This is a genomic window from Cellulomonas wangsupingiae (genome assembly GCF_024508275.1).
In the GTDB taxonomy this organism is placed as follows: Bacteria; Actinomycetota; Actinomycetes; order Actinomycetales; family Cellulomonadaceae; genus Cellulomonas; species Cellulomonas wangsupingiae.
Genome location: NZ_CP101989.1, coordinates 3,156,340 through 3,213,637, shown reverse-complemented (window position 1 = coordinate 3,213,637; position 57,298 = coordinate 3,156,340). Strand labels below are relative to the sequence as shown.

Below are 57,298 nucleotides of genomic sequence, written 5' to 3'. Positions count from 1 at the left end.
GACGCCGCGACCCGCGGGCCGCAGCTCGGGGCGTGGGGCGGGGGAGCCGTCGTCGCCGCGTGGGTGCTCGTCGCGCTCGGCGCGGCGGCGTACCGGTTGCGGCGCCACGATGTCCGCTGACGGTGCCCTGCCGCGGACGGTCGGGCGGCCGGGCGTCCGGGAGCACACCCGCGCGGGTGACCAGGGATGGGAGGGTGGGCCGGTGGTGATCCGACACGAGACCGCGGCGGCGCGCACCGAGCGCGAGCCGCTGCTCACCGAGGAGCACGTACGCGCCGGGAGCCCGGTCGCACGCCTCGTGGCGAGACGCCCGTGGGTCATGGACGTCACCGTCGCGGGCGCCATGCTCGTGGTCGGGCTCTTCGGCTCGGTGTGGGCCGGCCAGACCGCCGCCGGAGGCTCCTACCTCGGCGCGTACCCGCCAGGTCCCGCGTACGTGCGAACGGCCACGGCCACGTGGTTGGCGGGGGCCGCCGTCGGCGCCGGTCTGCTGCTGGTGCGACGGCTGTGGCCGCTCACCGTGACGGCGCTGCTGACCGTCGCGGCGCTGGCGTCCCTGGTCGTCGGCGGTGTGCTGGGCGTCCTGGGGGCCTGCCTGGCGTGCGCCCTCTACGGCGTGGCCGCGGCTCGCAGCACACGGACCACGTGGGTCGTCTTCGGGGCGGTCCTCACGGTCGTGACGGTCGCGCTGTGGCGGTGGCAGGACCTCGGGATCAGCGAGGTCATCATGTGGTCCTCGGTCCCCGCCGACCCCTCCTACGTGGCGGACTACGACGGGGAGCGCTTCTCGTCCGGCAGCCGCGTGCTCTCCGTCCTCCTGCTGGCGGCGCTGCTGCTGCTGCTGGGGGTCGCTGTCGGGTCGGCAGCCCGGGCCCGTCGTCTGCACGCCGCGGAGCTCGTCGAGCGCTACCGGGCGCTGGCACGCGAACGGGACCAGGGCGTCACGCTCGCCCGCGCGACCGAGCGCGCCCACATCGCCCGCGAGATGCACGACGTCGTCGCCCACAGCGTGTCCGTCATGGTCGCGCTGGCCGACGGTGCCGACGCGGCGTTCGAGCGCGCCCCCGAGCACGCCCGGGAGGCGGTGCGGCAGGTCGCCCGCACCGGCCGGTCCGCGATGGTCGACATGCAGCGCGTCCTGGGCGCGCTGGGCCCGGCGGACGGCCCCGCGGACGGTGCCGCCGACGGCGCGACGGGTGCCGCCCGGCAGGTCGAGCCCGCGGAGGTCGACCTGGCCACCGTCGTCGCGCGGTTCCGGACCGCCGGCCTCCCGGTGAGCGCCACCGGCCTGGACGCGGACCTCCCGGACGACGTGTCCGTGCGCCTCGCCGTGGCGCGGATCCTGGGGGAGGCGCTGACGAACGTCCTGCGCCACGCACCGGGCGCGGCGTCGGTGGAGGTGACCGTGCGGCGCACGCCGACGACGGTGGAGGTCGACGTGCTCGACAGCGGGGGGACGCGTCCGGGGACGGGCGGCGGCACCGGCCGTGGCATCGTCGGCATGAGCGAGCGCGCCGCGCTGCTCGGCGGCCACGTGTCGGCGGGCCCCCGGCTGGGCGGGGGATGGCAGGTGCGCGCGGTGCTGCCGTGGTCGGACGACGAGGACGGGGACGCACGATGACGACGGTGCTCCTGGTGGACGACCAGTCGCTGCTGCGCGTCGGCTTCCGGATGGTCATCGAGAGCGAGCCGGACCTCGAGGTCGTCGGCGACGCCGGGGACGGGCGGGTCGCGCTCGCCCAGGTGGCCGCGCTCGCGCCCGACGTCGTGCTCATGGACATCCGCATGCCCGGCATGGACGGCATCGAGGCGACGCGACGCATCGTCGAGGAGCACCCGGCCTCGCGGGTGCTCGTGCTCACCACGTTCGACGTCGACGACCTCGCGTTCGCCGCACTGCGGGCCGGTGCCAGCGGGTTCCTCCTGAAGTCGGCCCGCCCGGACGAGCTGGTCGACGCGATCCGCACCGTCGCCGCCGGCACCGCCGTCGTCGCGCCGCGGATCCTGCGGCGCATGCTCGACCTCTTCGCGCCGCACCTGCCGACGGCCGCGGCGGCCGAGCCGGGCCCGGACCCACGCCTGGCCGCCCTGACACCGCGCGAGCTGGACGTGCTGCGCCTGGTCGCGGCGGGATCGTCGAACCCCGAGATCGCGGCGGAGCTCGTCGTCTCGGAGACCACCGTCAAGACGCACGTCGGCAACCTCTTCGCCAAGCTTGGTGCGCGCGACCGGGTGCAGGCGGTGATCATCGCGTACGAGTGCGGGCTGGCGGTCGGCGGGCGCGCGGAGGCGCGTCGCTGACCGGAGAGGTCCGCGGGAACGCCGCCGGCGGCGCTGGGCCGAACGGGCGAGATGTTCTTCGCCGCCAGGTCGGAATCTTGACGGCATGCTCCACGGACCTGGAACGTACCGCTCGACAGTGGTCATTCCGTGACAAGGGAGACGCCGTGCGCCTGCGTGTGATCGCGACAGCGGGAATTGTCGGTGCCGTGGTGTTCTCCGGCCTGGGCGTCCTCCCGGCGGGCGCGGCATCCTCGGTGGCCAGCGGTGAACAACCCCCCGCACGAGCGAGAACCACGCTGCAGGAATCCGCCGGGACCTCGGTACGTGCGGCCTCGGGTGGGTTGCTGACATATCGCGTCGAGAGCGGTTTCGACCTCGACCAGTACCTCTGGTACGAGGACAACCCGCTCGACTTCTCCATCGACATCTCCGACCATCTCGGTCCCGTCGACCAGAACGGCGCGCCCGCGACGGGCCACGTCTTCCACGGGGCGACGTCGTTGCTCACTCTGCGCGCGTTCGACGTCGACGAGATCAGCGGCGAGATCGACCGGGTCGTGGTCAACGGCGTCCAGCTCGAGGGCCAGCTGAGCGGCGCCGACAACCAGTGGGCGACCGACACCTTCTCGTTCCCCGCCGAGCTGCTGCGGTTCCCCGCCGCGGAGGGCGAGGTCGCGACCAATCAGTTCCAGGTGCTCATCGACGAGGGCCGCTCCGGGTGGGCCGTCGAGGTCGACTGGGCCGAGCTGCGGCCGGGCCAAGGTCGGGACGGTGTGCGCCCGGTCGCCTTCGTGCACGGGATCACGGCGAACGAGAGCACCTGGTCCTCGGGCGAGTCGACCATGGCGAGCATGAAGAAGTACTTCACGGACAACCAGTCGCGGCTGGTGAACCGCGCGATCGCACCGCAGCTCAGCAAGAACGACAGCATCAGGCGGAACGTGGAGCTCCTGACCCCGGAGGTCGACGACCTCATCGACAGGGACCCTTACCAGCAGATCGACATCGTGGGGCACTCGATGGGCGGCCTCGCGGGGCGGCTGTACGCGTTCGACAATCCGGGCAAGGTGCGCAGGATCGTCATGCTGGGGACACCGAACGCCGGCAGCGACCTCGCGTCCCTGCTGTGTGCCAACCGCAACACGCCGTGGTGGCTGAAGGGCGGAGGTCAATACCTCGTCGACTATCTCAGCCGCGATTTCGGTCCGTGCGAGAGCAGTGAGGACGGTCTTTACCAGCTGCAGCCGGGGTACGTCATCGGCGTCTTCAACAAGGAGGTCCCGGACCGCGCTTCGGTGGCTTACGGCACGATCGCAGGCAGCACCGGGGGCCCGGGGTTCGTGGTCCTCGCCGGACAGGACGACGGGACGGTGGCCGTGAGCAGCGTCCGGCACCTCGCCGCGGGAAACGGGAACGGCGGCCTGCACACGAGCCTGACGCCGTCGCTCGAGACCGACCACATGGGCCTGATCTACGAACGCGAGAGCGGCTCGTACCTGAGGGCGTTCTGCTTCCTGTACGCCGAGCACGCGGACTGCGCAGGTACTGCCGGTGGCGGTGGCGGAGGGGGTGGCGGAGGGGGTTGGCGGGCCGCTGAGGCGGCGGCGCCCTCGGACGAGGGCGCCGCCGTGCAGAACGCGGGAGGCGCGGCAGACGCCGTCGGTCCGGGTGAGACGCGCTCGTACCCCCTCGCGGCCGGTGCGGGTGAGGCGGCGACCGTCGTGGTGCTGGCGGAGGAAGGGCTCGCGGTCTCCGTCGACTCCGGGTCGTTCGCTCCCACGACGTTCTTCGACGCGCCGGCTGTCGCGGCCGACTTCACCGGGTCGGCGACGCTCACCGTGACGAACGAGGGCGACGCGACCAGGGCCTTCCAGGCACACCTGCTCGTGGAGTCCAGCAGGGCCCTCGCGCTCGACGTGCCGACAGTCGTCCGCGGCGGGACGCAGCTCGAGGTCGTCGCGGAGCTGGCGGGAGCGTTGGCGGGCGACGCCGTCGAGCTCCGGATCACCGGCGAGGCGGGCGAGATCGTGTCCGGGCAGATGACGGCGGCGGGCGAGGGGCGCTGGACCACGACCCTGACGGCACCGGCCGAGGGCTCCTTCAACGTGACGGCGTGGGTGGAGGGTGAGCAGCCCCGGACGGCGAACGTGCCGCTCGTCGTGGCCGCGGGCGGCTCCGTCGGGGACACGTTCACGGAGAGCACCCAGGACGACGACCTCGACGGGCTGATGGACCACCTCGATCTCACGGTCCCGGTCCGCGTCGACGACGCCGGCGGCTACCGACTTGCCGGCCGGCTCGTCGACGCTGACGGCGACCGGGTCGCGGAGGCGGGCGCGACCGGCGAGCTCGCCGCGGGTGACGGCGCACTCACTCTCCGTTTCGACGGCCGGACGATCCACGACAGCGCGCGGCCGGGCCCGTGGCGCCTGGTCGACGTCACGCTCTCCGACGCGGACCTCGGCATCGTCGACATCGTCGACCTCGGCCAGACCGCGGCGGCCGACCCCGGGGCGTTCGAGCACGACGTCCTGACGGTCTCGGGGTTCGCGGACGAGCCCGTCGACGCCGACGGCGACGGCCTGTACGACGTCCTGAGGCTCTCGGCGCAGGTCACGACCGAGGAGGCGGGGACGTACGCCGTCAACGGCAAGCTCGTCGCGCAGGACGGCGGTGAGGTCGGGCGGGCGCAGACCGAGGTGTACCTCGGTGCCGGTGGTGCTCAGATCGTCCTGGAGCTCGACGGCGCGAGCATCGGGGCGTCCGGCGAGGACGGACCGTACGTGCTGCGCGACCTCGCGATCTACCCGCTGTGGTCACCGCAGTCCGGGGTCGCACTCGTCGACGCGCACACCACGGCGCCGTACCTGTCCGCGCAGTTCACCGGAGGTACCGCACTGGACGTCCCGCCCGTCGCGCAGTTCACGGCGACGGTGACGGACGGTCTGGTCGTCACGCTCGACGGCTCGGCGTCCTCGGACGACCAGACGGTGGTCGAGCACGTGTGGGACCTGGGTGACGGAACCACCGCGTCGGGCCCGCTCGTCGAGCACCGCTACGCCACGGCGGGCGTGTTCGACGTGACCCTGCGCGTGACCGACACCGCCGGCCAGGTGGGCGAGCAGACGCAGCAGGTCGACGTACGGCACACCTGTCAGGGCGTGCCCGCCACGATCGTCGCCACGGGCCGAGGGCTGGTCCTCGGGACCCGCGGTGCGGACGTCATCGTCGGGACTGCAGGGCGCGACGTCATCCACGCGGGTGAGGGTGACGACCTGGTGTGCGCGGGTGGCGGTGACGACCTCGTGCTCGGTGGCCGCGGCGCGGACACGCTGCACGGTGGGGACGGGCACGACGTGCTCTCCGGTGAGGTCGGGAACGACCGGCTGTTCGGAGATGCCGGCAACGACACGCTCCTCGGTGGCGTCGGCGACGACGTCCTCGTGGGTGGTGCCGGCGTCGACCTGCTGGTCGGCGGGCCGGGCACCACCTGGGGGACGCACTAGCCATGGGCCGCGGTACGGGGGAGCGTACGCAGGCGCGTGGGGGAGCCGGGGCGCGACCCGGGGCGGGGCCGGTGGTGCTCGGCGGCGTGCTGGGTGCGCTGGTGGGTCTCGTCGTGGGCTGGCTCGTGCTGCGCCCGAGCGGGTCCGACCTGCTCGCCGAGGCCCGTGACCTGGTCCCTCGCGGCTTCAGCGTCGAGGACGAGGGCCTGCAGCGCGGCAACGTCCTCCTGGGCTGGGAGGACGTCGCCGGGGTCACCGCGACGGGATCCGCTGCGACCGACGGTGACCTCGCGGTCCCGCAGCTCGCGCGCGCGGCGGGGTGGACCGTCGTCACGGACCATCCCGCCGCCGCGGACGACTTCTACCTCCTGGAGCGCCCCGGCCTCGAGGCGCGGGTCTCGCTCTACGTGCAGGGCGCCGGCTCCGAGGTCTGGGTGACGGTCCAGCGTGACGGGTCGCAGTGGTGGTGGGTGGGTGCCACCGGCCTGGCCGGTGCGGCCGTGGGTGCTGCCGTCGTCCTCGTGGCGCCGGGCCGCGCGCGCCGCTGACCGCAGGCGGCCGGGCGGCGGGCGGGCGGGTCGTCAGACGGGCGTCACGACGGCGCGTGGGCCGTGCGTCGCCTGCCACGCGTCCGCGACGCGCTCGAGGGGGAACGTCACCGTCGGGACCACCACGGCACCGGCCGCGATCCGTCCCAGGTAGGCGACGGCCTCGTCGCGGTAGCGGCTCAGGTCGACCGAGCCGATGCCGCTGCCGCGCACCTGGAACCTGCGGCTGCGCAGCAGCGCCGCGGGCGTGGCGGCCGTCGGGCCGGCGACGGCGCCGACCTCGACGTACACCGTGCCCTCACCGGCCGGGCCGGCCTCCAGCGCGCGGAACGCGACCTCCGCCGGAGCGCCCCACAGGTAGTCCAGGACGAGGTCGGGCGCCTCGCCGTCGAGCGCCGCCGTGAGTGCCGGCACGTCGGCGTCGGCGTCCTCCGTGAGCGCGACGGGCTCGGCGCCCAGGGCCAGGACGCGCTCGAGCTCCGCGGGGTCACGGCCCACCCCGACGACCCGTCTCGCGCCCAGCCGGCGGGCGTTCTGCACCGCCAGGCCGCCGGCCGTGCCCGTCGCCCCGAGCACGAGGACCGTGCCGAGGGCCCCACCACGAGCGACGTGCTCGGTGAGCGGCATCCACGACGACATCCCCGGGTTCATGCCCGCGGCGACGGCCACCGGGTCGACGCCGTCGGGCAGGGGGACGGTCCGGGTGCGCGGTGCGGCGAACCGGTCGGCGAACGTGCCCCACGGCTCCTGCACCTCACCGGCGTAGACGAGCGCACCCTCGCGGGTCCGTCCCACGCCGTCCACGCCGGGGACCATCGGGTACTCGCTGCCGGCGCTGTAGTGCGTGCCGCGGGCGCGGGAGCGCACGATCGGGTGCAGCGCCGCCGCGACGAGGTCCAGCAGCACGTCGTCCGGGCCCGCGTGCGGGTCCGGGAACTCGCCGTACCGGGGCGTGCCCTCCGGTGCCGGCACCACGGCTGCTCTCATCGCGGCCCCCCGTCCCGCCGAGCCTAGGTCGGCGACATGACGCCCGCCACAGGAGTGGGTGCCCTGGGGCGATGACCGGCCCGGCGACGACGCGCCGCACCCGTGCCTCAGGGCCGGTAGTACACCGCCAGCGGGTGCCCGGGGCCGTCGACGACGGTCACGGGCGTCGCGAACACGTCCGTGAGGATCTCCTCGGTCATGATCTGCGCGGGCGTCCCGACGTGCCGGACCCGGCCGTCGGTCATCGCGACGACGCGGTCCGCCCACGCGGCGGCGAAGTTCACGTCGTGCACGACGAGGACGACGGTCTTGCCGAGCTCGTCCGCGGCCCGGCGCAGGCGCGCCATCATCGACACCGCGTGCTGCATGTCGAGGTTGTTCAGCGGCTCGTCGAGCAGCAGGTAGTCGGTGTCCTGCGCGACGACCATGGCGACGTAGGCGCGCTGGCGCTGCCCGCCGGACAGCTCGTCGAGGTAGCGGTGCTGCAGGTCGACCAGGTCGAGGAACTCCAGCGCGGTGTCGACGGCATCGGCGTCGGCCGTGGTGAGCCGGCCCTGCGAGTGCGGGAACCGGCCGAGCGCGACGAGCTGGCGCACGGTGAGCCGGGCGACGAAGTGGTTCTCCTGGCGCAGGATCGCCAGGCGCTGCGCCAGCTCGCGCGGCCGCGCCGTGACGACGTCGAGACCGCCGACCGTGACCCGGCCGGCGTCGGCCGCGAGCAGCCGCCCGACGATCGTCAGCATCGTGGACTTGCCGGCACCGTTGGGTCCGACGAGCGCCGTGACGCCCCCGGTGGGGATCTCGAGGTCGACCGGGCCGAGCGCGTGCACGTCCCCGTAGGACTTCGAGACGTCGACGAGGGTGATCACCGCAGGCCCTTCCGCAGGAGGTAGAACAGGAAGACGAGGCCGCCGCCGAGCTCGATGACGACCGTGACGAGACCGCCGGCGTAGAACACGTGCCGCAGCACGAAGTACGCGAGCAGGAGCATCGCCGAGGCCAGCGCGACGACCATCGGCAGGGTCAGCGCGTGCCGGCTGGTGCCGACGACCTGGTAGGTCAACAGGGCGGCGACGAACCCGAAGAACGTCATGGGCCCCACCAGCGACGTCGACACCGAGACGAGCACGGCGACCAGCAGCAGGGTGAGCAGCACCTCGCGCTGGTGGCGCACGCCCAGGCTCGTGGCGGTCTCGCGGCCCAGCGCGACGACGTCGAGCACGTGCCGGCGCCGCCACAGCAGCGTGCCGACGACCACGCACACCGCGGCGCCCCACGGCAGGTACTCCGCGGACGACGTGCTGATGCTGCCGAACAGCCGGGCCGACAGGATGTCGAACTCGCTCGGCGTGAGCATGCGCTGCATGAACGTCGACAGCGACCCGAAGCCCATGCCGAGGACCACGCCGACGAGCAGCAGCAGGTGCAGGTCGGCCCGCCTGCCGGTGAACAGCCAGCCGTACAGGAGGGTCGCGAACCCGACCATGAGCACGCTCTGCAGCACGACCTTGGCGATGCCGTCGGTGGCGGCCAGCGAGCCCGCACCGAGGAAGAACACCAGCGCGGTCTGGACGACCCGGTACAGCGCGTCGAACCCGAGGATCGACGGCGTGAGGATCCGGTTGTTCGTCACGGAGTGGAACGCGACGGTGGCGACGCCGTGGCAGAACGCCACGACGAGGATCGTGCCGACCGACGACAGGCGGCTGCGCACGATGGTCCAGTAGCCGCTCGACCCGGGCGCGGCGGGGTTGTCCCACACGAGGATCCCGGTGGCGGCGGCGACCGCGACGAGCGTGACCAGCGCGAGCCGGACGCCGTACCGGGCCATGGTGTCGCGCAGCGGGACGCGCGGTGCGGGGCCGGGGCCGGCCGGGCTGATCGGCGTGACGGGGGAGACGAGCTCAGCCACGGCGACGCACCCGCAGCACCAGCAGCAGGAACCCGGCGGCGCCGACGACGCCGAGGATCATGCCGACGGGGATCTCGAACGGCATGCGCACGACCCGTCCGAGGATGTCGCAGGCGGTGACGAGCGCGACCCCGCCGAGGCAGACCCACGGCAGGTTCGAGCGCAGGTCGTCGCCGCGCAGCAGCGACACGACGTTGGGCACGACGAGCCCGAGGAACGGCAGGAAGCCGACGACGACGGTGGTGACGCCGGACGCGACGGCGACCATGGCGGTGCCGACGAGCAGGACGCGGTCGTAGCTCAGGCCCAGGTTGGTGGCGACGTCGCGGCCGAGGCCGGCGACCGTGAGGCGGTCGGCGAGCACGAAGATCGCGACGCACACCGCGGCGACGACCCACAGCACCTCGTACTGCCCGCGCACCACCGTGGTGAACGAGCCCATGAACCACGTGCCGAGTAGCTGCAGGTAGTTCGTCCGGACGGCGATAAGCGTGGTCAGCGCGCTGACCACGGCGCCGAGCATGAGCCCGACGACGGGGACGACCAGCGTGGTGCGCACCTGCACGCGCCGCAGCACGACGAGGAAGACCATGGTGCCGACGAAGGCGGCGGCGGACGCGACGACCATGCGCGTGGCCAGGCCGACGGTCGGCAGCAGGATCACCGACAGCAGCAGGCCGAGGGCGGCCCACTCGCTGGTCCCGGCCGTGGTGGCCTCGACGAAGCGGTTCTGCGTGAGCTGCTGCAGCACCAGGCCGCTGACGGCCATCGCGCTGCCGGCCAGCACCAGGGCGAGCGTGCGGGGCACGCGGGTGATCCAGAACATGGCGTCGCCGCCCTGCGCACCCAGGTCGTACACGCCGACGAACAGCGACGTGACGACGAGCGCGAGGGTGAGCAGCGCGGCGGCGAGCAGCCCGCCCGACCGCTGCCACGTGCGGGCAGCGGTCGGGGCGGGTGCGGTGGTGAGCGTGGTCACGCGGCGGCGAACGCCTGGGCGATCTGCTCGTACAGCGCCGTGTACGCCTGGATGTCCTCGGTGAGGTAGAAGTTCGGGTCCAGGTAGATCACCTGGTCCTGCGCGACGGCGGTGACCGACGTGAGCGCCGGCGACGCGCCGATCAGCTCGGTGGCCGGGCGGTAGTCGCCCTCGCCGACGCCGGCGCCGTCACGGTCGAGCACGATGATCCAGTCGGGGTTCGCGGCGGCGATGGCCTCGACGCCGATGTCGTCGCCGTGCGACGTGTCCTCGGCGGCCTGCTCGATCGCGGGCACGAGCCCGAGCGTCGGGAAGACCGGGCCGATGCTGCGGCCGGTGACCGGCGCGGAGTAGGAGATCTCGCCGCCCGACGTGATGAGGCCGACGACCGTGCTGGTGCCGTCGTACGCGGCGGCAGCGTCGGCCACCGCGGTCTCGAACGCCTCGACGAGCTGTGCCGCGTCGTCCTCGCGCTGGAAGACCTGGCCGAGGATCTCGACCTGGCGGACGAGCTCGTCGGCGACGTCCTCGCCGTCGCGCGGCGCGATCTCGATGACGGTCGCGTCGGGGTTCTGCGCGACGATGTCGTCGTAGTGGTCACCGAACCGGTAGCCGCCGATGATGAGGTCCGGCTCGGCGGCGATGATCGACTCCAGGTTCGGCTCGCGGTGCGTGCCGACGTCCAGGACGTCCTCGTTCTCGGTGTACGCGGGCCAGATGCCCGAGCCCATCACGCCCTTGGGTGCCGCCACCAGCGGGACGTCCCACGCGGACAGGGTCTCGAACACGTGGTTGTCGAGCGCGACGACGCGCTGCGGGTCGAGCGGCACCTCGACCGTGCCGTGGTTGTCCTCGATGGTGACCGTCGTCGCGGCCGTCGTCGGCGAGGCGGACGCGGCGGGCTCCGCGGCGTCGGCGCCCGCGCCGCAGGCGGCGAGGACGAGGGCGAGCGGGGCGGCGGTGAGCACGGCGGCCAGCCGGCGGGCAGGAGGGCGGGAGAACATGCGTCAGCTCCGGGAGGTGTGGACGGGCGCGACAAGGCGCGTCGATCCCAGGGAAGGACACCCTAAGACGACTTAGGGGAGGCTACCCTCTGCTGGCACGTGGTCCTGCCCGGCGGACGACCGCCGGCGCGCCCCGCAGGACGCGCCGCCGGCCGTCACGTCATGTCGTGCCGCGACTCGTCGTCCGTGCCCCGGACTCACGACGCCGTGAGCTCCCGACCAGTGCCGCACCGCCCGCCACCAGCCACAGCGCGACGAGCGCGAGCCCTGCGCCAGGTCCGCCGGTGCTCGACAACCAGTCGCCGTCCCACGGCCCTGCGCTGCCCGGTCCGTCGGCCGGCGTGGTGCGCGTGGGCGTCGGGTGCGTCGTGGTCCGGCACTCCTCGTCGGCGAGCACCTCGTCGGCGAGCACCTCGTCGGCGAGCGCCGCGACCTCGAACGTCACGTCCGCGTCGTCGACGCACGGTTCGGCACCGGGTGCCGTCACGACGTTGCGCAGCACCTGGCCGTTCACGTCGTCGTTCACCCGCACCTGGTAGGTCAGCGTCTGCGTGCCGGCCACCGGGCCGCCGCTCCAGACGAGCTCGACGCCGCCCTGGGCCACGGCGACCCCGCCCGTGGTCGTCGCGATGCTGTCCTCGATCAGCGTGGCGTCGTCGACCACGTCCGTCAGGTCGTCGGTGACGACGAACTCGGGGATCTCGCCCCCGGGGTCGACCGGGCTCAGCGTCACCGTGTAGGTGACGACCTGACCGGGCTGCACCTGCGTGCCGGACGGCGGGTCGCTGCTCTTGACCGCGGTCCACGGGGCGGTCGCCTGCGCGTCGGTGTTGGTGACCGTGCAGGTCACGTCGTCACCGGCGGCGAGCTCCAGCACGTCGCCGTCGACCGCGACGGGCCCGGCCGCGTCCTCGCACTCCCAGCCCACCTGCGTGTAGCCCTCGGGCCCGTCGACCTCGGACAGCGCGTACGCCCCGGGCGTCACCGGCACGTCCGTGATCGTCGGGCCGCGCGTCGCGCCGCTGACCGTCTCCGGGCCCTCGGCCCGCAGCGTCCACTCCTCGGGCGTGGCCGTGCCGCCCTGCTCGTTGAGCACGTCCTTGACCAACGTGAGGCGCGGTGCGTCGAACGTGTTGGTGACGGTGCAGGTCACGGCCTCGCCGTTGGCCACGGTGACGGCGTCGCCGTCGAGCGTGCCGCCCTCGCAGGACCATGCCGACGGGGTGTAGTCCGTCGGTCCGTCGGCCTCGGAGAGGGTGTAGTCACCCGCGCTGACGTCGACGCCCGTGACGGTGTCGCTGCCCGTCTCCCCGGTGACCCCGGTGGTGGGGCCGTCGGCGGTCAGGGTCCAGTCGGTGGCGGCCGCGTCGCCGCCGTGGTCGTTGACGACCTCCTTGACGAGCGTGAGCGTCGCCGGCTGGTCGTCGTTGAGGACCGTGCAGGTGACGTCCTGCCCGAGCTCGAGGAGCACGGCGCCGGACTCGACGGGCAGCTCGCCCTCGTCGTTCTCGCAGGCCCAGTCGTTCGTGGTGTACCCCGAGGGGCCGCCGGACTCCGACAGCGCGTGGCTGCCGTACTCGACCTCCGTCGAGGTGATGGCGTCGTCCCCGCTCGCCCCGCTGTGGGACGTCGTCGGGCCGGTCGCGGTGAGCACCCAGTCGCGGGCGTCCGCGGTGCCCCCGTCGTCGTTCGTGACCTGCTTGACGAGGGTCAGGGTGGTCGGCACGGCGGTGTTGGTGATCGTGCAGGTCACGTCCGCGCCGTTGGCGAGGGTCAGCGAGCCCGAGTCCAGCGGGACGTCGGCACCGCTCGCGTCGACGCAGGTCCATTCCCCGGCCTCGTACCCGGCGACGAACGACTCGGACAGTGCGTACGTCCCGGCGAAGACGGCGACGTCCGTCACCCCGTCCGCCCCGTTGCCCGCGACGATCTCCTGGCCCGGGATGTCCTCGGGTGCCGCGCGCACCGTCCAGCTGGCGGGCGTCTCCGGCGCGCCGGTGGCGCCGGTGTCGACGACCTTGCGCAGCGTCAGGGCTGCCGGCTGGTCGTCGTTCGTGATGGTGCAGGTCACGGTGGCGCCGTTGGCGATCGTGACCGTGGTGCCGCTCAGCGTGCCGCCCTCGCACGTCCAGTCGGACGCGGTGTACCCGTCAGGGCCGTCGGCCTCGGACAGGGTGTAGTCACCGGCGGCCACCTCGACCCCGGTGACCGCGTCGGTGCCGGTCTCGCCGGTGACCCCGGCGGTCGGGCCGTCGGCGGACAGGGTCCAGTCCGTGGGCTCCGCGGTGCCGCCGGCGTCGTTGGTGACCTGCTTGACCAGCGTGAGCGTGCCGGGCTGGTCGTCGTTGACGACGGTGCACGTGACGGCCTGCCCCAGGGCGACGGTCACGGCACCGTCCGCGACTGGCACGGTGGTGTCGTCCGTCGCGCAGGTCCAGTCGCCCGCGGTGTACCCGGCGGGGCCGGACTCCGTCAGGGCGTAGCTGCCGATCGCGACGGGCGCGTCCGTGATCGTCGGGTCACCGGTGACCCCGGTGAGCCCCGTGGTCGGTCCGGTCGCGGTCAGCGTCCAGTCGCCGGGGACGGCAGTGCCGCCGTCGTCGGCGGTGACCTGCTTGACGAGCGTCAGCGTGGCGCCCTGCGCCGTGTTCGTGATGGTGCAGGTGACGTCGGCCCCGGTGGTCAGGGTGACCGCACCGGCCTCGACGGCGACCGTGCCGCCGGCGGCGTCGACGCAGCCCCACGTCCCGGCGGTGAAGCCGGGGATCGTCGACTCCGACAGCGCGTACGTGCCGGCGAAGACCCCGACACCGGTGACACCGTCGGCGCCGTCACCGGAGACCGGCGCCTGGCCCTCGATGTCCTGCGGCGTGGCGGTGAGCGTCCAGTCGGCCGGCGTCTGCGTCGCCCCGGTGGTGCCCGCCTCGACGACCTTGCGCAGCGTGAGTGCCGCCGGCTGGTCGTCGTTCGTGATGGTGCAGGTCACGTCCTGGCCGAGCGCGATCGCGACCGCACCGTCGGTGACCGGCACCGCCGCGTCGTCGGTCGCGCACTCCCAGTCGCCCGCGGCGTACCCCGCGGGCCCGGACTCGGTCAGGGTGTACGTGCCGATCGCGACCGTGGCCCCGGTGATCGCGGCGTCCCCGGTGACGCCGGTCAGCCCGGTCGTCGGCCCGGCGGCCGTCAGGGTCCAGTCGGTGGCGACGGCCGTGCCGCCCTCGTCGTTGAGGACCTGCTTGACCAGGGTCAGCGTCGAGGGCTGTGCCGTGTTGGTGATCGTGCAGGTGACGTCGGTCCCGCTGCCGATGGTCACGGCGTCGCCGTCGACGGCGACCGTGCCGCCGTCGGCGTCGACGCAGCCCCACGTCCCGGCGGTGAAGCCGGCGACGGTCGACTCCGACAGCGCGTACGTGCCGGCGAAGACCTCGACGGCGGTGACCCCGTCGGCTCCGTCACCGGACACGGCGTCCTGGCCCTCGATGTCCTGCGGTGTGGCCGTCAGGGTCCAGTCGGCCGGGGTCTGGGTCGCCCCGGTGGTCCCGGCGTCGACGACCTTGCGCAGCGTCAGGGCCGCGGGCTGGTCGTCGTTGGTGATCGTGCAGGTCACGTCCTGACCGAGCCCGATCTCGACCGCGTCGTCCGTGACGGTCACGGTCCCGGCGTCGTCCGCACAGGTCCACTCACCGGCCGTGTACCCGGCGGGGCCCGACTCCGACAGCGCGTAGCTCCCGATCGCCACGGGGGCGCCGGTGACGGCCTCCTCGCCGGTCACCCCGCTCACACCGGCGGTCGGCCCGTCCGCGGTCAGGGTCCAGTCGTCCGTGCCGGACGTCCCGCCCTGGTCGTTGGTCAGCTCCTTGACGAGCGTCAGCGTGGGCTGCTGGGCGGTGTTCGTGACGGTGCACGTGACGCTCGCGCCGTTCGCGAGGGCCACCGCGCCGTCATCGACCGCGACGTCGTCACCACCCGCGTCGACGCACTCCCACGCGCCCGCGTCGAAGCCCGCGACGGTGGACTCGGACAGCGCGTACGTGCCGGCGAGGACCTCGACGTCGGTGACGCCGTCGGCCCCGTTCCCGGAGACCGGGTCCTGCTCGCCGGTGCCCTGCAGCGTGGCGGTCAGCGTCCAGTCGGCGGGCGTCTGCGTCGCACCGGTGGACCCGGCGTCGACGGCCTTGCGCAACGTGAGCGACGCGGGGTCGTCGGCGTTGGTGAACGTGCACACCACGCTCTCGCCGCGTCCGGCCGTGATCTCGGTGCCGTTGACGGCGGTCCCGTTCACGAGGCACTCGAGGTCGGTCTGCTCGTACCCGGCGGGCCCGGTCTCGCTGACCGTGTACGGGTGGCCGGGCCGGATCTCGAACGTCTGGGCGTCGGCCTCGGCGGCGCCGGGGGTCTCGATCTCGGTGAGCCCCTCCACCTCGGGCGTCGTGCCCGGGGTGGCGCGCAGCGTGAAGTCGGACGGCACGGCCGTGCCGCCGGCCTGGTTGACGACCTCCTTCACCAGCGTCAGCTGCGCCGTCTGGTTGGTCGCCGTGCACAGGACGCGCGCGGCGATCGGCGCGGTCACGCCCCCGTTCAGGCCGTCGGCGAAGCCGGAGATCTGGTTGCCCTCGGTGTCGACCCGGATGCAGGACCACGACCCCGTCGACGCGGGGAACTCCTGCAGGTCGGAGCGCTGGTCCACCTGCAGGTACGTCGCCGGGCCGCCGGACTCCGCGAGCTGGTAGGGGACGCCCGGGGTGATGGGCACGTCGGTCGCGCCCGCGCTCCCGCTGGTCCCGGCCGGCCCGGGCAGCTGCCCGGCGGGCGCGTCCGGCGCCGGGAGGGCCGCCAGGTCCCACGCCGTGGGGTCGGCCGTGCCCTCCTCGACGTACTTGGCGAGCGTCAGGCGGGACTCGCAGTCGACGGTGTTGCGGATGGTCAGCGTGTTGGCACCCTCGACCAGGGTCAGGCCGTAGCCGCCCGTGGGGACGGGCGTCGGGTCCACGGCTGCGCCGTCGATCTCGACGACCTGCGGTGGGGAGACCACGCAGAGGTCGGGGTCGATGTCCGGGACCTGCAGCACCACCTGCTCGTCGACCGTGACGCTCTCGCCCGCGACGTACCCGGGGCGCGTCACGCCCCACGCCTGGCTGGTGGCGCCGTCGGCGCCCGGACCCGTGAGCGTCAGCTCGGAGGTGAAGCCGGACGGCTGGTTGCCGTTCGGCACCGGTGCGGCGCCGTCGATCACCCACTCCTTGTCGACGGTGACGGTGGCAGGTGCCGCCACCTGGTTGTAGACCGTGCAGCTCACGGCGTCCGTGTTCGGGACGTCGACGGTGAAGCCCGCCGCCCCGACGTTGGTGACCGTCACGCCCTGCCCCGTCACGAGGTCGGTGCAGACGGCGTTCGCCCCGGCGACGGGGAACAGGACAGCGCCCTCCTGGGCCTCCTCCTGGACCTCGATCGTCCCGGTGGCGGTCCCGCCCGCGTAGGTGATCGGGAAGTTCACGGCGCTGGTGGCGTCGGTCGTCGCGCTCGTGGTCGGCAGCGTCACCCCGGGCGTGGTCGTCGAGGCGCCGAAGGTCCACCCGGCGCCCGCGGGCGTGGCGGTCGCGAGGTCGCCGGACGCGTCGACGAGCTGCTTGACGACCGACAGGGACCCGGTGCAGTCGCCGAGCGCGAGCTGGCGCAGGGCCTGGCCCACGACGGTGTAGTCGGCGACCTGGAAGTAGTCCGCGGTCCCGGTGTTGGTGCCGTCGTACGCGGTGGGGCCCGAGATGGCGGCGAGGTTCTGGGCGGTGGCGGGGTCGCTGACCCCGGCCCCGACGCCCACGGCGAGGACGCGGGTGTCCTGCGCCTTCAGGGCGTTGGCCGAGAAGATGCCGTTCTCCATCTCGCGGAAGCGGGTGAAGTTGCCCGGACCCTCCGCAGGCTGGGAGTAGAAGGTCGGGTCGCCGTCCGTGATGACCACCGCGACGTCGTACGACGCCGCGGCCTCGGCGGCCGCGGCGATCCCGCGGTCCCAGTTGGTCCCGCCGGTGGCGGTCCACGAGGCGTAGCGGGACGTGAACTCGTCCGCGCCCGCCTGCGTCGACACCGAGGTCAGGCCGGGGTAGTTCTGGGTCGCGCCGGCCGCGGGGCTCCCCGTGGAGAACGAGAACAGGGCCATCTCGGACGGCGTGCCCACGAGCGAGTTCGTGAACGTGTCGGCCGCGGCCTTGAGGCTGACGAGCTGCTGCGACGTCACCGAGCCCGACAGGTCCAGGATCAGCGCGACGCTCAGCCCGCACTGCTGCAGGGGTGCCGGGTTCGTCCGCGACTGCTGCCACACGCCGCCCGACGCCGAGCGGTTCGTGCTGCCCGTCCCGATCATGAAGTTCGACTGCGAGGTGTACGTGTTGCCCGCGCGCAGGGTCGAGCCGGTCCGGAACTGGTACGGCGTCAGCTGCGACCCGCTGCCGTCGCCGTTGCCCGTGCGCAGGGTGGAGTTCTGCGTGAACCCCTCCGGCACGCCGGTCTGCACGACCCAGAAGCGCCGGTCGCAGTTGGCGCCGGCCCCGACCCGGCAGCCGAAGAGCCCGGTCTCGGTGTCGGGGACGACGAAGCTGCAGTCGCCGTCCGCGTCGGACACGCACGTCGCCCAGGCGCCGGCGACGGGCGTCGTGGGGGCGGTCGTGCCGTCGTAGAGCTGCAGGGTCACCCCGGCCAGGCCGGAGACGCCGGTCGCGCCCTGGCGGTCGGCGCCGACCCGGACGGTGATGACAGCGTTGTCGCCGGTCGCCGGTGGGACGGCCAGCGGCGCGGCCGCGGGGGCGTTCGCCTCGGCGGGCGTGCTGCCCACCACGGCGATCGGTACCAGCAGACCCAGCGCGAGCGCTGCCGAAGCCAGTGCTGCCCCGATCCGACGCAGGCGTCGCGAGCCGTCGTCCATGGCGTCCCCCCAGTCGCATGGCACCGCGCCATCAGTGGCGCGGTATCGAAAGTAACAGGAACCGGGCGGATCGGAACCTCGGGGGGCGGGCCGGGCCGGCGCGACGGCCTCGCCGGGTCGTTCAGCCGCGGGCGCCGTCGCGTGCGTCAGCGGGGGAGAACCTGGCCGCGAACGCCCCCGGCGTCATCCCCGTCACCCGGCGGAAGTCGCGCGACAGGTGCGACTCGTCGGCGTACCCGAGGTCCGCGGCCAGGTCGGCCAGGGGCGTGCGGTGCTCGCGCAGCCGCTCGGCCGCCTCGTGGAGCCGGCGGCGCTGCACCAGCCACTTGGGCGACAGTCCCAGCCGCCGCCGGGTCAGCCGCTGCAGGGTCCGCTCGGTCGTCGCGAACCGCTCGCACAGCTGCGAGACCCGGCGCACGTCCGGGTCCTCCTCGACGGCCGCGACGACGGCGTTGACGAGCAGCCCTTCCTCGTCGACCGGCAGGTACCGGCGCAGGAAGGCGCCGACGCGGTCCGTCGCGGCGCGCTGCCGGCCGGGGTCGGTCGGCGCGGGTGCCATGTCCTCGCGGACGCCGCTGACCAGCGCGTCCACGTCGTGCGACGGTGCGGTGGCGCTCAGCGCGTCGGCGAGCGGGGCGTGCCGGCCCGTCCACGGCGCGACCGAGCCGCCCGTGAGCAGCGCACCGGCCGCCGGCTGGAGCATGACGCCCACCGCCCACCCGTCGCCGCGCAGCGTGGTCCTCGACAGGCCCGGCTGGACGCCGTAGAACCTCGCGTACGAGTCGGCGACGACGACCAGGCACACGGGGTACTGCAGCACCTGCTGCTCCGCCGCCTGCCCGGCCGGGACGGACCACGTCGGCACCCAGTACCGGCGCACCAGCGGTGCCAGGTCGGCCGCCGGACCCCAGCGGCCGATCCGGTGCGAGGTGTCCCGCGGGTCCACCAGGTGCGCCCGCTCGACGGCGTCGAGGCTGTCGGGTTCGTCCAAGGCCCACCTCCCGGCTCCGTCCTAGCGTGACGCACATGACCGACAACCCGATCCTCGACGCCTACGCCCAGCGCGCGGCCGGCCTGCAGGCCGTGCTCGACGCCACCGACCCCGCCGCGTGGGACGCGCCGTCACCCTGCGACGGCTGGTCCGGCCGCGACGTGGTGGCGCACGTGGTCGACACCCAGCGCGACTACCTCGGCCGCCACGGCGCCGACCTCGGCGAGCGGCCCGACCTCACCGACCCGGCGGCCGCGTGGCGCGCGCACACCGAGCGCGCGACGGCCGCGCTCGCGGAGCCGGGGTTCGCCGACACGCCCTTCGACGCCATGACCGGGCCGAGCACCGTCGGGGCCACGTTCCTGATGTTCCACGGCTTCGACATGGTCGCCCACCGGTGGGACGTCGCCGCCGCCGGGGGGCGCCCGCACCGGTTCACCGATGCCGACCTCGACGTGCTCGAGGGCATGGTCGCCGCCATGGGGGAGCACCTGTACGGGGAGGGCGTGTGCGCACCGCCCGTCGAGGTCCCGGCCGACGCGGACCGTCAGACCCGCGTCCTGGCCGCGCTCGGTCGGCGCGCCGCGGTGCCCGCGTGACGGCCGGAGGCGACTGACCGCCGCCCCGGAGCGGCCCCTGGCGGCCGGTCCGGGGCGGCGTGCTCAGCGCCGCAGCCCCAGCGCGACGACCGCGCCCACCGCGACGTGCTCGGCCAGCAGCACCGCGACGGCGCCGGGCGTCGTGCCGCCCAGCGGGCCGAGCAGCGAGACCAGCAGGACGACGCCGCACAGGACGAACCAGGCGCGCTCGCCGTTGCCCGGGCGCCCGCGCCGCGAGCGCGCCACGAGCGCCCGCACGGCCCAGCCCAGGAGCGCCACGACGACGGCCGCCACGACGACGTCGACCACGCCGACCGTCCGGGTCGCAGCGCCCGAGCGAGCGGCGAGGGTGACGCCCGTGGCGTCGCCCACCCACCACACGGCGGCGGCGGCGACCGCTGCCACGACGGGGACGGCCCCTCGTGGCAGCCGGCGCGGGGTCCCGGCCGGCGTGGCCCTGCGGCCGGTGACGTTCCCTGACGTGGTCATGACGACCTCCTGGAGGAGACGGCCGGCGGCCGGGTGGCGTGCCGGTACCCCACGGTCGCGACGGGACCGCGCCCGCCACATCCGTCCGTCGTCCACGGCGCGTGCGCCCACGGTCGAGCGCCACCCCCGACCGGTGTCGACGGGCCCCCTCCTTCGGTCGGTGGTCGACCGTGGGCTGCGCGCCTAGCGTCCGGGGCATGAGCACGTCATCCGGCACCGCCGCCTGCGGCCCTGACGGACAGCCCGCCCTCGGGTCGCCGCAGCGGGATCCCGGCGCGCGCGTCCTGCCGTGGCCGTGGCTCGGGGCCGCGTGGGCCGCGGTCGCGGTCCTCACGCTGCTCGCGCTCGTCCCATGGCTCCAGCAGGACGCGTCGCCGCTGCGCGCGCTCGACGTCGCGGTCGCCGTGGCGGCCCTCGTCCTGCTCCCGGCGCTGTGGACGCGCTGGTCCGTGCCCGCCGCCCTGGTCCTCGCCGCGCTCGCGGCCGTCTCGGGCGCCGCCACCCCGGCATCGACCGTGGCGACGCTGCAGGTGGCGCGGTGGCGCGGCATCCGCACGGCGCTGCCGGTCGCCGCCGCCGGGTTCGCGGGGCACGCCGTGCTGGCGCTGTGGCGACCCGTCGGGCTGCCGCTGGGCTGGTGGCTGCTGTGCGACCTGGCGGTGCACGCGGCGCTCCTCGGGTGGGGCGCCTACGGGCGGGCCCGCGCCGCGCTGGTCCGCTCGCTGCGGGAGCGGGCGTGGCGCGCCGAGGCGGAGCAGGAGCGCCGCGTCGAGGAGGCCCGGCTCGTCGAGCGCACCCGGATCGCGCGCGAGATGCACGACACCCTCGCCCACCGGCTGTCCCTGCTCGCGACGACGGCCGGCGCGCTGGAGTACCGGCCCGACGCGCCGCCGGAGCGCCTCGCGGCCGCTGCGGCGCTCGTCCGGCAGGGCGTGAGCTCGGCGCTGGACGACCTGCGGGACGTCGTGCGCGTGCTCCGTGAGGAGCCGACCGTGCCCGGCGCGCCTCGCGCGCCGGCACCCCGCCCGGGGGTCCGTGACGTCGCGCGCCTGGTCGACGAGGCGAGGGCCGTCGGCCAGGACGTCACGCTGGAGGCGACGGGTGACGACGACCCGCCCCCGGCGGTGGCGACCGCGGTGTACCGGGCCGCCCAGGAAGGGCTGACCAACGCGCGTCGTCACGCCCCCGGAAGTCGCGTGGTGGTGCGGGTCGACCTGTCGCCCGGCGTGGTCCGCCTGCGGGTCGGCGACGACGGCGCGTCCGGCCCGGGCGTCCCGGTGGGGCCGGGATCGGGCACCGGGCTCGTCGGCCTGCGGGAGCGGGTGGGGCTGGTGGGCGGGCACGTCGAGGCGTACCCGCAGGGACGGGGATTCGTGCTCGACGTCCGCATACCGTGGCAGGCATGACCGGCACCGGCGCCGGGCAGCGGCGCACACGTCTCGTCGTCGTCGACGACGACGCCCTCGTGCGCGCCGGCCTGCGGCTCATGCTCGACGGCGCGCGCGGCATCGAGGTCGTCGGGGAGGCCGCCGACGGGGCCGGCGTCGTGGCCGTGCTGGACGCCCACCCCACCGACGTCGTGCTCATGGACCTGCGGATGCCGGGCGTCGACGGTGTGGAGGGCACGCGGCGCGTCTGCGCGCGCAGCGACCCGCCGGCCGTCGTGGTCCTGACGACCTTCGACACCGACGACGAGGTCGTCGCCGCCCTGCGTGCGGGCGCGTCCGGCTACCTGCTCAAGGACATGGCGCCCGACCGCATCGTCGCCGCCGTGCTCGCCGCGGCCGCGGGTGAGCCCGTCCTGTCCCCGGGCATCGCGCGCCGGCTGATGGCGTCGGCCGCCGCCAGCGGCGGCGCACGCGCCCGGGCGCTCGGCGCGCTGGGCAGGCTCACCGCGCGCGAGCGCGAGGTGGCGGTCGGCATCGGACGCGGGGCGAGCAACGCGCAGATCGCGGCCCGGCTGCACGTGAGCGTCCCGACCGTGAAGGCGCACGTGACGAACGTGCTGCTCAAGCTCGGTCTGACGAACCGGACGCAGGTGGCCCTGCTGGTCGCCGAGGCGGGCGAGGACTGACCCTCGCCCGCCTCGGCCGTGGTCTCACCAGAGCGGCAGCCCCGGCGGGACGTCGATCCGCGGGGTGGCGCTGCGAGCGCCCGGGGTGGCCCCGAACGGGGCGCTGTCCGGTGCGCACACCGTGCCGTCGGCGGGCGGCTCACCGCTCACCAGGTACGTGGTGATGTGCTCGTCGACGCACACGCTCTTGCCGAGCGCGGTGTGGCCCCACCCGTCGAGCGTGAGCAGATGGCCGCCGGGGAACAGGTCCCGGTACGGCTCGGTCTGCCGGTACGGAGTCGCGGGGTCGAAGCGGGTGCCGACGACGAGCACCGGGCTGGTCGTCGTCTGCTGCCAGGGTCCGGTGAAGGCGTCACCGTCCTCGATCTTCCACGCCTCGCACGGCAGCCCGACCCAGCCGCGGAACCGCCCGAAGTACGGGGCCGCCTCGGCGTGCGCGTCGACGAGGCGGGGGTAGCGGTCGACCCGGCCGTTGGACGCGGTGTCGACGCACAGGCTGGCCAGCGCGCCGCCGATCGACGGGTAGTCCTCCCCGCGCAGGCGCGCGCCGAGCAGGGAGCGGGTGCCGGTCGCGGCCGACGCGACCGTGGCCGGGTCGGGCTCCGGGACGGCCAGCGCCGCCAGGAGGCCTGCGAGGTCGGCCCACCCGGCGGGGGAGTACAGCGACTGGTACGTCGCCGCGACCGCGATCTGCTGCGTGACGAGGATGGTCGTGCCGTCGGGCAGCGGCACCTCGACCGGGTCGGTCGCGAGCCGGTCGAACGTCTCGTAGGCGACGGTCGCGGGGTCCCCGAGCGCCGCCAGCGGGCACGCCTCCGGCCCCGCCTCCGCGCACAGCCGCGTGAACTCCCCGAACGTCTCGTGCGACCCGAACCCCTGCCGGATGCGGATGCCGAGGGGCACCGACGGCGCCGCGTCACCCGTACCCGTGCCGCTCCACGCGACCGGGTCGACCGTCCCGTCGAGCAGGAAGCGCCCGACGCGCTCGGGGAACAACCGGGCGTAGGTGGCGCCCAGGTACGTGCCGTAGCTGTAACCGGCGTAGTGCAGCTGCTCGTCGCCGACGGCCTGGCGCAGCAGGTCCATGTCGCGCGCGACGTTCGCGGTCGACGCGGTCGCGAACCGCAGCGGCGAGGTGACCTGGCAGCGTGCCGCCAGCGCGACGCCCTCGAGGGTGAACCGGGCCTCGTCACGGCCGGTGATCGGGTACGGCTGCAGCAGCAGCGGGGACGCGGCCTCCTCGGCCTGGGTGCGGAAGCACGTCGCCGGGTCGGACGCCGCGACGGCACGCGGGTCGAACCCGAGGACGTCGAAGCGGGCCAGGACGTCCGGGTGGTACGCGTACGGGGCGGCCTGCTGGACGAACTGCACGCCGCTGCCGCCGGGGCCGCCGGGGTTGGTGAACAGCGTCCCGATGCGCTGCGCCGGGTCGCCGCTCGCGGGCAGCAGCGTCAGGGCGATCGTCGTCGTGGCGCCGTGCGGCCGGTCGTAGTCGCGCGGGACCCGGGCGCTCGCGCACAGGAACGGCTCGAGGCCGGCGCCACACGGCTGCCAGTCGAGCGCCGGGACGGGCGCCTCGACCTGTGCCGGTGCCGTCGCGGCGACGGTCGGCGCCGGTGGTGGGGCGGCCAGGGCCGCCGGTGCGGCGAGGGCGCTGGTGAGCAGCGTGGCTGACAGGAGGGCGAGCCCTCTGGTCCGGTGCAGGGTGGTCATGGCGGCTCCCGGTCGTCGTCGGTCGGTGCCGCCCACCTTGCCAACCATCAGGTCGTCAGGCCAGGGACAGGAAGAGCTTCTCCAGCTTCTGCACGTCGAGCGTGGGAGCCTGCCCGTCCCCGGCCGCCGACGCGTCCTGCACGAGGCACTGCCGCATCCCCGACGCGATGATCGCGAACCCGGCGCGGTCCAGCGCACGTGAGACGGCCGAGAGCTGCGTGACGACCTCCTCGCAGCTGCGGCCCTCGTCGAGCATCCGGACCACCGCCGTGAGCTGTCCCTGCGCGCGCCGCAGGCGGTTGCCGACCTTCGTCATCTCGTCCGGGTCGAGCTCCATGCGGTCCTCCTGGGGGGCGGTGCCGGGGTGGCGCCGCGGGGGGTCGGTACGGGTGGTGCCTGCGGTCAGCGGGGGCAGGTGCAGCGCTCGCCGTCGGGCACGGCGGCCATGACGTCGTCGGCGTGCTGGCCGCAGCCGTCCCAGGTGGTCTTGCCGCAGGTGGCGCAGCGGACGGGGTAGCACATGAGGTTCTCCTTCGAGCGGGTGGGCGGGGGGTCAGCGGGTGGCGCCCGCAGCCGGGTGCGCCAGGTGGGGGTGGACGGCGCTGAGCGTCAGCCAGCCGCCGGACAGGTTGCGGGCGTCGAGCCCGGCGGCCAGGAGCACGCGGGTGGCGATGTGGGAGCGCACGCCGCTGGCGCAGTGGACGCTCACCGGCCGGCCGGCAGCAGCCGCCCGGACCTCGTCGAGGCGCCCGCGCAGCTCGGTGTGCGGGACGTTGAGCGCCTCGGGGACGTGGCCGCGGGCGAACTCCGCGGGCTGGCGCACGTCGAGCACGAGCGTGTCGGCCCGGGCGGCGTCGAGCTCGTCGGGGTGCCACTGCGGCGTCGTGCCGTCCAGGACGTTCTGCGCGACGAACCCCAGCATGTTCACCGGGTCCTTCGCCGAGCCGTAGGGCGGTGCGTACGCGAGCTCGAGCTCGGCCAGGTCGTCGGCGGTCATGCCGGCACGCAGGGCCGTGGCCAGCACGTCGATGCGCTTGTCGACGCCCGCGCGGCCCACGCCCTGGGCGCCCAGCAGGCGCCCGTCGGGGGCGAAGGTCGCCACCAGGTGGACCTGCTCGGTGCCGGGGAAGTAGCCGGCGTGGTGGCCGGGGTGGATGCGGACCACCTCGTGGGCGATGCCCGCGCGGGTCAGGGCCGCCTGGTTCGGTCCGGTCACCGCGGCGGTGAGGCCGAAGACCCGCACGATCGCGGTGCCGAGCACCGGCGCCTGGGGGGTGGTGCGGTGGCCGACCATCGAGTCGGCGGCCCGCCGGCCCTGCCGGTTGGCGGGCCCGGCCAGGGGCACGGGGCCGACGGCGCCGGTGACGGCCTGCGTGACCTCGACGGCGTCGCCGACGGCCCACACGTGCGGGTCGGACGTGCGCTGGTCGGCGTCGACGCGGATCGCGCCCGTCGGGCCGAGCGCGAGGCCCGCCTCGCGGGCCAGGTCGCTCGCGGGACGGACGCCGACGTTGACGACGACCACGTCGGCCGCCAGCTCGGTGCCGTCGGACAGGGTGACCGTGACGGCGCCGTCGTCCCCGCGGGGGGTGACGGCGCGCGCCGCGACACCCAGGTGCAGACCCACGCCGTGGTCGCGCAGCTCGCCGGCCAGCAGCGGGGCGAGCTCCGGGTCGAGCGGCGGCAGCACGTGGTCCGCGAGCTCGACGAGGTGCACCTGCAGGCCGCGGGTGGTCAGCGCCTCGACGGCCTCGAGCCCGATGAGACCGGCCCCGACGACGACGGCGGCGGGTGCGGGTGCTCCCGCGGTGCGGTCCGCGACCAGCCGTGCCACACGCTCGTTCAGCGCGTCCAGGTCGGGGACCGTGCGCAGCGCGTGCACCGACGGATGGTCCAGGCCCTCGACGGGCGGTCGCACGGCGACGGCACCGGGGGCCAGCAGCAGGGCGTCGTAGCCCAGGACGTACTCGCCGTCCGCGGTGGCGACGGTGACCGTGCGGGCGGCGGTGTCGACGGCCGTCACCCGGCTGCCGGTGCGCACGTCGAGCGCCAGGGCCGCGGCGAGGGACTGCGGGGTGTGGAGCAGGAGCGCCTCGCGGTCGGCGATCTCGCCGGACAGGTGGTACGGCAGGCCGCAGCTGGCGAACGACACGTAGGCGGACTGCTCGAGGACGACGATGTGCGCGTGCTCGTCCAGACGGCGGGCGCGTGCGGCGGCGCTCATGCCGCCGGCGACGCCTCCGACGACGACGATGCGTCGGACGGGGTGTGGCGTGGTGCTGGTGGACATGGCTCCACGATACCCCCGGGGGTATTCAGGGACGAGGTTCCGCGCCTGTGCCGTCCGCCACTGACGTCGGCCCGCAGCCGGCACAGCGATTCGTCGACGGCGCGGCGGACCTGCTCCGGGCGGCTGTCCAGCCCGACCGCCCGTCCGTCGCGGATGTCCCGCCCGGGCTCGCTCGCGATCGTCATCCCCGGGGCGCCGGGTGCCTCAGCGGGACGCGCCGACGGGGCCGATCGGGTCCTGGGGGTCGTGGGGGTCCTGCGCCTCGACCGGCCCCGGCGCGTCCACCGGCTCCGTCGCCCGTACCGGGTCGGGGGCCGACCGCCGCCGGTCCCACACCTCACGCCCCTTGTCCACGCCCGCCTGGCCCGCGGCCCGCGCACGGTCCAGCCAGCGCCGCGCCCACGCGAACTCCGTCGCGAGCAGCGCGAGCCCCGCGAGGATCGCGAGGATGCCCGGCCCGGGCAGCACGAGCATCGCCACGCCCGTGAGCACCACCGTGCCGCCGACGACCGTGACCGCCACGACACGCACGGGACGCGGCAGCGCGTCGATCTGCGCACGCACGCGCGTCCACCGGTCCGACCAGCTCGCCACGGCACCTCCCTCGTCGGGACGCACCCGCGCCCGTCGCCCCCTCAACGCCGGGGACCGCCGGACGGTGCCCGGTGCGCCGGACACTCACCCAGGCGCGCGACGACCGCCGAGGCGACCACGTCCGTGACCTCGGGTGCGACGTGCAGGTTGAGCGCGGGCTCGAACAGCTCGGCCTCCAGCAGCACCAGCCCGTGCGCGGCGGAGTCCACGGTGTCGACGCGCGCGTACAGCGGGACGCCGCTGCCCGTGGCGCGGTCGACCGCGCGGACCACCTCGAGGGCGAACTCGGCCTCGGCCGCGGTGACGTCGACCCGCTGCGGGTTCTCGGCGTACACGCCGCCGATCAGCCCGCCGCCCGGGGCGAGCAGCGCGCCCTTCGCGATCGCGTGCGTCAGGGTCCCGTCGATGACGTACAGCGCCTTCTCGCGCCCCTGCGACAGCTCGGGCACCTCCGGCTGCACCATCACCAGGCCGCCGGCCGCGAGGATCCGCCCCGCGAGGTCGAGGGCTCGCGGGTCGTCGGCGCGGAACAGCCCGGTGTCGCGCGCCCCGGCGGACACCGCGGGCTTCACCACCACGCGCGCGCCGGGGGCGAACGCGCCCAGGTCGTCGCGCACGTCGTCCAGGGACGTCCGGTACGTCGTCGGGACCACGCCGACCCCGAGGTCGGCGAGCTGCCCGAGGTAGCGCTTGTCGAGGTTCCACCGCACCAGCGCCGGCGGGTTGAGCACCTGCGTGACGCGCTCGGCGGCGTCGAGCCACGCGAGGAACTCGGTGAGCCGCTCCGGGTAGTCCCACGGGGAGCGCAGCACCAGCAGGTCGTGCGCGGCCCAGTCGACGGTCGCGTCGTGCCACACGACGGGCGCGGCCGCCACACCCCGTGCCCGCAGCGCGGTGACGAGCGGCGCGGTGTCGTGGTCCGGGTCCTCGGCGGGGTAGGTGTCGGTCACGACGACACCCACGCGGGGGGTTGCGCTCACGGGCGGACCCTACGACGAGCCGCCCACGCGTCCGGCATCGGTAGGGTCACGGGTCGTGACAGCTGCGCCGGACGCCCCGACCGGGCCGCCGCCCGGGACGCTCCCGGCGCCCGCCGCGGAGCGCGGGCGCCTCGCGGTGGCGGCCGTCGTCGTCCTGGTGGTGGTCCTGCTGGGTGCCCTGGCGCTCCGGACCACGCCGCTCGGCGCGGTGCTCGACGCGGGCGGCTGCACGGTCCTGGCGGGGGAGCGCGACGTGCGCCCGCCGGAGGTGGTCCGGGACGCCGCCGCCCAGGTGCACGAGGTCGTCGGCGCCGGCACGGCGACCGTGACCACGACGTGCCGCCTGGTGGACCTCGCCGCGCCGACCGGCCTCGGCGCCCCGGACCCCGCTGCCGACCCCGCCGCGTGGGAGGTCGGTGTGGACGCGGAGGTCGGGGGGATCGACGCGCTCCCGGCCGCGGCCGAGGCGGTGCTCGGCGCCGTCACGGCCGGGCCCGGCGCGTGGCGCCTCGACGTGCACGACGCCGCGCGGACGCTCGCCGTGGGCCTCGCGCCCGGCGACGACGCCGACCTGGCCGTGGACGCGCTGGCGGTGCGTCGCGTGCCCGGGGTCGACGAGGTGTGGTTCGGGCCCGAGGCCGGGCGGGTCGTCGTGGCGGGTGGGGAGGCGGTCGCCGACGCACTGGCCGCCGTCGCCGGGCGGGAGCTGCCCGTCACGACGGTCGAGGCGTTCGACCACTGGCTCGAGGTGACGCAGGTGCACCCCGGGGCCTGGCCGGACGCCGAGGCGGTGGCGCTGGCGGTCGACGTCGCGGCGTGGGAGGGCGTGTGGCGCGTCGTGCTCAGCGGCGGTGAGCCCGCGTCGCCCGACCTCACGGTCGCGGCGGACGACGACGCCCACCGGTCCCACGTCGCGTCCCGGCTGGCCTCCGTGCTCCGCACGGGACCGCCGCTGGGCTACCACGTGAGGACCGACGCCGGCACCGTGGACGGCGTCCTCGCGGGCCTCGACGCCGCGGGTGCCGACGCACCCGACGCCGGAGCCGCCGATGCGTCCGGGGAGGCCCCGCCCGCGGGGGTGCCCGCCTGCACCGGCGACGGTCTGCGGCTCGAGGTCGCGGCCGTGGACGCGGCGCTCGGTGCCCGCTTCCTCGTGCTGCGCGCGACGTGGACGGGCGCGGCGCCGTGCGTGCTGTCGGGCGTGCCGACGCTCGCGTTCACCCGGCAGTCGGGCACCCGGACGCCCGACCTCACGCAGCTGCCGGACCTCGTGGCACCCGACGTGCCGCCGGAGGTCGTGCTGGAACCCGGCGCCGCCGCGCTCGCGCAGGTCCGGTGGCGCGCGATGTCGACGTCGCAGGACCCGGACGTGGCCGTCGGCGTCACGGTCCGGGCGGTGGCGGACGGACCCGCGGTCGACCTCGTGCCGCCGGTCACGCTGGACGTGCTGGCCGGTGGGACCGTCGAGGTCGGCCCCTGGCGCTTCGACGAGGGTCTCCTCGACGCCGACGGGTGACGGTGCGCCGCCGGCTCAGGCCGGACGGGCGGGCGTCCGGGCTCCGTGCAGGGAGTCGGCACCCGCGGCGTGACGCTTGACGGCGCCGAGCAGGCGTGCGAGCTCGGCCATCTCGTCCGGTGCGAGCCCGAAGGCCTCGCCGACGTGCGCCGGCAGGTGGGCCACCCGCTCGCGCAGCGCCTCACCGGCCGGCGTCAGGACGACGCTCACCGACCGCTCGTCGTCCGGTCGGCGCCGGCGCTCGACGAGCCCGCGCACCTCCAGCCGCTTGAGCAGCGGCGAGACGGTCCCGTAGTCCAGGTACAGCCGGTCGATGACCTGCCGGACGGTCTGCTCGCCCCGGGTCCACAGCACGACGAGCACGAGGTACTGCGGGTACGTGAGGTCCAGCGGATCCAGCTCGCGGCGGTAGACCGCCGTCATCGCGCGGGACGCGGAGTAGAGGTCGAAGCACAGCATCGTCTCCAGCGAGATGCCGTCGGCGGGCGCGGGCCTGTCGTCCATGGACAGCATCGTACGCGGTGTTGACGTCCACAACTAGATCGTGCACGATGTAATCGTTCCCGATCGACCTGACGACAGTGCACCGGACGCCCCGGGCGCCCGCCGAGCGAAGGAGAACCGCCATGCCGTTCATCACCAGCACCGCCACCGACCAGCCCGTCGAGCTGTACTACGAGGATCACGGCACCGGGCAGCCCGTCGTGCTCATCCACGGCTACCCGCTCGACGGCCACTCGTGGGAGAAGCAGGCCGTGGCCCTCCTCGACGCCGGCTACCGCGTCATCACGTACGACCGCCGCGGCTTCGGCCGCTCGACCGCGACGACCCAGGGCTACGACTACGACACCTTCACCGCGGACCTCGAGGCCGTCCTGACGACGCTCGACGTGCGTGACGCGGTGCTGGTCGGGTTCTCCATGGGGACGGGGGAGGTGGGTCGCTACCTCGGCACCCGCGGCTCGGGCCGCGTCGCGAAGGCCGCGTTCCTCGCCGCGCTCGAGCCCTACCTGCTGCAGACCGACGAGAGCCCGCTCGGCCTGCCGCAGAGCGCGTTCGACGGCATCGCGGAGGCGGCGCGGCGTGACCGCTACGCGTGGTTCGACGAGTTCTTCGCCAACTTCTACAACCTCGACGAGAACCTCGGCACCCGGATCAGCGAGGCCGCCGTGCGCGGGTCGTGGGCCGTGGCCGCCGGCTCCGCGCCGTGGGCCGCGTGGGCGGTCGTGCCGACGTGGCACACCGACTTCCGCGACGACGTCGCGAAGATCGACGTCCCGACGCTGATCCTGCACGGCTCGGGCGACCGGATCCTGCCGGTCGAGGCGACGGGCCGCGCGTTCGCGGAGCTGCTCCCCGAGGCGACGTACGTCGAGATCGAGGGTGCGCCCCACGGGCTGCTGTGGACCCACGCGGACGAGGTCACGGCGGCACTGCTGGAGTTCCTCGCCGCCTGACCCGGCGGGCGGACCGCCCGCGGTGCAGGACCGGTCTCCCGCCGGAGGGTGGCGGGGGGCCGGTCCTGTGCCGTCAGCAGGCAGGATGGGCCCGTGCGCGCGGTCGTGGTGGACGAGTTCGGGACGACGCCCCAGGTCAGGCGGGTCCCCGACCCCGTGTGCCCGCCCGACGGCGTGGTGGTCCGGGTGGCCGCGACGGGCGTGTGCCGCAGCGACTGGCACGCCTGGCAGGGGCACGACGACGACGTGCGCCTGCCCCACGTGCCGGGGCACGAGCTCGCCGGCACGGTCGTCGAGGCGGGGCCCGACGTGCGCCGCTGGGCGGTCGGCGACGTCGTCACGGTGCCGTTCGTCATGGCGTGCGGCGCGTGCGCGACGTGCCGGGCGGGCGACCAGCAGGTCTGCCCGGACCAGACCCAGCCCGGGTTCACGCAGTGGGGCTCGTTCGCCGAGCTCGTGGCGCTCGACCGCGCCGACACCAACCTGGTGCGGGTGCCGCAGGGCATGACGCCGGTCGCCGCCGCCGCGCTGGGCTGCCGGTTCGCGACCGCGTACCGCGCCGTCACCGTGCACGCCGCCGTCCGGCCGGGCGACCAGGTCGTCGTCCTCGGCTGCGGCGGCGTCGGCCTGTCGGCCGTCATGGTCGCGGCGGCGGCCGGTGCCCGGGTCGTCGCGGTCGACCCCGCGCCGGCGGCGCGGCGGGCGGCGCAGGCGGCCGGCGCCGACCTGACCGTCGACCCCGGCGACGACCCACCGGCGGCGCTCGCCGCCCGGCTCGTCGAGGCGACCGGGGGAGGGGCGCACGCGTCCCTCGACGCGCTCGGCAGCCCGGCCACCGCCCAGGCGGGGGTGCTGGCGCTGCGCCGACGCGGCCGGCACGTGCAGGTAGGGCTGCTGCTGCGCGCCGACGCGTGGACGGCGCTGCCGATGGACCGCGTCGTCGCCTGGGAGCTGTCCGTGCACGGCAGCCACGGCATGGCGGCGCACGAGTACCCCGCGATGCTCGCGGCGATCGCCGCCGGGCGGCTGGAGCCGGCGACCCTGGTGGCGCGCACGATCGGGCTCGACGACGCCCCGGACGCGCTCGCCGCGATGTCGCCCGGCGGGCCGGGGGCGGCCCCCGTGGCGGCGGGGATGACCGTCGTCGTCCCCTGACGCACCCCTGCGGTCACGGCGGCGGTCCCGCCGTCCGTCGTCCCGCGGCGCGGATCACCTGATCGGGTGGGCGCACTGCCCTGACCTCGCCCGATGTCCGACCGGCAACCCGCCCCGCAGTGACGGACTGTGTTGTCCCGAGTCATCACATGATTGACCGCTCGCGCGGCGCAGGGCTAGCGTCGGAGACGTCCGATTAGTACATAGTCCTTACATATTCGACGGACGGGAGTCGAGATGTCGAGCTGCAGAGCCGAGGGCAGGACCAGGGACGCCAGGCGCACGGGTCGAACCGCGCGCGGTCGCACCGCGGCGGCGTTCGCCGCGGTCGTCGCGCTGCTCGTGACCGGGCTGGCGACGGCGCCGGCGGCGAGCGCCGCGGGTGGCGTGACGGTCACGTTCGCACCGCAGGGCGACTGGGGCACGGGCCACCAGGTCGCCGTCACCGTGACCAACACCGGCACCGCGAGCGTGCCGACGTGGACCGTCGACTTCCGGCTGCCGGCCGGTGTCGCGATCACCAGCGCGTGGGACGCCGACGTCACGCGCACCGGCCAGGACCACCGGGCCGTCAGCAAGGGGTGGGCGGGCGCGCTCGCGCCCGGGGCCTCGCAGACCTGGGGCTACGTCGCCTCCGGCGGGTACGGCGCACCCACGGCCTGCGCCGTCAACGGCGGGACGTGCACGGGCGGTCCCGGCACGCCGACGCCCACCCCGACGGTCACCCCCACCCCGAGGCCCACACCGACCCCGACCCCGACCGTCCCGCCCCCGGGCGGCGGCAAGGTCGTCGGCTACTTCGCCGAGTGGGGCGTGTACGCCCGCAACTACCACGTGAAGAACATCCACACGTCGGGCGCGGCGGACCGCATGACGCACATCCTCTACGCGTTCGGCAACACCACCGGCGGACGCTGCTCGGTGGGGGACCCCTACGCGGACCACGACAAGGCGTACACCGCGGCCGACTCGGTCGACGGCGTCGCCGACACCTGGGACCAGCCGCTGCGCGGGTCCTTCAGCCAGCTGCGCAAGCTCAAGGCCATGCACCCGGGCCTCAAGGTCATCTGGTCGTTCGGCGGGTGGACGTGGTCCGGCGGCTTCACGCAGGCCGCCGCGGACCCCGCGGCGTTCGCGCAGTCCTGCTACGACCTCGTGGAGGACCCGCGCTGGGCCGACGTCTTCGACGGCATCGACGTCGACTGGGAGTACCCGAACGCGTGCGGCCTGACCTGCGACTCCTCCGGGCCGCAGGCCTTCGACCGCGTCGTGACGGCGCTGCGGCAGAAGTTCGGCACCGGCAACCTGGTGACCGCGGCCATCACGGCCGACGGGTCGCCCGGCGGCAAGATCGACGCGGCGGACTACGCGACCGCGGCGACGAAGCTCGACTGGATCATGCCGATGACGTACGACTACTTCGGTGCCTTCACCCCGCAGGGCCCGACGGCGCCGCACTCGCCGCTCACGTCCTACGCGGGCATCCCGCAGCAGGGCTTCAACGCCCAGGCCGCGGTGGACAAGCTGATCGCCCAGGGGATCCCGGCGCGCAAGATCCTGCTGGGCGTCGGCTTCTACGGCCGCGGCTGGTCCGGGGTCACGCAGACGGCACCCGGCGGCACCGCGACGGGTGCCGCTCCCGGCACGTACGAGCAGGGCATCGAGGACTACAAGGTCCTCAAGCAGCGGTGCCCGGCCACCGGCACGGTCGGCGGCACGGCGTACGCGCGGTGCGGCACGGAGTGGTGGGGCTACGACACGCCCGCCACCGTCACGTCGAAGATGGCGTGGGCCCGCGGCAGGGGCCTGGGCGGCGCCTTCTTCTGGGAGCTGTCCGGCGACACCCCGGACGGTGAGCTCGTGCGCGCCGTTGCGGGCGGATGGTGACCGGCCCGTGACGCCCGCGCCCCGGCCGCCCGACGGCCGGGGCGCGGGCTGCGGACCGTCTGGGCGCACGCCGACCGGCGCCCGGACCGGCTGTGGTTGACGTCACGTCCGGATGTCCGGTAGACCTTGCCGCGGCGGCACAACGGCGTGGCGCCGATCGCAGGACACGGGTCCGGTTCCTCGGTAGGCCGAGCGCCCGACGTGCTCGCCGGTCGCTCCGCGACGGCGGCGAGCACGTGCGGTGTGGGAGCGCAACCACCCACCGCCGGATCGTGGCACATCCCCGCTCACGGCATCCCCTGGACGTGCGGCGAGGCCCGGACGCACCCGTCCGGGCCTCGCTCGCAGCACGTGCGTCCAGCACGTGCGTCGCGCCGTCAGCGTCCCAGCGTGTCGATCGCCGCGACCTCGTCCGGCGTCAGCGTGAAGCCGAGCACGGCGAGGTTCTCCTCGATGCGCTCGCGGCGCACCGACTTCGGGATCACGACGACGTCGTGCTCGATGTGCCAGCGCAGCACGACCTGTGCGGGCGTCACGCCGTGCGCGCGCGCCGCCGCGACGATCGGCTCGGCGTCCAGGTCGGTGCGCTTGAGCGGGCTGTACCCCTCGACGACGACGCCCCGCTCGCGGTGCGCCGCGAGCAGCGCCGGGTCGTGGTCGACGGGGGAGTAGGGGATCTGGTTGACGGCCGGCGCCTCGCCCGTCGCCGCGATCAGCTCGTCGATCTGCGCGATCGAGTAGTTCGAGACGCCGATCGATCGCACGAGGCCTTCGTCGCGCGCGTCGCGGAACCGCTGCCAGACGTCCGGGCGGGCCTCCTTGCCCGGCGGCCAGTGGATCAGCCACAGGTCGAGGTGGTCGGTCGTGAGTGCGACGAGGGACTCGGCGAGCGTCTGCCGCTCGCGCCCCGCGTGGTCCGGGGGCAGCTTCGACGTCAGGAAGACGTCGTCGCGGTCGATGCCGCGCGTGGTGAGCGCGCGGCCGACCTGCGCCTCGTTGCCGTAGCCGGTCGCGGTGTCGACGTGGCGGTAGCCCAGCTGGAGCGCCGTGCTGACGGCGAGCTCCGCGTCGGAGCCCTCCGACTGCCACGTGCCGAGGCCGAGCACGGGGATGTCGCCGCCGGGTAGGGACAGGGTGGGGGTGGGGGTGTCAGGCATGCTCCATCCTTGCCCACCGGGGGCGTCATCGCAGGTCGGGGCGCTCCGGCGCGAGCGACTTCTCGAGCGTGAGCAGCAGGCGGGTGACGACGGCGTGGCGGTCGGCCCGGGCGGTGCGCACGGTCGACCACGCGAGGTACAGGACCGACCACACGACGCCCAGCGCCCACTCGGCGTCGAACCGGGGGTCGATCGAGCCGTCCCGCAGGCCGCGTGCGTACAGGGCGCCCAGGGCGGCGTCGTTCGTCGGGTCCTGCGCCCAGGAGTCCTCGGGGACGATGCCGGTGAACAGCACCGTCAGGAGGTCACCCAGCTCGAGGTACTCCTGCGCGACGCGCAGCAGCGCGTCCAGGGCCGTGCCGTCGTCGAGCCGCGCCCGCGCGTGCGCGGCGGTGAGCCCGGCGGCGGCGTGGGCGCCGACGGCGGCGAGCAGGTCGTCGCGCTCCGGGAAGTAGCGGTGCAGCGTGGTCCGACCGACGTCGGCGAGCTCGGCGACCCGGCCCAGAGAGGCCGAGGGGTCGTCGGCCAGCGCGCGGATGGCGGCTTCGAGGATCGCCTGCCGGGTCCGGGCGCGGGGGCCCGTCACGGGTGGGGGTGCCTGGTTCGCCACGAGCGAACGGTACACCGGAGAACTGGTAGGGATTGCTATTGACCACAATGGAACAGGAGTGCTCCACTCGCAGGATGGTCGCCGCACCGTCACCGCCCGAGACGCCCACCGCCGCAGCCGAGCCGGACGGGCGCCGCCGCCTGCGCATCCTGCTCGAGCTGGTCCGGCCCCACCGACGCACCCTCGGCACGGGCCTCCTGCTCGGCCTCGCCGGCACCGGGCTGTCCCTCGCCACCCCCATGGTCACCAAGTGGGTGCTCGACACCCTGGGGACCGGGGAGTCCTTGGCGCGGCCGGTCGGGTGGCTGCTCGCGCTCTTCGCGGTCGGGTCGGTCGTGGGGTACACGCAGTGGGTCCTCATGGGGACGCTGGCCGAGCGGATCGTCCTCGACGCGCGCGAGTCGCTCGTGCGCCGCTACCTGCGGGCCACGGTCGCGGCCGTCACGGGCCGCCCCACCGGCGAGCTCGTCACCCGCGTCACCTCGGACACCGTCCTGCTGCGCGAGGCGACGTCGTCCAGCATCGTCGGGCTCGTCAACGGGGTCGTGGCGCTCGTCGGCACCCTCGTCCTCATGGGCGTGCTCGACCGCGTGCTCCTCGGCACGACCGTCGCGGCGATCGTCGTCGTGGGCGCCCTCATGGCCGTGCTGCTGCCCGGCATCGGCGCCGCCGAGCGGGCCTCCCAGGAGGCACTGGGCACGCTCGGCGGCACGCTGGAGGGGTCGCTGCGCGCCGTCCGCACCGTCAAGTCCAGCCGTGCCGAGGACCGCCAGGCGGCCACCGTCCTCGGCGCCGCGCGCGAGGCGCGCGACCACGCGGTGCGCGCGGTGCGGACCGCCGCGGTCGCGTGGAGCGTGTCGTGGGGCGGCATCCAGCTCGCCATCATCGTCATCCTGGGGCTCGGCGCGTGGCGCGTCGGCGAGGGCGAGCTCGCCGTGTCCAGCCTCGTGGCGTTCCTGCTCTACGCCTTCAACATCGTCGGGCCCATCACCGACCTCACGCAGTCCCTGACGCAGCTGCAGTCCGGGATCGCGGCGGCGGGGCGCATCAGCGAGGTGGCCGCGATGGACGTGGAGCCGCAGGCGGCGAGCGCGCCGGTGCCCGTACGCCCCGCGCCGGACGGCCCCGACGGCGTCCACGTCATCGAGCTGCGCGACGTCACGGCCGCCTACGGTCCGGGCCTGCCCCCGGCAGTGCGCGAGCTGTCGCTGACGGTCCCGCGGCACGGGCACACGGCGCTCGTCGGGCCGTCCGGCGCCGGCAAGACGACGGTGTTCTCGCTGCTGCTGCGGTTCCTGGAGCCGCAGTCGGGGCAGCTGCTGCTGGACGGGCGGCCGTACGCCGGCTGGAGCCACGCCGACGTGCGCTCCCGCTTCGCGTACGTCGAGCAGGAGACCCCCGTCGTGCCGGGCACGATCCGCGACAACCTGCTGTTCAGCAACCCGGCCGCGACCGACGAGGAGCTGCGCCGGGCGCTCGCGGCGGTACGCCTCGACGGCGCCTTCGACGCGCTTCCCGACGGGCTGGACACCCGGCTGACGGAGACGTCCGTCTCCGGCGGACAGCGTCAGCGCATCGCGCTCGCCCGCGCGCTGCTGTGCCGCCCTCAGGTGATGCTGCTGGACGAGGCGACGGCGCAGGTCGACGGACTCACGGAGGCCGCGGTGCACGACGCGATCCGCGTGCTGGCGACCACCGGCGCCGTCGTGACGGTCGCGCACCGGCTGTCCACCGTCGTCGACGCGGACACGATCCTCGTGCTGGAGGACGGCAGGGTCCGCGCGCGCGGGACCCACGCCGAGCTCCTCGCGTCGGACCAGCTGTACCGGGACCTCGTGGAGGCGCTGCGGATCACCGACGTCCCCGCGGACGCCGACGTCGGGTGACGCCGCCGGACGTCAGCCGGGCCCACCCGCCGACGTGCCCGGACCCAGGTGCGCATGGCGCCGGCGCAGCACGTCGGGCGCCGCCCACCACCACGACTCCGCCAGGTGGGCGCGCACCAGGTCGGCGTCGGCGGCCCGCAGGTCGACCAGCACGAGGTCCGTGCCGCGGTGGTGGTCCGTCGTGGAGTACACGTCCGGCTCCTGCGCCGCCAGCGCCCGCCGCTCGCCGTCGTCCTCCACGTGCACCGTCAGGCGGTGCGCGTCCCACATCCGGGCGACGAGCCGGCGGTGGAACCACGCGGGCTCGCCCCAGCTCGAGCGCTCGGTGACGTCCGGCAGCGCCAGGGCCAGTCGTCGTACGTCGTCGACGTCCACCCCGCCATGGTGCCGCGCGCCGTCCCGCGGCGCGCGGCACCGGTGGGTCTCACTCCTCGGAGCCGGGACCCGTCCGGCCGGGCCCCGCCGTCATCCGCTCGCCGGGGTGGCCCGTCAGGCCGAGCTCGTCGGCCAGGAACAGGAAGGCCCGCGCGTACGGCTGGTCGGTAATCTCGGTGCTCACGCGGTCCCAGTCGATCTGCTCGCGCAGCGCGCGGGCCATCGGCAGCAGCCACGTGAAGTCGCAGTAGTGCTCACCGAGCACGCGCATCTTGGCGGAGATGATGTCCGTCGCCGGGAGCACCGGCATGCGCACGGCCAGCACCTCGAGCTCGTCGGCCTGCGCGAGCTGCTCGTGGGTGACCGGCTCGCCGACCATCCGGAAGATGACGTCGATGAGCTGGCCGTGGTGGTACGCCTTGAACAGCCAGTTCTCGGCGGGCTGCTGCACGTCCAGGCCGGCGGCCGCCAGGGCGGCACGGGCGGCGTCGACGTCCTCCTCGGCGACCGCGAAGTCGGCGTCGTGGCTCGGCTCGGGTGCCCCGCGGGCCCACGCGGCGTAGCCGCCGACGAGCGCGAAGGGGATCTGCGCGTCGAGCAGGGCCACGGCGGTCCGCCGCAGCCCGTCCTGCAGGGCCGCGCGGTCGTCGGGCGTCTCGGCGCCGGTCGGCACGGGCAGCGGAGGGGGAGCCGCACCCATGAGCGGCGCTGGTCCGGCAGGGCTCGGGCCTGTCGTCGGTGTCGGGGTCGAGTGCATGCACCGGTGTCTACACCGCACCCGGCGCGCTCGCGCGTCGAGCGCACCGCGGGGTCGGGCCGTGCGCGCCGGAGGACCACCTGCCGTGCGGCCCGGGGGAGGTGCGGTGAGAATCGCAGGGTGCGCCTCGCGACGTTCAACATCCTGCACGGGCGCTCGCTCGCGGACGGGCGGGTCGACCTCGCCCGGTTCGCCGACGCCGTGCGCCGCCTGGACGCCGACGTCCTCGCGCTCCAGGAGGTCGACCGGGCGCAGGAGCGGTCGCACGGCGCCGACCTGACCGCCGTGGCCGCCGACGCGATGGGCGCCGAGCACCACCGCTTCGTCGCGACCCTGCACGGCGAGCCGGGCCTGTGGGTCGCCGGCACGGGCGAGGAGCAGCCCGACGCCGCCGCCTACGGCATCGCACTGCTCTCGCGGCGGCCGGTGCAGGCCTGGCACGTGCTGACCCTGCCGACCCTGCGGCGGCGGGCGCCCGTCCGGTTCCCCGGCGCGCGGTGGCCGGCCCTCGTGCGGGACGAGCCGCGCACCGCGCTCGCGGCGGTCGTGGACGACGGGCGGGGCCCGCTCACCGTCGTCGGGACCCACCTGACGTTCATCCCCGGCTGGAACGTGCGGCAGCTGCGGCACCTGGTGCGGGTGACCCGCACGATGCCGGGCCCGAAGGTCGTCATGGGCGACCTCAACCTCGCGGGGGAGCAGCCGTCGCGGCTGTCGGGCCTGCGCTCGCTGGTGCAGGCACCGACGTTCCCCGTGGCGGAGCCCGTCCGGCAGCTCGACCACGTGCTGGCGGGACCGGGCCTGCACGCCACGGGTGCGGGGGAGTCGCTCGACCTCGGGCTGTCGGACCACCGGGCGCTCGTCGTCGACGTCGCGCGGGCCCACGTCGGCGCGCGGGGGTAGGGCCGGCGCGCGGCCTGCCCGCGGTGTGGCGCGGTCTCGCCCAGCGGGACGCGGGGTTGCGACGACGCGCGGGGCCGGGTCACGGTGGAGGCGTCCGACGGCGTCGGACCGGGGCTCGTCGTCCCGCGGGTGGGGGCCTGTCGCGCACCACCGCTGCGGGGCCGCGGGTGCCGGCCGACGTCCCCAGGCCCGCGGAGAGGAGCACCCCGTGCTCACCCTGACCGAGAACGCCCGTACCGCCGTCGAGACCCTCACGAGCCGCGCCGGACTCCCCGACGAGGGCGGTCTGCGCATCGCCGAGCAGGACGACGGCGGCTTCCAGCTCGAGCTCGTCGCCGGTCCCGCTGCGGGGGACGACGTCGTGGGGGAAGCAGACGCACGCGTGTACGTCGACCCGCGCACCGCGCAGACGCTCGCGGACCAGCAGCTCGACGTCGAGGCGACGGACGACGGCACCGTGTTCACCCTGACACCGCAGTGAGCTCAGGCACCGCAGTGAGCTCAGGCGCCGGGCGGCACACCCGCCCGGACGTGCGGCGAGGGCCGGTCACCCGACGGTGACCGGCCCTCGTCGTGCCGGAGGGCGTGCGCCCGCCCGCGCGGCTCAGGCGCCGCCGAGCAGGTCCTCGAACGACGGCACGGAGTCGTACAGCCCGCCGCGTGCGACGGGCTCGCGCGCCGCCACGCGCTGCGCGAGCTCCGCGGCCGCCCGGCGGACACGGGCCGGCAGGGGCTGGACGTCGTCGGTGCCCGCGTCGGCCCAGTCGTCGGTCGCGGCGAACACCGCCGTCGGCGCGACGTCGGCGCGCAGGTACGCGAACAGGGGCCGCAGCGCGTGGTCGAGCGCGAGCGAGTGGCGCGGGGTGCCGCCCGTCGCGCCGAGGAGCACCGGGGTCCCGTCGAGGGTCCCGGGCTCCAGGACGTCCACGAACGACTTGAACAGCCCCGCGTACGAGGCGGCGAAGACGGGGGTGACCGCGATGACGCCGTCGGCCCCGGCCAGGGCGCTCTGCGCGGCCGCGAGCTCCGGACGGGCGTAGCCGGTGAGCGTCATGTCGACGACGTCGTGCGCGAGGCCGCGCAGCTCGACGACCTCGAGGACCGCGTCCAGGCCGCGGGCGGCCAGGTCGGCGACGGTCGCCTCGGCGAGGCGGTCGGCGAGCATGCGCGTCGACGACGGCTGGGACAGCCCGCCGGAGACGACGACGATCGAACGGGACGGCATGGGGTCCTCCTGGGGAGGTGCTGGGCGGAACTGGATCGCACTGTCACGGTGAGAGTGCGATCCGGTCGGGGGTGACGGCGGAACTGGATCGCACTGTCACGGTGAGAGTGCGATCCGGTCGGGGGTGACGGTGGACTGGATCGCACTGTCGCGGTGAGAGTGCGATCCGGTCGGGGGTGACGGTGGACTGGATCGCACTGTCGCGGTGAGAGTGCGATCCGGTCCGGTCAGCGCAGGGAGACGGCGTCGAGGTCGTCCTCGGCGGCCCTGCCCGTCCAGTGGTCGCCGGGCGCGACCTGCTGGGTGTGCACCTGGCCCGCGGCCCTGGCGGCCGCGACGCGCTCGGCGTGCGTCGGGGGGTTCGCCGGCACGTCCGCGGGGCGGCGCGACTCGGCCTCGCGGCGCAGCACGGGCACGACGTCCTCGGCGAGGATGTCGATCTGCTCCAGGACGGTCTTGAGCGGCAGGCCGGCGTGGTCCATGAGGAACAGCTGGCGCTGGTAGTGACCGACCTGCTCCCAGAAGGCGCCGTACCGGTCGATGACCTGCTGCGGGCTGCCGACGGTCAGCGGCGTCTCGCGCGTGAAGTCCTCCATCGACGGCCCGTGCCCGTAGACGGGCGCGTTGTCGAAGTACGGCCGGAACTCGTCCCACGCGTCCTGGCTGTTCTTGCGCATGAACACCTGGCCGCCGAGCCCGACGATCGCCTGGTCCGCGCGGCCGTGGCCGTGGTGCTCGTACCGCTGCCGGTAGAAGCTCACCATCTGCGCGGTGTGCTCCATGGGCCAGAAGATCGCGTTGTGGAGGAACCCGTCGCCGTAGTACGCGGCCTGCTCGGCGATCTCGGGGGAGCGGATCGAGCCGTGCCAGACGAACGGCGCGACGCCGTCGAGCGGGCGCGGCGTGGACGTGAAGCCCTGCAGCGGCGTCCGGAACTTGCCGCTCCAGTCGACGACGTCCTCCTCCCACAGCCGGCGCAGCAGCGCGTAGTTCTCGACGGCCAGCGGGATGCCCTGGCGGAGGTCCTTGCCGAACCACGGGTAGACCGGGCCGGTGTTGCCGCGGCCCATCATGAGGTCCATGCGGCCGTCGGCGATGACCTGGAGCATCGCGTACTCCTCGGCCAGCCGGACGGGGTCGTTGGTGGTGATGAGCGTCGTCGCGGTGGACAGCACGATGTTCTTCGTGCGGCCCGCGAGGTAGCCGAGCATCGTCGTGGGGGACGACGGCACGAACGGCGGGTTGTGGTGCTCACCGGTGGCGAAGACGTCGAGCCCGGCCGCGTCGGCGTGCTCGGCGATCGTGAGCATCGCGCGCACGCGCTCGGTGTCGTCGGGGGTCCGGCCGGTGGTGGGGTCGGTCGTGACGTCACCGACCGAGAAGATCCCGAACTGCATGGCGCACCTCGTTCGTCGAAGTCGATGCGTTTGCATCGATCAGCGGCCTCAACCTCCGCGGGCCGGCGCCTATTCCGCCGCGGGCGCCGTCGTGCCGACGGGTGCCGGCGGCTGCGCGGGCGTCCAGAGCGTGCCCGTGACGTCCACCGTGTGCGTCAGCAGCGCCGCGGTGCGGTCGGGTGCCGGCGCGACCAGGAGGAGGGTGCCCAGGACCACCAGCAGCACCAGCCGCAGCCACGTGCCGCGCGCGCCGTTCCCGGGCACGTCAGTCGAGGAGGAGCGCATCGACCCTCCCGTCGTCCAGCGGGCGCCGCGACCGCTGCGCCCGGCGCCGACCCTCGACGACCGAGACCACCTCGAGCGTCGCGAGCGCGACGAGGGCCGGCACGAGCATCACCGCGCGCCCCTGCGCGGACGCGGCCCACGTCAGCAGCGAGCCCCAGCCGTGGTGGACGTCCAGGAGCACGCCGCGCACCCGCTCGACGGGGGTCGCGTTCGCGTCCGGCGCCGGGTTCGCGTCCCCCTGCGTGCGGATGTACGGCTGCAGCACCGGCTCGCCGGCGTCGTCGAGGACCGGCTCGGTGCGCCCCCCGCCGTCCGGCACCTCGCGCATGGCCGGCAGGTTGTGCAGCGACACGATGCGGTGCGTCACCAGCCCGGTCGCCCCCACCGGCTGGAAGGTCACGACGAGACCCGGCTTGAGCTCCGAGGGGTCGGAGACGGGCCGCAGCACGACGACGTCACCCGCGACGAGCTGCGGCGCCATCGAGCCCGACGTCACGATGAGCAGCCGCTGGCCCTGGGCCTGGAACCACAGCGGCACGGCCAACGACGTGAGGTACGCGAGCGTGCCGACGGCCACGACGGACCACAGGGCCACGCTCGTGGCGACCCGCCACCACGGCGCGCGCCGTCGGACCGTCGGCCGCCCGGCCCGACGGTCGACGAAGGGCTGCGCGGCCCGCTCCACGACTGTCATCGTCGTCTCAGTTGTTCACCGTCTGCTCGGAGTCGAGCTGGAACGTTAGGCTCGTCGCGGTGTTCTGGTAGGTGTTGCCCGCAGCGGACGACAGGTCCGCCCGCACGCACAGCGTCTCCTGCGTGGTCACGCCCTCGAGCACCCGGTCGTCCGTGTCCTGGCCTGTCTGCGGGTCGCCCACGATCGGGGTCATGTCGGTCGGCAGGCCGTAGTCGCCCTCGACCAGGTCGGCCGTGTCGCCCAGCACCGCCACCCCGGTGGCGGGCTCGCCCTCCGGGTTGTCGCCGCCGGTGGCCTCGATCGTGCACGGCGTGCCGCTGAAGACGCGGATGCGCAGCTGGTCGTGCAGCAGGCCGTCGCCCTGGACGACTCCGGCCGGGAGCGGGTTCGGAGCAGTGGCCCGTGACGCCGCCATGCTCACGGCGTAGCGCAGCTCCAACGAGCCGGCGTTGCTCACGACGACCGGTGCGACGACGGCGCCGCCCGGGGCGAGCCCCTCCACCGGCACGTCGAACCTGACGTCCTCCCCGCCGGTGCTCAGCACGACGGTCCCGGTGCTGATCCCGCCGGTCAGGGGGTCCTTGTCCGTGAACAGCGCCGACGTCGTCAGCGACGTCACGCCGACGCCCGCGAGCACGAGGATGGAGCCGGTGGCCCACGCGCGTCGGCGCCGTGCCACGTCCTGGCGGGACGGAGCCGGGTCGATCATGTCCTCGAGCAGCTCGTCCATCATCGCCGTCGTCCCTCCAGCGGTCCGCGCCCTGCCGTGCCACCGCGCGATCGCGGCCACACCCCACCCACATCGGCTGTGGTCGACACGTCGTGGACGCGACTTGAGGGTTGTGGCGTCGATTCACCCGATGGGGTGAAGGGCGTGGTCGCCGGGAGGGTGAACGGCGTCGGCGGGAGCGGGTCGCGCCCACAGGAACCCCTGCGCGCGGTCGACACCGAGCCGGGCGAGCGTGGCGGCCGTCTCGGCGTCCTCGACGCCCTCGGCCACCACCCGCAGCCCGAACGAGTGCGCCAGGTCGACCATCGCCTGCACGACCACCTCGGACCCCGACCGCCCGCCCTCGCCCAGGTCGGCGACGAACAGCCGGTCGATCTTGAGCTCGGCCACCGGCAGGTCCCGCAGCTGCGAGATGGACGTCGTCCCCGTGCCGAAGTCGTCGATCGCGACGCGCACGCCCAGCGCACCCAGCCGCTCGAGCACGGGCACCACGCGGGACGGGTCCGCGACGAGCGCGGTCTCCGTGATCTCCACCTCGAGGAGCGACGGGTCGACCCCGTGCTCCGCCAGCAGCGCCTCGATCAGCTCCACGACAGCGGGGCTGACGACGTCGTGCGCGGACAGGTTCACCGCCACGGGCACGGCCTCGCCCTGCGCCTGCCAGCGGGCGAGCTGGCGCACCGACTCCCCGAGGGCGAACTCGGTGACGCGGTGGATGAGGCCCGACTGCTCGGCCAGCGGCACGAACGTGCCGGGCGGCAGGAGCCCGCGCGTGGGGTGCCGCCACCGGATCAGCGCCTCCAGGCCGACCGTGCGGTGCGACGACAGCTCGATCTTCGGCTGGTAGTGCATCTCCAGCTGCGGCTCGCCGTCGGACCGGGCGTGCGCCTCGAGCACGCGGTGCAGCTCGCCCAGCAGGACCAGGCGCGCCGGTGAGGAGTCGTCCGCGTCGGGCGAGTACACGCTGACCCCCGTGCGGTGGTGCTTGGCGGCGTACATCGCGATGTCCGCGGTCCGCATGAGCGCCGACGCGTCGGCCGCGTGGTCCGGGAGACAGGCCACGCCGATGGAGGTCTCGACGTGCAGCGCGATCTCGCTGAGCTCGAACGGCTGGGTGAACAGGCCGCGGACCCGCCGCGCCAGCCGCTCGGCGTTGGCCACCGTGCGGACGTCCGGCAGCAGGATCGCGAACTCGTCGCCGCCGAGGCGCGCCACCACGTCGTCGTCGCGCAGCGCGTCGCGCAGCCGCTCGGCCACCTGGCGCAGCAGCTCGTCCCCGTGGTCGTGCCCCAGCGTGTCGTTGATGTCCTTGAAGCGGTCGATGTCGAGCAGGATCAGCCCGACCCGGGCGCCGTCGTCCGCGACCCGGTCGATGGCCCGCTGCATCTGGTCGGCGAGCAGCCGCCGGTTCGGCAGGCCGGTGAGGGAGTCGAGCAGGGCGAGGCGAGCGTTCTCCAGCGCTGTCGCCCGCAGCCGACGCGACGTGGCGTGCACGATGCGGAACAGCGCCAGCCACAGCACGACCAGGCTGCCGGCGACGACGAGCGTGACCGTGCGGGTCGCGTCGCGCAGCGTCTCCTGCGCCGTGGTGTGGTCGAGCATGACCTCCGCCGCGCCGACGACGGCCCCCGGGTCGATGCCGTCCGGTGCGTCCGGCGTCGCGGTGTCGGCCGCGAGCACCGGGACGTACGCGTCGAGGACCGTGCCCTGGTCGGCGGCGGTGTCGCTCGGCCGCACGTCCGGCTGGACCACCGCGTCCGGCACCTCGCTCTGCATCACCCCGGCCAGGCGGTCGCTGTGGGGCAGGCCCGTCGTGGCGGCGTCCGACGAGTACATCAGGCGCCCGTCCGGGCTCCACAGCCGCAGCTCGACGAGCTCGTCCTCGAACCCGCGCGTGGCCGTCGCCACCGCGGCGCGCTCGTCGGTCGACAGCACGCCCGTGACGAAGGCGGTGGACGGCACGACGCCCGCGGCGTACACCGCGATGCGGGTCGCCGACCCCGTCCCGTCCCGCAGCGCCTGACCGCGCATCTGCGTCGACGTCACCAGGACCAGCGCGACACCGACGAGGGCCATACCGAGGAGGCTCACGACGGCGAACGTGCGCGTGGGGCTCGAACGACGGCGACCGGCTGGCACGTGCACCTCTTGGCTCGGGGCGTTCCCGTGAGGGGAACCTCCCGGTCAGCGTATGACGTCACGCCTGCCTGGTGGCGGACATGGCCGCCGGGCGTGGCTGGCGCCGGCGGCGGGAACGCCCGCCGGGCGCCCGGTGTTGAGAGCCACGGTGCCGCCGCGAGGGCGGTGCGGGACGAGGAGACGACGTGAGCGACCCCGGGACCTACCCCGTGACCAAGACCGACGCGCAGTGGCAGCTGGAGCTCGAGCCGCAGGAGTTCGCCGTGCTGCGCCGCGCCGGTACCGAGCGCCCGTGGACCGGCGCCCTCCTCGACGAGCACCGCGAGGGCGTCTACCGCTGTCGCGCCTGCGGCAACGAGCTGTTCCGCTCCGACACCAAGTTCGACGCGCACTGCGGCTGGCCGAGCTTCTTCTCCCCGCTGGCCGGCGACCGTGTCGAGCTGCTCACCGACAGGACCCTGGGCATGGTCCGGACCGAGGTCCGGTGCGCGCGCTGCGGCTCCCACCTGGGCCACGTCTTCGACGACGCGCCGCAGACGCCGACGGGGGACCGGTTCTGCATGAACTCGCTCAGCCTGACCTTCGAGCCGGCGGCCGGCGAGGGGCCCGTCACGGGCGGGTGACCAGGTCCTCGGCCCCCCGGCAGCCGAGCGGGTGACGACACGCCGCGACACGCCGCCGCGCACCGAAGTCCCCCGTGGACGGGACTGAAGTACGGCGCCCGGCGTGCCGATAATGCGGACGTGGACGAGGTGCTGACGGTTCGGCGATGGCGGCGGTACGGCGCCGACCGCCTCTACGTCACGCACGAGACCGGTGCGCGGGTCGGCTCCGTCGACCTGCAGTCCGGCGAGGTCGTCGCGGACGACCCCGTCCTGGAGGCGCGGGTCCGCCGCGCGGCCCAGGCGTACCTGCGGTCCGACGTCCCCGAGCTGGTGCTGCCCGTGACCTCGGAGCTCGCGTCGCTCGACGCGCTCGACGAGGCCGGCCTCGAGGCGTGGCTCGGCGACGGCGACGACCACCCGCGCGGCGAGCGGGGCAGTCCCGTCGGTGCGCGGCTCGACCGGCTGGCCGACGACGGCTGGCAGGCCGTGCACGACGTCCCGCTCGGGCGGCAGGGGTCGGTCGTCGAGCACCTGCTGGTCGGCCCGGGAGGCATCTACACGATCACGGAGCGTCGTCACCCCGGCAGCGACGTGCGGGTCGCGGCGCGGACCATCCACGTCGACGGCCGTTCCGTGCCCTACCTGCGGGACGCCCGCCTCGAGGCGGCGCGCGTCCAGGGCCTGCTGCTGGCGGCGGGGTGCGCGGGTGCGGGGGTGCGGGCCGTCCTGGTGATCACGGGTGACCTGTCCCGCGACGCGCACGACCCGCCCCAGGACGCCCTGGTGATCGCGCGCCACGAGGTGCCCAACGTGTTCCGGCGCCTGCCGGAGCGGCTCGACCCGGCGCGGGTCTCAGCGATCGCCCAGGTGGCGCGCCGACGCACGACCTGGGCGCGCTGAACCACGCCGGCGCGGACTGCGCCAGGATGAGCGCATGAGCGACGACCCGGTGCTGCGTGTGGAGCGGGAGCTCGGCCTCTTCATGCGGCGCGCGCGGGCGGCCTCGGCGGGGCTGGCGCGCACGGTCCACCCGGACCTCGACGCGTCGGCGTACCTGCTGCTGGCGACGGTGGCGCGTGTCCCGGGGACGCGCACGAGCGACCTGGCCGACCTGCTGGGGGTGGGCCGCGGGACCATGTCCCGTCAGGTGACGCGCCTGGAGAGGCTGGGGCTGCTGGGGCGGACTCCCGACCCCCACGACTCGCGCAGCCAGCCCCTCGCGCTGACGCCCGAGGGGGAGCGCCGGCTCGCGCACGCGCGGGCCGGGCGGCAGGAGTACATGCGCCGGTCGCTCGACGCGTGGCGCGAAGAGGAGCTCACGCAGCTCGCCGACCTGCTCGGACGCCTCAACGACGACCTCGTGCGCCACACGGACCGGTCCGCCGGCCCGGGGTGAGGCCCGCGGCCCGGTCCGTGGGGTGGGCGTCCGTGCGGCCGGCGGGTCAGGAGGCGGTGGGCTCCGTCGGCGCGGCCTGGGCCGCGAGCCGCTGCTCGACGCCGGACGCACGTCCCAGCGGCACCTCGCGCAGCGCGATCACCGCGACGAGCGCGAGCAGGGCGATCGGTGCGCCGACGAGGAACAGCTCGGAGACGCCGACGCCGAAGGCGTGCTCGACGACGTGCCGCACCGGACCGGGCAGGGTCGCCAGGTCGGGCAGCGTGCTCGTGCCCCCCGAGCCCATCGCGGACGGGTCGACCCCGATCCCCGCCAGGCCGTCGGCGAGCAGGCGCGAGACCCGGCTGGACAGCAGCGCACCCAGCGCCGAGACGCCGATGGCGCCGCCGAGCGTCCGGAAGAACGCGACCATCGCCGTGCCGGCGCCCATCTCGGTGAGGGGCAGGGTGTTCTGGGTCGCCAGCACGAGGTTCTGCATGAGCATGCCGACGCCCGAGCCGACGACCAGCATGTACAGGCCGACGAGCGTGAAGCTCGTGGTCTCGTCGATCGTCCCCATGAGGCCGAGGCCGGCGGTCAGCAGGACCGCGCCGGTGACCATGACGCGCTTGTAGCGGCCGCTGGCGGAGATCGCGCGGCCGGACAGCGTGGACGCGAGGAACGTGCCGGCGACCATCGGGATGGTCAGCAGGCCGGACTCGGTGGGCGTCTTGCCGCGGGCGAGCTGCATGTACTGGCTGAGGAACACCTGCGTGCCGAACAGCGCGACGCCGACGGCGACGGACGCGAGCACGGTGAGCAGGACGGTCCGGTTGCGGAACAGGTGCAGCGGGATCATCGGCTCGGCCGCGCGCGACTCGACCAGGACGATGGCGACGACGCCCAGCAGCGAGGCGCCCACCATGACGGCGCTCTGCCAGGACACCCAGTCGAACGACGTGCCGGCGAACGTGATCCACAGCAGGAGCGTGGCGATCGAGACCGACAGCAGGATCGCACCGGCCCAGTCGATCCGTACCCGGCGCCGCACGATCGGGGGCAGGTGCAGGGTGCGCTGCAGCACGACGATCGCGGCCACGGCGATCGGCAGGCCGACGAAGAAGTTCCAGCGCCAGCCCGCGGCGTCGGTGATGACCCCGCCGAGCAGCGGCCCGCCGACCGTGCCCACGGCCATCACGGCACCCATGAGGCCCATGTACCGGCCGCGCTCGCGGGGGCTGATGATGTCGGCGATCAGGACGGTGCCCAGCGCGGTGAGGCCGCCGGCGCCGATGCCCTGCACGGCGCGCATGCCGATGAGCATCTCGGTGCTCTGCGACAGCCCGGCCAGCGCGGACGAGACGACCGAGATCACCAGCGCGACCTGCACGAGCAGCTTGCGGTCGAGGATGTCGGCGAGCTTGCCCCAGATGGGCGTCGAGACCGTGGTGGTCAGGAGGGTCGCGGTGACGACCCAGGTGAACGCGGACTGGCTGCCGCCGAGGTCGGTGATGATGCGGGGCAGCGACGTCGAGACGATGCTCGTCGCCAGGATCGAGACGAACATGCCCAGGAGGATCCCGGACAGGGCCTCGAGCACCTCGCGGTGCGTCATGCCGGTGCTGGTGGGGCCGGCGGCGGGGCCGTCGACGGGTGTGCGGGTCAGGCTCAACGGAGGGGTGCTCGCTTCCGGGCGCGGGGTGGTGGTGACCGTGCGTCGTCGGCGGTCGGGGCAGGACGTCCCGCGGCCCGAGGCCCTTCGTGACGGTTGCTTCAGGCAACCCTACGTCCGATCGTTACCTGAGGCAACAGGTTTGCGTGTCCTGCGTCAGGCGGTCGCGTCGCGTCCCCGGCGGTGGACCTTCAGGCCCTCCATGTCCTCCAGCTGCACGCCCTTGGTCTCCGGCACCTTGGTCAGCACGAAGAAGAACGACAGGAGCGCGAACCCGGCGTACATCAGGTACGGGACGGTCGCGCCCCACCGGTCGAGCATCTCGGGGAACGACAGCGTGATGAGGAAGTTGGCGACCCACTGCGCCGACGCCGCCACGCCCAGGGCGGCCGCGCGGATCCGGTTGGGGAACATCTCGCCCAGCAGCACCCACACCAGCGGGCCCCACGTCGCCCCGAAGAACACGACGAACGCGTTCGCCGCGACCAGCGCGATGACGCCCCACGCGCCCTCGAGGCTCACGTCGTCGCCGGTCCCCGTGGCGTTCATGAACGCCACGGCCATCGTCCCGAGGGAGATGGTCATGCCGGCGGACCCGACCAGCAGCAGCGGGCGGCGACCCACCTTGTCGATGAGCGCGATCGCGATGAACGTCACCAGGACGTTCGTGACCGACGTGATCGTCGAGATGAGGAACGACTGGCTCTCCTCGAACCCCACGGCCTGCCACAGCGTCGTCGAGTAGTAGAAGATCACGTTGATCCCGACGAACTGCTGGAACACCGACAGCAGGATGCCGACCCACACCACCGGCAGCAGCCCCAGGACCGGGCCGCGCAGGCTCGCCTGGTCGGCGAGCGCCGCGTCCGTGCGGATCGTCTGCTCGATCTGCGCGACGCGCTCGTCGGGGTCCTCGTCGGCGCCCAGGACGTCGGCCAGCACCGCACGGGCCTCGTCGCGGCGTCCCTGCGACACGAGGTAGCGCGGGGACTCCGGGATGCGCAGCGCCAGGATGCCGTAGACGGCGGCCGGCACCACGCACACGAGGAACATCCACCGCCACGCCTCGAGCCCGAACCACAGCTCGTTCGCCGCGCTGCCCGCGGATGTCGCCAGGAGCTGGTCCGACAGCAGGGCGGCGAAGATGCCGAGCGTGATCGCGAGCTGCTGCAGGGAGCCGAGGCGGCCGCGCATCGACGCCGGCGCGATCTCCGCGATGTACGCGGGCGCGATGACGGACGCGATGCCGATGCCGATGCCGGCCACCACGCGCCACAGCGCCAGGTCCCAGGCGGCGAACGCGAAGCCCGAGAGGATCGAGGAGACGAAGAACAGGATGGCGCCCAGCACCATGACGCGGGTCCGGCCCCAGCGGTCCGACAGGCGCCCGCCCAGCCAGGCGCCGAAGGCCGAGCCCAGCAGTGCCACGGCGACGACGAAGCCGGTCACGACCCCCGACAGCTCGAACTCCCCCTGAACGGCGTCGACGGCGCCGTTGATGACCGAGCTGTCGAACCCGAACAGGAAGCCGCCGATGGCGGCGGCGACCGCCAGCGCGACGGCCTTGCCCTTGTACTTCGAGGGGCCCGCGGATGTGTCTCGCCCTGCTGCTGCGTCGGCCATGGTCAGCCCACCCCCCGTGCCCGGGCCCGTCCCGGTCAGACCCACTGTGGCCCGCACCCGGGCGGCCCGCACGTCGGCGCCGGCGGCGTCGCGGGGCGGGCGACGGCTGGTGGCGGGGCGGGACACGAGGGATCATGCCGCCGTGAGCACGGACGGAACGAGCGGCAGGAGCGACGGCGGTGCGCCCGGCGGCGGACGGCGGCACCACCGGCCGGTGGTGATGGACCCCGCGGTGGCCGACGAGCTCCCCGGCGAGCTCGACCCGGCACTGCGGGGTGAGATCGCCCACACCACGGCCAACGCGCTGGTGCGGCACGGGCGGGCCACCGCGGACCCGCAGATCGTCGCGCGGCTCGTCGCGCTCGTCGAGACCGAGGGCCTCGACGTCGTCGCGGCGATGTGGGCGGACAGCCCGGCCGACACCCTGCCCGGCGCGCTGTGGCGCCTGTACGTGCTGCGCGAGTGGGTGCGTCGCGACCCCGTGACGGTCGCGGACAGGTACCGCCAGGGGGTGGCGGCGGCGCCCGCGCACGACGTGGTCGCCGGTGTGGTCGACATGCCCGGCCCGCAGGACGTGCGCGCGGCCACCGACGCGGTGCTCTCGGGCGTCTACACCGGTGACCTGGCCGTCGCGCTCGAGCGTGCCGCCGCGTTCTGCCAGGTCCTGGCCACGGGGGCCGCCTTCGACGCCGACCACCTCGAGGACCTCGACCCCCGGGCCGCCGTGCGGCAGACGCGCGGGGCGGCCTCCCTGGTGCGGACCGCGGAGGAGCTGGCGCACGCCGCCCAGCTCTGGCGGGCCGACCGGCTCGAGTGACGGCCCGCGCGTACACTGGTCGCGCGACGCCGGGTCGGTAGCCCCGGGCTCCATCATCAGCCGCTTCGAGCGGCCACGCGCCGAGAGGCGCTCCTGGCCCGGCGTCGTCTCTCCCGCAGCGCCACGTGGCGCGCGGCGCACCTGGGCCATCGGTCCCGTCACGACGGGGGTCCACCGCCGGTTACGCTGGACCAGACCCCTTTCCCGGGGCTCACCACCAGTCGACGACCCGGAGCCCTCCGTGCGCCTGCGCCTGACACCGCGCGACACCTCGTACTTCGATCTCTTCGCCGCGTCCGCGTCCCATCTCGTGACGGGCGCGAACCTCCTGGCGGAGATGCTCGGCGCCGACCGCGCCACCCGCAAGGAGATCAACAAGCGGATGGCCGACGCGGAGCATGCCGCGGACGACGCGACCCACACGATCATGCGTCGCCTCAACCAGACGTTCGTGACGCCGTTCGACCGCGACGACATCTACGACCTCGCGTCGAGCCTCGACGACTGCATGGACTACATGGACGAGGCGTCCGACCTCATCGTCCTGTACAAGGTCGACGAGCTGCCGGCACGCGTGTCCGACCAGGTCCAGGTGCTGCAGCGCGCAGCCGAGCTGACGGCCGAGGCCATGCCGCGCCTGCGGTCCATGGACTCGCTCCAGGAGTACTGGGTCGAGGTCAACCGCCTCGAGAACCAGGCGGACAAGTCGCACCGCAAGCTGCTCGCGCAGATGTTCGACGAGATCGCCGACCCGATCCTGCTGATGAAGCTCAAGGAGATCGTCGAGAAGCTCGAGGACGCGGCGGACGCCTTCGAGAAGGTGGCCAACACGGTCGAGACGATCGCGCTCAAGGAGTCCTGAGCACCCGTGGAACCTGTGCTCGTCGTCTTCGTCGTCGCGCTCGCCCTCGGGTTCGACTACACGAACGGCTTCCATGACGCCGCCAACGCCATCGCCACGTCGGTCTCGACGCGCGCGCTGACGCCGCGCGCGGCGCTGATCATGGCGGCCATCATGAACTTCGCCGGTGCCCTGCTCGGCACCGAGGTGGCCGAGACCATCGCCACGTCGATCGTCGATCTGCAGGGCGAACCACCGCACTCCGCGCTCGTGGTCGTGCTCTGCGCGCTCGTGGGCGCGATCACGTGGAACCTGGTCACGTGGTGGTTCGGTCTGCCCTCGTCGTCCACGCACGCCCTCATCGGCGGGCTGGTCGGGGCGGGGCTCGCCGCCGGCTTCGGCATCTACGGCTCGGCGATCGTCGACAAGGTCGTCCTGCCGATGATCTTCTCGCCGCTCATCGGCTTCGGGCTGGCGTTCGCCGTGATGGTCGGGCTGCTGTGGCTCATCCGCAACCGCCCTCCGACCCGCGTCAACCGCCGGTTCCGCATCGCGCAGACGGTGTCGGCGGCCGCCATGGCCCTGGGCCACGGCCTGCAGGACGCGCAGAAGACGATGGGCGTCATCTACCTGGCGCTGCTCACCGCCGGCTGGGCGAACCCGGACGAGGGCATCCCGTTGTGGGTCAAGCTCGCCGCCGCCGCCGCGATCTCGGCCGGCACGTACGCCGGCGGCTGGCGCATCATGCGCACGCTCGGTCGCAAGATCATCGAGCTCGACCCCGCGCGCGGGTTCGTCGCCGAGTCGGTCTCCGCGGTCGTGCTGTACGTCAACGCGTTCGCGCTGCACGCACCGGTCTCCACGACGCACACCATCACGTCGGCGATCATGGGCGTCGGTGCCACCAAGCGGCTGTCGGCCGTGCGGTGGGGCGTCGCCAAGAACATCGCAGGCGCCTGGATCCTCACGATCCCCGCGGCGGCGCTCGTCGCGGCCGTTGTGTTCTGGATCCTGCACCCGATCCTGGGCTGAGCCTCGCCGGGCTGAGCCACGCCGGCTGAGCCCTCAGTCGGGCGCGACGGGCGACCGGTGCCGCTCGACGGCCAGCACCCGCACGCCGTGCGACGTGACGCCCGCGTGCGCCACCAGGAGCTCGGCGGGGACGAGGAACGGGTTGTCGTGCGGCAGCGCGTCGGCGACCGGGCGGCGGCTGTGCTCGGCCAGGACGTCCAGGACCGTGGGCAGCACCGGGCGGTGCGTGCACAGCACGGTGTCGCGCCGGTCGTCCAGCAGCTCGTGGACGATCGCCCCCACCCGGGCCGGTGACTCGTCGTTCCCGGCCTCGGTCAGCCCGTCCACGACCTCGGGGGCCACGCCGGCCGCGGCCGCGTACGGCGCGATGCTCGCCGCGCAGCGCTCCCAGCTGCTGGTCACCACGCGCCCGACGCCGAAGGCGGCCAGCGCCGGCGTCATCGCGGTGGCCTGCCTCCGTCCCAGGCCGGTCAGCGGGCGGTTCTCGTCGGCGCCGCCCCACAGGCTGCGCTTGCGGGCCTGCGCGTGCCGCGCGACGACGAGCGCACGCGTGTCCAGCCGGCCCTTCGCGTGCAGGTCGCGGAGCGCGTCCAGCGGTCGGCGGTCGGCACGCCGGGTCAGGCGCCGCTCGGCGTCCGCGGCGTCGAACCACTCCCAGTGGTCGATCTCCGAGCGGTCGGCGTGCCGCACCGGCAGGCGGGCGTGCAGCGCTGCGTCGTCGCCGCGCCCCCCGACGCGCGCGGCCCAGTAGTGCACGACCTTCTCCCGGCCGTCGGCGAGCCGGTACTCCAGCCCCGGCAGCGGGACACCCAGCACGACGGCCAGGCCCGTCTCCTCCTCGATCTCGCGGACGGCCGCGACGGGCGGGGTCTCCCCGGGGTCGAGCTTGCCCTTGGGCCACGACCAGTCGCGGTACCGCGGCCGGTGGACCAGGGCCACCTGCAGGTGCCCCGCACGCACGCGCCAGACGAGCGCCCCGGCGGCCTGCACGGGCGCGGCGGGCGCGGCCTTCACCGGGCGGCGCCCGGCCGACGCCTCTGACGGTGGATGAGCACCTCCTGCAGGTCCACCAGGGGCCCGTCCGGCCCGCGGCGGTGGCGCACCCAGTCACCGTCCGGCCCCAGGCGCCACGACGACGTGCGGTCGTCCATCGTCTCGTCGAGGTACTCGACGAGCTCGGTCACCTGCGCCGGGTCCGCGACCCGCACCAGCGCCTCGACGCGCCGGTCGAGGTTGCGGTGCATGAGGTCCGCGGAGCCGATGTACACCTCGGGCCCTTCGAAGCCGTCGTCGGACGACGGTGTGCTGTGCCCGAACGCGAAGATCCGCGAGTGCTCCAGGAACCGCCCGAGGATCGACCGGACGCGGATCGTCTCGGAGAGGCCGGGCACGCCCGGTCGCAGCGCGCAGATGCCGCGCACGTTGATGTCGACCGGGACGCCCGCCTGCGACGCGCGGTACAGCGCGTCGATCGTGACCTCGTCGACCATCGAGTTGACCTTGATCTTGATCCACGCGGTCTCGCCGCGCCGTGCTGCCTCCGTCTCGCGCTCGATCCGCTCGACGAGCCCCGTGCGCACCGAGCGCGGTGCCACGAGCAGCCGGTGGAACCGGGACTTCGGCGCGTAGCCGGACAGCTGGTTGAACAGGCGGGTGAGGTCCTGGCCGACGTCCGGGTCGGCCGTCAGCAGGCCCAGGTCGGTGTACAGGCGCGCCGTCTTCGGGTGGTAGTTGCCCGTCCCGACGTGGCTGTAGCGACGCAGGCCGTCGGCCTCCTGCCGCACGACGAGCGAGAGCTTGCAGTGCGTCTTGAGGCCCACGATCCCGTACACCACGTGCACGCCGGCCTGCTCGAGCTTGCGCGCCCACGAGATGTTGTTCTGCTCGTCGAACCGCGCCTTGATCTCCACCAGCGCGAGGACCTGCTTGCCGGCCTGCGCGGCGTCGATGAGCGCGTCGACGATGGGGGAGTCGCCCGACGTGCGGTACAGCGTCTGCTTGATGGCCAGGACGTTCGGGTCGGCCGCCGCCTGCTCGAGGAACGTCTGCACCGACGTCGAGAACGAGTCGTACGGGTGGTGCAGGAGGATGTCGCGGGCGCGGATCGCGGCGAACACGTTCGTCGGCGTCGCGGACTCGACCTCGGCCAGGTACCGGTGCGTCGCGGGCACGAAGCGGGGGTACTGCAGCTCGGGACGGTCCAGGTCGGCGACGAGGTTCAGGCCGGTGTGGTCCAGCGGCGCGGGCAGCTCGTACACGTCGTCCTCGGACATGCCCAGCTCGCGCACCAGCAGCTTGCGGACGCGCGGGCTGATGCCCTCGGCGAGCTCGAGCCGCACCGGAGGGCCGAAGCGGCGGCGCAGGAGCTCCTTCTCCATCGCCTTGAGGAGGTTCTCGGCGTCGTCCTCCTCGACCTCGACGTCCTCGTTGCGCGTGATGCGGAAGGTGTGGAACTCGCGGACCTCCATGCCGGGGAACAGCATGTCGAGGTGCTGGGCGATGACGTCCTCGACGGGCACGAACGACATCGGGCCCCGCTCGGGTGCCGCCGTCTGGGGGACCGGGGCCGAGGGCCGGCCGGCCGCGTCGACGGCGATGTACCGCGGCAGCAGGGGCGGCACCTTCACGCGCGCGAAGTGCTCCTTGCCGCTGGCTGGGTTGACGACGCTCACCGCGAGGTTGAGCGACAGCCCCGAGATGTACGGGAACGGGTGGGCCGGGTCGACCGCGAGCGGGGTCAGGACCGGGAAGATCTGCCGGCGGAAGAACTTGTGGAGGCGGTCCTGCTCCGCGTCACCGAGCTCGTCCCACCGCACGATCGTGATGCCCTCGCCCGCGAGCGCCGGCTGCACCTGCTCGACGAAGACCCGCGAGTGCCGCTCCATGAGCGCGTGCGCGCGCTCGCTGATCGCCTCGAGCACCTGCCGCGGGGACAGGCCCGAGGCGGCCGTCACGGCGATCCCCGTCGCGATGCGGCGCTTGAGGCCGGCCACCCGGACCATGAAGAACTCGTCGAGGTTGGACGCGAAGATCGCGAGGAACCTCACGCGTTCCAGCAGCGGCAGCTCGGCGTCCTCGGCGAGCTCGAGCACACGCTGGTTGAAGGCCAGCCAGGACAGCTCGCGGTCGAGGAACCGGTCGTCGGGAAGGGCCGCGTCGTGCGGGTGCGGCACGGGCTGCGCGGTCTCGACGTGCTCGGCGATCCGCTCGGCCAGCGCCGGGTCGATCGTGGGGGCGTCGGTCATGCCCCCATCGTGGCACCGTCGGCGGGAGTAGGCGTGTCGTCGTCGGCCAC

The 57,298-nt window shown here is 74.5% G+C and carries 51 protein-coding genes (2 of these 51 running past the window's edge); 21 read left to right on the top strand and 30 right to left on the bottom strand.

Annotated features, from left to right (window positions below; all coding sequences use genetic code 11):
- From NP075_RS14860 to NP075_RS14835, 5 genes are all read left to right on the top strand, one after another.
- Positions 1 to 120, top strand: partial view of a hypothetical protein gene (locus tag NP075_RS14860; RefSeq protein ID WP_227565223.1) — the 3' end only. Its footprint begins 714 nt before the window's first position; the window shows 120 of its 834 coding nt (coding positions 715-834); the start codon falls outside the window, past its left edge; its stop codon occupies positions 118 to 120.
- Positions 121 to 202: 82 nt separating this feature from the next.
- The gene (locus NP075_RS14855; protein ID WP_227565224.1) at positions 203 to 1,621 is read left to right on the top strand and encodes a sensor histidine kinase; all 1,419 of its coding nucleotides are present in this window, start codon (positions 203 to 205) and stop codon (positions 1,619 to 1,621) included.
- Positions 1,618 to 2,301 (top strand): response regulator, encoded by a 684-nt coding sequence (locus tag NP075_RS14850; RefSeq protein WP_227565225.1) that lies wholly within the window; start codon positions 1,618 to 1,620, stop codon positions 2,299 to 2,301. The genes NP075_RS14855 and NP075_RS14850 overlap by 4 nt, the downstream gene beginning before the upstream one ends.
- A 323-nt stretch (positions 2,302 to 2,624) precedes the next feature.
- Positions 2,625 to 5,789, top strand: a complete 3,165-nt coding sequence (locus NP075_RS14845; protein ID WP_284439896.1) for an alpha/beta fold hydrolase — start codon at positions 2,625 to 2,627, stop codon at positions 5,787 to 5,789.
- A 2-nt stretch (positions 5,790 to 5,791) separates the two neighbouring features.
- Positions 5,792 to 6,337, top strand: a complete 546-nt coding sequence (locus NP075_RS14835) for a hypothetical protein (RefSeq protein WP_256791156.1) — start codon at positions 5,792 to 5,794, stop codon at positions 6,335 to 6,337.
- 33 nt (positions 6,338 to 6,370) lie between these two features.
- Here NP075_RS14835 and NP075_RS14830 read toward each other — a convergent pair whose 3' ends face one another.
- The 7 genes from NP075_RS14830 to NP075_RS14800 form a co-directional block, all read right to left on the bottom strand.
- A complete protein-coding gene (locus tag NP075_RS14830; protein WP_227565227.1) occupies positions 6,371 to 7,324 on the bottom strand; it encodes a quinone oxidoreductase family protein in 954 nt (317 codons plus the stop codon).
- A gap of 107 nt (positions 7,325 to 7,431) precedes the next feature.
- Entirely contained in the window at positions 7,432 to 8,193 is a 762-nt protein-coding gene (locus NP075_RS14825) for an iron ABC transporter ATP-binding protein (RefSeq protein ID WP_227565228.1), read from the bottom strand.
- The gene (locus NP075_RS14820; RefSeq protein WP_227565229.1) at positions 8,190 to 9,236 is read right to left on the bottom strand and encodes an iron chelate uptake ABC transporter family permease subunit; all 1,047 of its coding nucleotides are present in this window, start codon (positions 9,234 to 9,236) and stop codon (positions 8,190 to 8,192) included. Before NP075_RS14820 ends, NP075_RS14825 begins: the two co-directional genes overlap by 4 nt.
- Complete coding sequence (locus NP075_RS14815) at positions 9,229 to 10,215, bottom strand: ABC transporter permease (protein ID WP_372456728.1); 987 nt, start codon at positions 10,213 to 10,215, stop codon at positions 9,229 to 9,231. The genes NP075_RS14820 and NP075_RS14815 overlap by 8 nt, the downstream gene beginning before the upstream one ends.
- Positions 10,212 to 11,219, bottom strand: coding sequence for a siderophore ABC transporter substrate-binding protein (locus NP075_RS14810; RefSeq protein WP_227565230.1), 1,008 nt, complete (start codon positions 11,217 to 11,219; stop codon positions 10,212 to 10,214). Before NP075_RS14810 ends, NP075_RS14815 begins: the two co-directional genes overlap by 4 nt.
- Positions 11,220 to 11,379: 160 nt before the next feature.
- A complete protein-coding gene (locus NP075_RS14805) occupies positions 11,380 to 18,135 on the bottom strand; it encodes a prealbumin-like fold domain-containing protein (RefSeq protein ID WP_227565231.1) in 6,756 nt (2,251 codons plus the stop codon).
- A gap of 121 nt (positions 18,136 to 18,256) precedes the next feature.
- A complete protein-coding gene (locus NP075_RS14800) occupies positions 18,257 to 19,126 on the bottom strand; it encodes a helix-turn-helix domain-containing protein (protein WP_227565232.1) in 870 nt (289 codons plus the stop codon).
- Positions 19,127 to 19,161: 35 nt separating this feature from the next.
- Here NP075_RS14800 and NP075_RS14795 point away from each other — a divergent pair, with 35 nt between their 5' ends.
- Entirely contained in the window at positions 19,162 to 19,725 is a 564-nt protein-coding gene (locus NP075_RS14795; RefSeq protein WP_227565233.1) for a TIGR03086 family metal-binding protein, read from the top strand.
- A gap of 63 nt (positions 19,726 to 19,788) precedes the next feature.
- Here the strand turns inward: NP075_RS14795 and NP075_RS14790 are convergent, their stop codons facing one another.
- A complete protein-coding gene (locus NP075_RS14790) occupies positions 19,789 to 20,214 on the bottom strand; it encodes a DUF6069 family protein (protein WP_227565234.1) in 426 nt (141 codons plus the stop codon).
- Positions 20,215 to 20,411: 197 nt separating this feature from the next.
- On the opposite strand from NP075_RS14790, the gene NP075_RS14785 reads away from it, so the two are divergent.
- Entirely contained in the window at positions 20,412 to 21,620 is a 1,209-nt protein-coding gene (locus NP075_RS14785) for a sensor histidine kinase (RefSeq protein ID WP_227565235.1), read from the top strand.
- The gene (locus tag NP075_RS14780) at positions 21,617 to 22,288 is read left to right on the top strand and encodes a response regulator (protein ID WP_227565236.1); all 672 of its coding nucleotides are present in this window, start codon (positions 21,617 to 21,619) and stop codon (positions 22,286 to 22,288) included. Before NP075_RS14785 ends, NP075_RS14780 begins: the two co-directional genes overlap by 4 nt.
- A gap of 24 nt (positions 22,289 to 22,312) precedes the next feature.
- Here NP075_RS14780 and NP075_RS14775 read toward each other — a convergent pair whose 3' ends face one another.
- From NP075_RS14775 to NP075_RS14755, 6 genes are all read right to left on the bottom strand, one after another.
- Positions 22,313 to 24,001 (bottom strand): alpha/beta hydrolase, encoded by a 1,689-nt coding sequence (locus NP075_RS14775; protein WP_227565237.1) that lies wholly within the window; start codon positions 23,999 to 24,001, stop codon positions 22,313 to 22,315.
- A 55-nt stretch (positions 24,002 to 24,056) separates the two neighbouring features.
- A complete protein-coding gene (locus tag NP075_RS14770; RefSeq protein WP_227565238.1) occupies positions 24,057 to 24,338 on the bottom strand; it encodes a metal-sensitive transcriptional regulator in 282 nt (93 codons plus the stop codon).
- Between the two features lie 65 nt (positions 24,339 to 24,403).
- Positions 24,404 to 24,523 carry a hypothetical protein gene (locus NP075_RS19165; protein WP_489146113.1) on the bottom strand — a complete coding sequence of 40 codons (120 nt, stop codon included), beginning with the start codon at positions 24,521 to 24,523 and terminating at the stop codon, positions 24,404 to 24,406.
- Between the two features lie 31 nt (positions 24,524 to 24,554).
- Complete coding sequence (locus NP075_RS14765) at positions 24,555 to 26,291, bottom strand: FAD-dependent oxidoreductase (protein ID WP_227565239.1); 1,737 nt, start codon at positions 26,289 to 26,291, stop codon at positions 24,555 to 24,557.
- A gap of 204 nt (positions 26,292 to 26,495) precedes the next feature.
- On the bottom strand, positions 26,496 to 26,885 hold the full coding sequence (locus NP075_RS14760; RefSeq protein WP_227565240.1) for a PGPGW domain-containing protein: 390 nt from the start codon (positions 26,883 to 26,885) through the stop codon (positions 26,496 to 26,498).
- A gap of 41 nt (positions 26,886 to 26,926) precedes the next feature.
- Complete coding sequence (locus NP075_RS14755; protein WP_227565241.1) at positions 26,927 to 27,865, bottom strand: ATP-grasp domain-containing protein; 939 nt, start codon at positions 27,863 to 27,865, stop codon at positions 26,927 to 26,929.
- Between the two features lie 55 nt (positions 27,866 to 27,920).
- Between NP075_RS14755 and NP075_RS14750 the strand changes: the two genes are divergently transcribed.
- Positions 27,921 to 29,381 (top strand): DUF4232 domain-containing protein, encoded by a 1,461-nt coding sequence (locus tag NP075_RS14750; RefSeq protein ID WP_227565242.1) that lies wholly within the window; start codon positions 27,921 to 27,923, stop codon positions 29,379 to 29,381.
- Positions 29,382 to 29,396: 15 nt separating this feature from the next.
- Here NP075_RS14750 and NP075_RS14745 read toward each other — a convergent pair whose 3' ends face one another.
- Entirely contained in the window at positions 29,397 to 29,885 is a 489-nt protein-coding gene (locus NP075_RS14745; protein ID WP_227565243.1) for a MarR family winged helix-turn-helix transcriptional regulator, read from the bottom strand.
- Positions 29,886 to 30,007: 122 nt separating this feature from the next.
- On the opposite strand from NP075_RS14745, the gene NP075_RS14740 reads away from it, so the two are divergent.
- The 3 genes from NP075_RS14740 to NP075_RS14730 all read left to right on the top strand — a co-directional run bounded on the left by NP075_RS14740 (position 30,008) and on the right by NP075_RS14730 (position 33,880).
- A complete protein-coding gene (locus NP075_RS14740) occupies positions 30,008 to 30,838 on the top strand; it encodes an alpha/beta fold hydrolase (RefSeq protein ID WP_227565244.1) in 831 nt (276 codons plus the stop codon).
- Between the two features lie 93 nt (positions 30,839 to 30,931).
- Positions 30,932 to 31,993 (top strand): alcohol dehydrogenase catalytic domain-containing protein, encoded by a 1,062-nt coding sequence (locus tag NP075_RS14735; RefSeq protein ID WP_227565245.1) that lies wholly within the window; start codon positions 30,932 to 30,934, stop codon positions 31,991 to 31,993.
- 237 nt (positions 31,994 to 32,230) lie between these two features.
- Positions 32,231 to 33,880, top strand: coding sequence for a glycosyl hydrolase family 18 protein (locus tag NP075_RS14730; RefSeq protein ID WP_227565246.1), 1,650 nt, complete (start codon positions 32,231 to 32,233; stop codon positions 33,878 to 33,880).
- 377 nt (positions 33,881 to 34,257) lie between these two features.
- Here NP075_RS14730 and NP075_RS14725 read toward each other — a convergent pair whose 3' ends face one another.
- Together NP075_RS14725 and NP075_RS14720 are read right to left on the bottom strand one after the other, a co-directional pair.
- Positions 34,258 to 35,037 carry an aldo/keto reductase gene (locus NP075_RS14725; RefSeq protein WP_227565247.1) on the bottom strand — a complete coding sequence of 260 codons (780 nt, stop codon included), beginning with the start codon at positions 35,035 to 35,037 and terminating at the stop codon, positions 34,258 to 34,260.
- Positions 35,038 to 35,062: 25 nt separating this feature from the next.
- The gene (locus tag NP075_RS14720; RefSeq protein ID WP_227565248.1) at positions 35,063 to 35,647 is read right to left on the bottom strand and encodes a TetR/AcrR family transcriptional regulator; all 585 of its coding nucleotides are present in this window, start codon (positions 35,645 to 35,647) and stop codon (positions 35,063 to 35,065) included.
- 74 nt (positions 35,648 to 35,721) lie between these two features.
- On the opposite strand from NP075_RS14720, the gene NP075_RS14715 reads away from it, so the two are divergent.
- The gene (locus NP075_RS14715) at positions 35,722 to 37,533 is read left to right on the top strand and encodes an ABC transporter ATP-binding protein (protein ID WP_227565249.1); all 1,812 of its coding nucleotides are present in this window, start codon (positions 35,722 to 35,724) and stop codon (positions 37,531 to 37,533) included.
- A gap of 12 nt (positions 37,534 to 37,545) precedes the next feature.
- On the opposite strand, the gene NP075_RS14710 is transcribed toward NP075_RS14715, so the two are convergent.
- Both NP075_RS14710 and NP075_RS14705 read right to left on the bottom strand, forming a co-directional pair.
- Positions 37,546 to 37,908 carry an MmcQ/YjbR family DNA-binding protein gene (locus NP075_RS14710; protein ID WP_227565250.1) on the bottom strand — a complete coding sequence of 121 codons (363 nt, stop codon included), beginning with the start codon at positions 37,906 to 37,908 and terminating at the stop codon, positions 37,546 to 37,548.
- 49 nt (positions 37,909 to 37,957) lie between these two features.
- Entirely contained in the window at positions 37,958 to 38,665 is a 708-nt protein-coding gene (locus tag NP075_RS14705) for a nucleotidyltransferase family protein (RefSeq protein WP_256791152.1), read from the bottom strand.
- A 120-nt stretch (positions 38,666 to 38,785) separates the two neighbouring features.
- Between NP075_RS14705 and NP075_RS14700 the strand changes: the two genes are divergently transcribed.
- The gene (locus NP075_RS14700; protein WP_227565252.1) at positions 38,786 to 39,568 is read left to right on the top strand and encodes an endonuclease/exonuclease/phosphatase family protein; all 783 of its coding nucleotides are present in this window, start codon (positions 38,786 to 38,788) and stop codon (positions 39,566 to 39,568) included.
- Positions 39,569 to 39,776: 208 nt separating this feature from the next.
- Complete coding sequence (locus NP075_RS14695) at positions 39,777 to 40,049, top strand: adhesin (RefSeq protein ID WP_227565253.1); 273 nt, start codon at positions 39,777 to 39,779, stop codon at positions 40,047 to 40,049.
- A 123-nt stretch (positions 40,050 to 40,172) separates the two neighbouring features.
- On the opposite strand, the gene NP075_RS14690 is transcribed toward NP075_RS14695, so the two are convergent.
- From NP075_RS14690 to NP075_RS14665, 6 genes are all read right to left on the bottom strand, one after another.
- Complete coding sequence (locus tag NP075_RS14690) at positions 40,173 to 40,793, bottom strand: CE1759 family FMN reductase (protein ID WP_227565254.1); 621 nt, start codon at positions 40,791 to 40,793, stop codon at positions 40,173 to 40,175.
- Positions 40,794 to 41,020: 227 nt separating this feature from the next.
- Positions 41,021 to 42,190 carry an LLM class flavin-dependent oxidoreductase gene (locus tag NP075_RS14685; protein ID WP_227565255.1) on the bottom strand — a complete coding sequence of 390 codons (1,170 nt, stop codon included), beginning with the start codon at positions 42,188 to 42,190 and terminating at the stop codon, positions 41,021 to 41,023.
- A 69-nt stretch (positions 42,191 to 42,259) separates the two neighbouring features.
- Positions 42,260 to 42,475 carry a hypothetical protein gene (locus NP075_RS14680; protein WP_227565256.1) on the bottom strand — a complete coding sequence of 72 codons (216 nt, stop codon included), beginning with the start codon at positions 42,473 to 42,475 and terminating at the stop codon, positions 42,260 to 42,262.
- Entirely contained in the window at positions 42,456 to 43,169 is a 714-nt protein-coding gene (locus NP075_RS14675) for a S24/S26 family peptidase (protein WP_227565257.1), read from the bottom strand. Before NP075_RS14675 ends, NP075_RS14680 begins: the two co-directional genes overlap by 20 nt.
- 7 nt (positions 43,170 to 43,176) lie before the next feature.
- On the bottom strand, positions 43,177 to 43,902 hold the full coding sequence (locus NP075_RS14670) for a hypothetical protein (protein ID WP_227565258.1): 726 nt from the start codon (positions 43,900 to 43,902) through the stop codon (positions 43,177 to 43,179).
- 120 nt (positions 43,903 to 44,022) lie between these two features.
- A complete protein-coding gene (locus NP075_RS14665) occupies positions 44,023 to 45,990 on the bottom strand; it encodes a putative bifunctional diguanylate cyclase/phosphodiesterase (protein WP_227565259.1) in 1,968 nt (655 codons plus the stop codon).
- A 233-nt stretch (positions 45,991 to 46,223) separates the two neighbouring features.
- On the opposite strand from NP075_RS14665, the gene msrB reads away from it, so the two are divergent.
- The 3 genes from msrB to NP075_RS14650 all read left to right on the top strand — a co-directional run bounded on the left by msrB (position 46,224) and on the right by NP075_RS14650 (position 48,039).
- Complete coding sequence (gene msrB / locus NP075_RS14660) at positions 46,224 to 46,661, top strand: peptide-methionine (R)-S-oxide reductase MsrB (RefSeq protein WP_227565260.1); 438 nt, start codon at positions 46,224 to 46,226, stop codon at positions 46,659 to 46,661.
- 120 nt (positions 46,662 to 46,781) lie between these two features.
- Positions 46,782 to 47,543, top strand: a complete 762-nt coding sequence (locus tag NP075_RS14655) for an NERD domain-containing protein (protein WP_227565261.1) — start codon at positions 46,782 to 46,784, stop codon at positions 47,541 to 47,543.
- A 34-nt stretch (positions 47,544 to 47,577) separates the two neighbouring features.
- Positions 47,578 to 48,039, top strand: a complete 462-nt coding sequence (locus tag NP075_RS14650; protein ID WP_227565262.1) for a MarR family winged helix-turn-helix transcriptional regulator — start codon at positions 47,578 to 47,580, stop codon at positions 48,037 to 48,039.
- A gap of 46 nt (positions 48,040 to 48,085) precedes the next feature.
- Here NP075_RS14650 and NP075_RS14645 read toward each other — a convergent pair whose 3' ends face one another.
- Entirely contained in the window at positions 48,086 to 49,633 is a 1,548-nt protein-coding gene (locus NP075_RS14645) for an MFS transporter (protein ID WP_227565371.1), read from the bottom strand.
- Positions 49,634 to 49,846: 213 nt separating this feature from the next.
- Positions 49,847 to 51,313 carry a sugar porter family MFS transporter gene (locus NP075_RS14640; protein WP_227565263.1) on the bottom strand — a complete coding sequence of 489 codons (1,467 nt, stop codon included), beginning with the start codon at positions 51,311 to 51,313 and terminating at the stop codon, positions 49,847 to 49,849.
- Between the two features lie 217 nt (positions 51,314 to 51,530).
- Between NP075_RS14640 and NP075_RS14635 the strand changes: the two genes are divergently transcribed.
- The 3 genes from NP075_RS14635 to NP075_RS14625 all read left to right on the top strand — a co-directional run bounded on the left by NP075_RS14635 (position 51,531) and on the right by NP075_RS14625 (position 54,003).
- Complete coding sequence (locus NP075_RS14635; RefSeq protein WP_227565372.1) at positions 51,531 to 52,130, top strand: hypothetical protein; 600 nt, start codon at positions 51,531 to 51,533, stop codon at positions 52,128 to 52,130.
- Between the two features lie 241 nt (positions 52,131 to 52,371).
- A complete protein-coding gene (locus NP075_RS14630) occupies positions 52,372 to 52,992 on the top strand; it encodes a DUF47 domain-containing protein (protein WP_227565264.1) in 621 nt (206 codons plus the stop codon).
- 6 nt (positions 52,993 to 52,998) lie between these two features.
- Positions 52,999 to 54,003 carry an inorganic phosphate transporter gene (locus NP075_RS14625; protein ID WP_227565265.1) on the top strand — a complete coding sequence of 335 codons (1,005 nt, stop codon included), beginning with the start codon at positions 52,999 to 53,001 and terminating at the stop codon, positions 54,001 to 54,003.
- A 33-nt stretch (positions 54,004 to 54,036) separates the two neighbouring features.
- Here NP075_RS14625 and NP075_RS14620 read toward each other — a convergent pair whose 3' ends face one another.
- The 3 genes in view from NP075_RS14620 to mshD are tightly spaced (each overlapping or abutting the next) and all read right to left on the bottom strand, a layout consistent with a single transcriptional unit that may run on beyond the window.
- Positions 54,037 to 55,017 carry an NUDIX hydrolase gene (locus NP075_RS14620; RefSeq protein WP_227565266.1) on the bottom strand — a complete coding sequence of 327 codons (981 nt, stop codon included), beginning with the start codon at positions 55,015 to 55,017 and terminating at the stop codon, positions 54,037 to 54,039.
- Positions 55,014 to 57,248 (bottom strand): RNA degradosome polyphosphate kinase, encoded by a 2,235-nt coding sequence (locus NP075_RS14615; protein WP_227565267.1) that lies wholly within the window; start codon positions 57,246 to 57,248, stop codon positions 55,014 to 55,016. Before NP075_RS14615 ends, NP075_RS14620 begins: the two co-directional genes overlap by 4 nt.
- Positions 57,245 to 57,298, bottom strand: partial view of a mycothiol synthase gene (gene mshD, locus NP075_RS14610; protein WP_227565268.1) — the final stretch only. The gene runs 1,002 nt beyond the window's last position; 54 of the gene's 1,056 nt are visible here — the last part of the coding sequence; its start codon lies beyond the right edge, outside the window — the gene reads right to left on this strand; it ends in the stop codon at positions 57,245 to 57,247. Before mshD ends, NP075_RS14615 begins: the two co-directional genes overlap by 4 nt.

Bases quoted from the DNA above. Each gene is read 5' to 3' on its own strand.
- NP075_RS14690 (WP_227565254.1), bottom strand. From the start codon at position 40,793: ATGCCGTCCCGTTCGATCGTCGTCGTCTCCGGCGGGCTGTCCCAGCCG.
- NP075_RS14780 (WP_227565236.1), top strand. From the start codon at position 21,617: ATGACCGGCACCGGCGCCGGGCAGCGGCGCACACGTCTCGTCGTCGTC.
- NP075_RS14645 (WP_227565371.1), bottom strand. From the start codon at position 49,633: ATGACGCACCGCGAGGTGCTCGAGGCCCTGTCCGGGATCCTCCTGGGC.
- NP075_RS14740 (WP_227565244.1), top strand. From the start codon at position 30,008: ATGCCGTTCATCACCAGCACCGCCACCGACCAGCCCGTCGAGCTGTAC.
- NP075_RS14795 (WP_227565233.1), top strand. From the start codon at position 19,162: ATGACCGACAACCCGATCCTCGACGCCTACGCCCAGCGCGCGGCCGGC.
- NP075_RS14785 (WP_227565235.1), top strand. From the start codon at position 20,412: ATGAGCACGTCATCCGGCACCGCCGCCTGCGGCCCTGACGGACAGCCC.
- NP075_RS19165 (WP_489146113.1), bottom strand. From the start codon at position 24,523: ATGTGCTACCCCGTCCGCTGCGCCACCTGCGGCAAGACCACCTGGGAC.
- NP075_RS14685 (WP_227565255.1), bottom strand. From the start codon at position 42,190: ATGCAGTTCGGGATCTTCTCGGTCGGTGACGTCACGACCGACCCCACC.
- NP075_RS14775 (WP_227565237.1), bottom strand. From the start codon at position 24,001: ATGACCACCCTGCACCGGACCAGAGGGCTCGCCCTCCTGTCAGCCACG.
- NP075_RS14805 (WP_227565231.1), bottom strand. From the start codon at position 18,135: ATGGACGACGGCTCGCGACGCCTGCGTCGGATCGGGGCAGCACTGGCT.
- NP075_RS14745 (WP_227565243.1), bottom strand. From the start codon at position 29,885: ATGGACGACAGGCCCGCGCCCGCCGACGGCATCTCGCTGGAGACGATG.
- NP075_RS14835 (WP_256791156.1), top strand. From the start codon at position 5,792: ATGGGCCGCGGTACGGGGGAGCGTACGCAGGCGCGTGGGGGAGCCGGG.
- NP075_RS14810 (WP_227565230.1), bottom strand. From the start codon at position 11,219: ATGTTCTCCCGCCCTCCTGCCCGCCGGCTGGCCGCCGTGCTCACCGCC.
- NP075_RS14615 (WP_227565267.1), bottom strand. From the start codon at position 57,248: ATGACCGACGCCCCCACGATCGACCCGGCGCTGGCCGAGCGGATCGCC.
- NP075_RS14680 (WP_227565256.1), bottom strand. From the start codon at position 42,475: ATGCGCTCCTCCTCGACTGACGTGCCCGGGAACGGCGCGCGCGGCACG.
- NP075_RS14670 (WP_227565258.1), bottom strand. From the start codon at position 43,902: ATGATGGACGAGCTGCTCGAGGACATGATCGACCCGGCTCCGTCCCGC.
- NP075_RS14790 (WP_227565234.1), bottom strand. From the start codon at position 20,214: ATGACCACGTCAGGGAACGTCACCGGCCGCAGGGCCACGCCGGCCGGG.
- NP075_RS14725 (WP_227565247.1), bottom strand. From the start codon at position 35,037: ATGCCTGACACCCCCACCCCCACCCTGTCCCTACCCGGCGGCGACATC.
- NP075_RS14715 (WP_227565249.1), top strand. From the start codon at position 35,722: ATGGTCGCCGCACCGTCACCGCCCGAGACGCCCACCGCCGCAGCCGAG.
- NP075_RS14730 (WP_227565246.1), top strand. From the start codon at position 32,231: ATGTCGAGCTGCAGAGCCGAGGGCAGGACCAGGGACGCCAGGCGCACG.
- NP075_RS14850 (WP_227565225.1), top strand. From the start codon at position 1,618: ATGACGACGGTGCTCCTGGTGGACGACCAGTCGCTGCTGCGCGTCGGC.
- NP075_RS14765 (WP_227565239.1), bottom strand. From the start codon at position 26,291: ATGTCCACCAGCACCACGCCACACCCCGTCCGACGCATCGTCGTCGTC.
- NP075_RS14830 (WP_227565227.1), bottom strand. From the start codon at position 7,324: ATGAGAGCAGCCGTGGTGCCGGCACCGGAGGGCACGCCCCGGTACGGC.
- NP075_RS14640 (WP_227565263.1), bottom strand. From the start codon at position 51,313: ATGGCCGACGCAGCAGCAGGGCGAGACACATCCGCGGGCCCCTCGAAG.
- NP075_RS14650 (WP_227565262.1), top strand. From the start codon at position 47,578: ATGAGCGACGACCCGGTGCTGCGTGTGGAGCGGGAGCTCGGCCTCTTC.
- NP075_RS14770 (WP_227565238.1), bottom strand. From the start codon at position 24,338: ATGGAGCTCGACCCGGACGAGATGACGAAGGTCGGCAACCGCCTGCGG.
- NP075_RS14675 (WP_227565257.1), bottom strand. From the start codon at position 43,169: ATGACAGTCGTGGAGCGGGCCGCGCAGCCCTTCGTCGACCGTCGGGCC.
- NP075_RS14705 (WP_256791152.1), bottom strand. From the start codon at position 38,665: ATGCACTCGACCCCGACACCGACGACAGGCCCGAGCCCTGCCGGACCA.